The 55,815-nt window shown below is 50.4% G+C and carries 53 protein-coding genes and 1 pseudogene (1 of these 54 running past the window's edge); 11 read left to right on the forward strand and 43 right to left on the reverse strand.

Annotated elements, in window-relative coordinates; genetic code table 11:
* The 4 genes from nuoC to JK211_RS03185 form a co-directional block, all read right to left on the reverse strand.
* Positions 1–1,755: the 5' portion of an NADH-quinone oxidoreductase subunit C/D gene (gene nuoC / locus JK211_RS03170; protein ID WP_212707220.1), read on the reverse strand. Its footprint begins 45 nt before the window's first position; only the first 1,755 of its 1,800 coding nucleotides appear in the window; it begins with the start codon at positions 1,753–1,755; its stop codon lies beyond the left edge, outside the window.
* 115 nt (positions 1,756–1,870) lie between these two features.
* Positions 1,871–2,551: an NADH-quinone oxidoreductase subunit B family protein gene (locus JK211_RS03175; RefSeq protein ID WP_212707221.1), complete on the reverse strand. Its 681-nt coding sequence runs from the start codon at positions 2,549–2,551 to the stop codon at positions 1,871–1,873.
* 15 nt (positions 2,552–2,566) lie between these two features.
* A complete protein-coding gene (locus JK211_RS03180) occupies positions 2,567–3,007 on the reverse strand; it encodes an NADH-quinone oxidoreductase subunit A (RefSeq protein ID WP_212707222.1) in 441 nt (146 codons plus the stop codon).
* A 486-nt stretch (positions 3,008–3,493) separates the two neighbouring features.
* Positions 3,494–4,453 (reverse strand): LysR family transcriptional regulator, encoded by a 960-nt coding sequence (locus JK211_RS03185; protein WP_212707223.1) that lies wholly within the window; start codon positions 4,451–4,453, stop codon positions 3,494–3,496.
* A 922-nt stretch (positions 4,454–5,375) separates the two neighbouring features.
* On the opposite strand from JK211_RS03185, the gene JK211_RS03190 reads away from it, so the two are divergent.
* Both JK211_RS03190 and yfbR read left to right on the forward strand, forming a co-directional pair.
* The gene (locus JK211_RS03190; RefSeq protein ID WP_212707224.1) at positions 5,376–6,593 is read left to right on the forward strand and encodes a pyridoxal phosphate-dependent aminotransferase; all 1,218 of its coding nucleotides are present in this window, start codon (positions 5,376–5,378) and stop codon (positions 6,591–6,593) included.
* 152 nt (positions 6,594–6,745) lie between these two features.
* Positions 6,746–7,351 carry a 5'-deoxynucleotidase gene (gene yfbR / locus JK211_RS03195; protein ID WP_212707225.1) on the forward strand — a complete coding sequence of 202 codons (606 nt, stop codon included), beginning with the start codon at positions 6,746–6,748 and terminating at the stop codon, positions 7,349–7,351.
* A gap of 68 nt (positions 7,352–7,419) precedes the next feature.
* Here yfbR and yfbV read toward each other — a convergent pair whose 3' ends face one another.
* Positions 7,420–7,869 carry a terminus macrodomain insulation protein YfbV gene (gene yfbV, locus JK211_RS03200; RefSeq protein WP_212707226.1) on the reverse strand — a complete coding sequence of 150 codons (450 nt, stop codon included), beginning with the start codon at positions 7,867–7,869 and terminating at the stop codon, positions 7,420–7,422.
* Positions 7,870–8,166: 297 nt separating this feature from the next.
* Between yfbV and JK211_RS03205 the strand changes: the two genes are divergently transcribed.
* The gene (locus JK211_RS03205; protein ID WP_212707227.1) at positions 8,167–9,369 is read left to right on the forward strand and encodes an acetate kinase; all 1,203 of its coding nucleotides are present in this window, start codon (positions 8,167–8,169) and stop codon (positions 9,367–9,369) included.
* A gap of 73 nt (positions 9,370–9,442) precedes the next feature.
* A complete protein-coding gene (gene pta, locus JK211_RS03210) occupies positions 9,443–11,608 on the forward strand; it encodes a phosphate acetyltransferase (protein ID WP_212707228.1) in 2,166 nt (721 codons plus the stop codon).
* A 71-nt stretch (positions 11,609–11,679) separates the two neighbouring features.
* Here the strand turns inward: pta and yfcD are convergent, their stop codons facing one another.
* From yfcD to pdxB, 15 genes are all read right to left on the reverse strand, one after another.
* A complete protein-coding gene (gene yfcD, locus JK211_RS03215) occupies positions 11,680–12,225 on the reverse strand; it encodes an NUDIX hydrolase YfcD (RefSeq protein WP_212707229.1) in 546 nt (181 codons plus the stop codon).
* 204 nt (positions 12,226–12,429) lie between these two features.
* Positions 12,430–13,203 carry a histidine ABC transporter ATP-binding protein HisP gene (hisP, locus tag JK211_RS03220; RefSeq protein WP_212707230.1) on the reverse strand — a complete coding sequence of 258 codons (774 nt, stop codon included), beginning with the start codon at positions 13,201–13,203 and terminating at the stop codon, positions 12,430–12,432.
* A gap of 17 nt (positions 13,204–13,220) precedes the next feature.
* On the reverse strand, positions 13,221–13,925 hold the full coding sequence (locus JK211_RS03225; RefSeq protein WP_212707231.1) for an ABC transporter permease: 705 nt from the start codon (positions 13,923–13,925) through the stop codon (positions 13,221–13,223).
* Positions 13,922–14,608 (reverse strand): histidine ABC transporter permease HisQ, encoded by a 687-nt coding sequence (gene hisQ, locus JK211_RS03230; RefSeq protein WP_212707232.1) that lies wholly within the window; start codon positions 14,606–14,608, stop codon positions 13,922–13,924. Before hisQ ends, JK211_RS03225 begins: the two co-directional genes overlap by 4 nt.
* Positions 14,609–14,674: 66 nt before the next feature.
* Complete coding sequence (locus JK211_RS03235; RefSeq protein ID WP_212707233.1) at positions 14,675–15,457, reverse strand: lysine/arginine/ornithine ABC transporter substrate-binding protein; 783 nt, start codon at positions 15,455–15,457, stop codon at positions 14,675–14,677.
* A 261-nt stretch (positions 15,458–15,718) separates the two neighbouring features.
* The gene (locus tag JK211_RS03240; RefSeq protein ID WP_212707234.1) at positions 15,719–16,291 is read right to left on the reverse strand and encodes a UbiX family flavin prenyltransferase; all 573 of its coding nucleotides are present in this window, start codon (positions 16,289–16,291) and stop codon (positions 15,719–15,721) included.
* Positions 16,292–16,419: 128 nt separating this feature from the next.
* On the reverse strand, positions 16,420–17,937 hold the full coding sequence (purF, locus tag JK211_RS03245) for an amidophosphoribosyltransferase (RefSeq protein WP_212707235.1): 1,518 nt from the start codon (positions 17,935–17,937) through the stop codon (positions 16,420–16,422).
* Between the two features lie 36 nt (positions 17,938–17,973).
* Positions 17,974–18,462, reverse strand: coding sequence for a colicin V production protein (cvpA, locus tag JK211_RS03250; protein WP_212707236.1), 489 nt, complete (start codon positions 18,460–18,462; stop codon positions 17,974–17,976).
* 215 nt (positions 18,463–18,677) lie between these two features.
* A complete protein-coding gene (locus JK211_RS03255) occupies positions 18,678–19,496 on the reverse strand; it encodes an SPOR domain-containing protein (RefSeq protein ID WP_212707237.1) in 819 nt (272 codons plus the stop codon).
* On the reverse strand, positions 19,486–20,751 hold the full coding sequence (gene folC / locus JK211_RS03260) for a bifunctional tetrahydrofolate synthase/dihydrofolate synthase (protein WP_212707238.1): 1,266 nt from the start codon (positions 20,749–20,751) through the stop codon (positions 19,486–19,488). Before folC ends, JK211_RS03255 begins: the two co-directional genes overlap by 11 nt.
* 66 nt (positions 20,752–20,817) lie before the next feature.
* Positions 20,818–21,729: an acetyl-CoA carboxylase, carboxyltransferase subunit beta gene (gene accD / locus JK211_RS03265; protein WP_212707239.1), complete on the reverse strand. Its 912-nt coding sequence runs from the start codon at positions 21,727–21,729 to the stop codon at positions 20,818–20,820.
* Between the two features lie 151 nt (positions 21,730–21,880).
* Positions 21,881–22,537, reverse strand: a complete 657-nt coding sequence (locus JK211_RS03270; RefSeq protein WP_212707240.1) for a DedA family protein — start codon at positions 22,535–22,537, stop codon at positions 21,881–21,883.
* Between the two features lie 6 nt (positions 22,538–22,543).
* The gene (gene truA / locus JK211_RS03275) at positions 22,544–23,371 is read right to left on the reverse strand and encodes a tRNA pseudouridine(38-40) synthase TruA (protein WP_212707241.1); all 828 of its coding nucleotides are present in this window, start codon (positions 23,369–23,371) and stop codon (positions 22,544–22,546) included.
* A gap of 2 nt (positions 23,372–23,373) precedes the next feature.
* Entirely contained in the window at positions 23,374–24,381 is a 1,008-nt protein-coding gene (locus tag JK211_RS03280; RefSeq protein WP_212707242.1) for an aspartate-semialdehyde dehydrogenase, read from the reverse strand.
* A gap of 78 nt (positions 24,382–24,459) precedes the next feature.
* Positions 24,460–25,596: a 4-phosphoerythronate dehydrogenase PdxB gene (pdxB, locus tag JK211_RS03285; RefSeq protein ID WP_212707243.1), complete on the reverse strand. Its 1,137-nt coding sequence runs from the start codon at positions 25,594–25,596 to the stop codon at positions 24,460–24,462.
* A gap of 190 nt (positions 25,597–25,786) precedes the next feature.
* On the opposite strand from pdxB, the gene JK211_RS03290 reads away from it, so the two are divergent.
* Both JK211_RS03290 and flk read left to right on the forward strand, forming a co-directional pair.
* Positions 25,787–26,680: a DMT family transporter gene (locus tag JK211_RS03290; protein ID WP_212707244.1), complete on the forward strand. Its 894-nt coding sequence runs from the start codon at positions 25,787–25,789 to the stop codon at positions 26,678–26,680.
* Positions 26,681–26,812: 132 nt separating this feature from the next.
* Positions 26,813–27,841, forward strand: coding sequence for a flagella biosynthesis regulator Flk (flk, locus tag JK211_RS03295; RefSeq protein ID WP_212707245.1), 1,029 nt, complete (start codon positions 26,813–26,815; stop codon positions 27,839–27,841).
* 129 nt (positions 27,842–27,970) lie between these two features.
* Here the strand turns inward: flk and JK211_RS03300 are convergent, their stop codons facing one another.
* Both JK211_RS03300 and JK211_RS03305 read right to left on the reverse strand, forming a co-directional pair.
* A complete protein-coding gene (locus JK211_RS03300) occupies positions 27,971–29,173 on the reverse strand; it encodes an arabinose transporter (RefSeq protein ID WP_212707246.1) in 1,203 nt (400 codons plus the stop codon).
* Between the two features lie 124 nt (positions 29,174–29,297).
* Positions 29,298–31,706, reverse strand: coding sequence for a helix-turn-helix domain-containing protein (locus tag JK211_RS03305; protein ID WP_212707247.1), 2,409 nt, complete (start codon positions 31,704–31,706; stop codon positions 29,298–29,300).
* 165 nt (positions 31,707–31,871) lie between these two features.
* Between JK211_RS03305 and JK211_RS03310 the strand changes: the two genes are divergently transcribed.
* Together JK211_RS03310 and JK211_RS03315 are read left to right on the forward strand one after the other, a co-directional pair.
* Positions 31,872–33,041, forward strand: a complete 1,170-nt coding sequence (locus JK211_RS03310; RefSeq protein ID WP_212707248.1) for a M20 aminoacylase family protein — start codon at positions 31,872–31,874, stop codon at positions 33,039–33,041.
* Positions 33,042–33,138: 97 nt separating this feature from the next.
* Positions 33,139–34,587, forward strand: a complete 1,449-nt coding sequence (locus JK211_RS03315) for an MFS transporter (RefSeq protein WP_212707249.1) — start codon at positions 33,139–33,141, stop codon at positions 34,585–34,587.
* 84 nt (positions 34,588–34,671) lie between these two features.
* On the opposite strand, the gene fabB is transcribed toward JK211_RS03315, so the two are convergent.
* Complete coding sequence (gene fabB / locus JK211_RS03320; protein ID WP_212707250.1) at positions 34,672–35,892, reverse strand: beta-ketoacyl-ACP synthase I; 1,221 nt, start codon at positions 35,890–35,892, stop codon at positions 34,672–34,674.
* 155 nt (positions 35,893–36,047) lie between these two features.
* Here fabB and mnmC point away from each other — a divergent pair, with 155 nt between their 5' ends.
* On the forward strand, positions 36,048–38,057 hold the full coding sequence (gene mnmC, locus JK211_RS03325; protein ID WP_212707281.1) for a bifunctional tRNA (5-methylaminomethyl-2-thiouridine)(34)-methyltransferase MnmD/FAD-dependent 5-carboxymethylaminomethyl-2-thiouridine(34) oxidoreductase MnmC: 2,010 nt from the start codon (positions 36,048–36,050) through the stop codon (positions 38,055–38,057).
* 21 nt (positions 38,058–38,078) lie between these two features.
* Here mnmC and JK211_RS03330 read toward each other — a convergent pair whose 3' ends face one another.
* From JK211_RS03330 to prmB, 6 genes are all read right to left on the reverse strand, one after another.
* The gene (locus JK211_RS03330; RefSeq protein ID WP_212707251.1) at positions 38,079–38,360 is read right to left on the reverse strand and encodes a YfcL family protein; all 282 of its coding nucleotides are present in this window, start codon (positions 38,358–38,360) and stop codon (positions 38,079–38,081) included.
* Positions 38,361–38,387: 27 nt separating this feature from the next.
* Positions 38,388–38,933, reverse strand: coding sequence for an elongation factor P hydroxylase (locus JK211_RS03335; RefSeq protein ID WP_212707252.1), 546 nt, complete (start codon positions 38,931–38,933; stop codon positions 38,388–38,390).
* Between the two features lie 76 nt (positions 38,934–39,009).
* Positions 39,010–39,804, reverse strand: coding sequence for a TSUP family transporter (locus JK211_RS03340; protein ID WP_212707253.1), 795 nt, complete (start codon positions 39,802–39,804; stop codon positions 39,010–39,012).
* Between the two features lie 8 nt (positions 39,805–39,812).
* The gene (mepA, locus tag JK211_RS03345) at positions 39,813–40,640 is read right to left on the reverse strand and encodes a penicillin-insensitive murein endopeptidase (protein WP_212707254.1); all 828 of its coding nucleotides are present in this window, start codon (positions 40,638–40,640) and stop codon (positions 39,813–39,815) included.
* A gap of 4 nt (positions 40,641–40,644) precedes the next feature.
* A complete protein-coding gene (gene aroC / locus JK211_RS03350; protein ID WP_212707255.1) occupies positions 40,645–41,730 on the reverse strand; it encodes a chorismate synthase in 1,086 nt (361 codons plus the stop codon).
* Between the two features lie 54 nt (positions 41,731–41,784).
* Positions 41,785–42,717 carry a 50S ribosomal protein L3 N(5)-glutamine methyltransferase gene (gene prmB / locus JK211_RS03355; protein WP_212707256.1) on the reverse strand — a complete coding sequence of 311 codons (933 nt, stop codon included), beginning with the start codon at positions 42,715–42,717 and terminating at the stop codon, positions 41,785–41,787.
* Between the two features lie 271 nt (positions 42,718–42,988).
* On the opposite strand from prmB, the gene smrB reads away from it, so the two are divergent.
* Positions 42,989–43,537 (forward strand): endonuclease SmrB, encoded by a 549-nt coding sequence (smrB, locus tag JK211_RS03360; RefSeq protein ID WP_212707257.1) that lies wholly within the window; start codon positions 42,989–42,991, stop codon positions 43,535–43,537.
* A gap of 32 nt (positions 43,538–43,569) precedes the next feature.
* On the opposite strand, the gene sixA is transcribed toward smrB, so the two are convergent.
* From sixA to JK211_RS03425, 13 genes are all read right to left on the reverse strand, one after another.
* Positions 43,570–44,052: a phosphohistidine phosphatase SixA gene (gene sixA, locus JK211_RS03365; RefSeq protein ID WP_212707258.1), complete on the reverse strand. Its 483-nt coding sequence runs from the start codon at positions 44,050–44,052 to the stop codon at positions 43,570–43,572.
* A gap of 381 nt (positions 44,053–44,433) precedes the next feature.
* Complete coding sequence (locus tag JK211_RS03370; protein ID WP_212707259.1) at positions 44,434–44,730, reverse strand: DUF406 family protein; 297 nt, start codon at positions 44,728–44,730, stop codon at positions 44,434–44,436.
* A 213-nt stretch (positions 44,731–44,943) separates the two neighbouring features.
* Complete coding sequence (gene mlaA, locus JK211_RS03375) at positions 44,944–45,801, reverse strand: phospholipid-binding lipoprotein MlaA (protein WP_212707260.1); 858 nt, start codon at positions 45,799–45,801, stop codon at positions 44,944–44,946.
* 34 nt (positions 45,802–45,835) lie between these two features.
* Positions 45,836–47,050, reverse strand: a complete 1,215-nt coding sequence (gene ccmI, locus JK211_RS03380) for a c-type cytochrome biogenesis protein CcmI (protein WP_212707261.1) — start codon at positions 47,048–47,050, stop codon at positions 45,836–45,838.
* The gene (locus JK211_RS03385) at positions 47,047–47,505 is read right to left on the reverse strand and encodes a cytochrome c-type biogenesis protein (RefSeq protein WP_212707262.1); all 459 of its coding nucleotides are present in this window, start codon (positions 47,503–47,505) and stop codon (positions 47,047–47,049) included. The genes ccmI and JK211_RS03385 overlap by 4 nt, the downstream gene beginning before the upstream one ends.
* A 4-nt stretch (positions 47,506–47,509) precedes the next feature.
* Entirely contained in the window at positions 47,510–48,067 is a 558-nt protein-coding gene (locus JK211_RS03390) for a DsbE family thiol:disulfide interchange protein (protein ID WP_212707263.1), read from the reverse strand.
* Entirely contained in the window at positions 48,064–50,028 is a 1,965-nt protein-coding gene (locus JK211_RS03395; protein WP_212707264.1) for a heme lyase CcmF/NrfE family subunit, read from the reverse strand. The genes JK211_RS03390 and JK211_RS03395 overlap by 4 nt, the downstream gene beginning before the upstream one ends.
* Positions 50,025–50,516 carry a cytochrome c maturation protein CcmE gene (gene ccmE, locus JK211_RS03400; RefSeq protein ID WP_212707265.1) on the reverse strand — a complete coding sequence of 164 codons (492 nt, stop codon included), beginning with the start codon at positions 50,514–50,516 and terminating at the stop codon, positions 50,025–50,027. The genes JK211_RS03395 and ccmE overlap by 4 nt, the downstream gene beginning before the upstream one ends.
* Positions 50,513–50,746, reverse strand: a complete 234-nt coding sequence (gene ccmD / locus JK211_RS03405) for a heme exporter protein CcmD (protein WP_212707282.1) — start codon at positions 50,744–50,746, stop codon at positions 50,513–50,515. The genes ccmE and ccmD overlap by 4 nt, the downstream gene beginning before the upstream one ends.
* Positions 50,746–51,483, reverse strand: coding sequence for a heme ABC transporter permease (locus JK211_RS03410; protein WP_212707266.1), 738 nt, complete (start codon positions 51,481–51,483; stop codon positions 50,746–50,748). The genes ccmD and JK211_RS03410 overlap by 1 nt, the downstream gene beginning before the upstream one ends.
* A gap of 46 nt (positions 51,484–51,529) precedes the next feature.
* The gene (ccmB, locus tag JK211_RS03415; RefSeq protein WP_212707267.1) at positions 51,530–52,189 is read right to left on the reverse strand and encodes a heme exporter protein CcmB; all 660 of its coding nucleotides are present in this window, start codon (positions 52,187–52,189) and stop codon (positions 51,530–51,532) included.
* A complete protein-coding gene (gene ccmA / locus JK211_RS03420) occupies positions 52,180–52,806 on the reverse strand; it encodes a cytochrome c biogenesis heme-transporting ATPase CcmA (RefSeq protein ID WP_212707268.1) in 627 nt (208 codons plus the stop codon). The genes ccmB and ccmA overlap by 10 nt, the downstream gene beginning before the upstream one ends.
* An 86-nt stretch (positions 52,807–52,892) precedes the next feature.
* Positions 52,893–53,132, reverse strand: a complete 240-nt coding sequence (locus tag JK211_RS03425) for a hypothetical protein (RefSeq protein WP_212707269.1) — start codon at positions 53,130–53,132, stop codon at positions 52,893–52,895.
* A gap of 522 nt (positions 53,133–53,654) precedes the next feature.
* Between JK211_RS03425 and JK211_RS03430 the strand changes: the two genes are divergently transcribed.
* A complete protein-coding gene (locus JK211_RS03430) occupies positions 53,655–54,482 on the forward strand; it encodes an SDR family oxidoreductase (protein ID WP_212707270.1) in 828 nt (275 codons plus the stop codon).
* A 446-nt stretch (positions 54,483–54,928) separates the two neighbouring features.
* Here the strand turns inward: JK211_RS03430 and JK211_RS03435 are convergent.
* Positions 54,929–55,747, reverse strand: a pseudogene (locus JK211_RS03435) (aldose 1-epimerase family protein); the annotation flags it as partial.
* Between the last annotated feature and the right edge of the window lie 68 nt (positions 55,748–55,815).

Below are 55,815 nucleotides of genomic sequence, written 5' to 3' on the forward strand. Positions count from 1 at the left end.
GACAATCAGGTCTGATACCAGGCTGCCACGGATCACCGAAGGGATCTGCTGTAAATGCGGAAAGCTCGGCGTTCTGACCCTGGTCCGGTAACTCATGGTGCTGCCATCACTTGTCAGGTAATAACTGTTGATACCTTTGGTCGCTTCAATCATCTGGAACGATTCATTAGCAGGCATCACAGGACCCCAGGAAACCTGCAGGAAGTGGGTAATCAGCGTTTCGATATGCTGCAATGTGCGCTCTTTCGGCGGTGGTGTTGTCAGAGGATGATCCGCTTTAAACGGACCCGCCGGCATATTTTTCAGACATTGTTCAAGAATACGCAGTGACTGCCACATCTCTTCCATCTTCAGCATCACGCGGCTGTAAGCATCGCTGACGCCCCCGCCGACCGGAATGTCAAACTCAAAGTTTTCATAACCGGAATACGGGCGCCATTTACGGACATCAAAATCCAGCCCGGTGGCACGTAATGCGGCCCCGGTAGTTCCCCAGGCCAGGGCTTCCTGCTGGTTATAGGCGGCGACTCCCCGCGAGCGGCCAACCAGCACACTATTACGCAATGCGGCTTTGTCATATTCTTTGAGCCGTTTTGGCATCCAGTCGAGAAAGTCACGCAGTAACCGTTCCCAGCCGTTAGGAAGATCATGAGCAACGCCACCAATACGGAACCAGGCAGGATGCATCCGGAATCCGGTGATCGCTTCCACCACATCATAAATTTTTTGCCGGTCAGTGAAGGCAAAGAATACCGGGGTCATCGCCCCCACATCCTGAATAAACGTCGAGATATAAAGCAGATGGCTGTTGATACGGAACAGCTCAGAAAGCATCACACGGATCACATTGACCCGATCGGGAACAGTGATCCCCGCCAGCTTTTCGACAGCCAGTACATAAGGCATTTCATTAACACAGCCGCCGAGATACTCAATCCGGTCCGTGTAGGGAATATAGCTATGCCATGACTGGCGCTCTGCCATTTTTTCAGCACCACGATGGTGGTAACCAATGTCCGGCACACAATCGACAATTTCTTCACCATCCAGCTGCAGAATGATCCGGAAGGCACCATGGGCTGACGGATGGTTAGGGCCGAGGTTGAGGAACATAAAATCTTCACTGGCCGTACCGCGCTTCATGCCCCAGGCATCGGGATTAAATGTCAGAGCCTCCATTTCCAAATCTTCTTTCGCTTTGGTCAGGGAAAAAGGATCAAACTCCGTGGCACGGGCCGGATAGTCTTTACGTAACGGATGACCACTCCAGGTATCAGGCATCATGATACGGGTCAGGTGCGGGTGTCCGCGGAACGTAATGCCAAACATTTCCCAGGTTTCCCGTTCATACCAGTTGGCATTGGGAAAAATTGTGGTCAGAGTCGGCAAATACAGATCGCTTTCCGCTAACGCTACCTTGATCACAATATCGCGGTTACGATCAATCGATAACAGATGATAGAAAACAGAAAAGTCAGCAGCAGGCAGCCCCTGACGGTGGGTACGCAGCCGTTCATCTGTTCCATGCAAATCGTAAAGCATGACATAGGGTTTAGGCAGTGCGCGTAAGAAGGTGATTACTTCCGGTAACTGTTCACGCGGAACCCAGACCACCGGATGCCCGGTACGGGTTGGCTGAACAGTAAAGGCCTCAGGGCCAAAACGATTACGCAGTTCACCGATAACAGGATCATCAAGATGATCTCTGGTTTGCCAGGCGGGCAGAACGGAGTCTTGCGTGTTCAAATCAGTCATACGATATTCACCATTCCGGCCTGTATTCAGGCAATTATAAGATGACGTCAGGATGGCGGCCGGCGGGATGATGGTTCAGATGACGCCGGGATACACTCATCCCTGAATAACCGGCTTAGATTTCATCCGGGGTGCGTAAAGTTGTCACAGCAATACGTTCGCCACGTTTTCGTTCACGCTCTGAAGGCATATTGGCCCGGTAGACCCCCTGATCCCCGACCACCCAGGAGAGTGGCCGGCGTTCTTTACCGATCGATTCCTGCAACAACAACAGGGCCTGCATATAGGCTTCAGGACGAGGCGGGCAGCCGGGGATGTACACATCCACCGGCAGGAACTTATCAACGCCCTGCACAACAGAATAGATATCGTACATACCGCCAGAGTTGGCACAGGCTCCCATTGAGATAACCCATTTTGGCTCGAGCATCTGGTCATAGAGACGCTGTATTACCGGGGCCATTTTGGTAAACGGTGTCCCGGCAATCACCATAAAATCAGCCTGACGGGGAGAGGCACGCATCACTTCGGCGCCAAAACGTGCTACATCATGGACAGCAGTAAAAGAAGTGGTCATTTCAACATAGCAGCAGGAAAGACCGAAATTATAAGGCCATAGAGAGTTTTTTCTGCCCCAGTTAACCATGTCATGCAGCGCATGCTCCAGCTTGCCCATATACACACTGCGGTGTACATGCTGTTCCAGCGGATCGCTCACAATCTCCTGTTTTTGCAGGGGATAACGATCATTATTCCCGCTGCCTTCAGGGTCTATGCGGGTCAGCGTATAGTCCATTCTAATGCCTCACTGTTACTGCTTTTGAGAAGGGATATCACTACGTCCGGAATCTGTGGTGACGCGACGACGGGCAGGTGCCCAGTCCAGCGCACCGATACGTGCCAGATACACCAGACCCGCCAGTAATACCAAAATAAAGATCGCCGCTTCGGCAAAGCCTATCCAGCCGCTTTCGCGCACAGAAACTGACCATGCGTAAAGAAACAGCGCTTCAACATCGAAAATGACGAAGAACATCGCCACCAGGTAGAATTTTGCAGACAAGCGCAGCTGGGTATTACCGACCGCGTCGATACCCGACTCGAAAGGTGTATTTTTGTATCTTGCTTTTGCCCTGCCCCCGAGTAACCAGCCCCCGGTTAACATGAAAGCACAGAGCCCGAAAGCAATAATGACAAATACAACGAAAGCCCAATGATGTGCGATTACTTCAGTGGTTGTTGACATACTCATGCTTACTCATCAAACGTAGATCCGGAAGCCAGCTGACGCTTAACGCCCGTCACCACAATCATTCAAAGGAAGGGTTAACCTTATAAAAATCTGCTGCACCTATGGTACCCACAGTATAATTATGGTTTATCTACCCTCTACAGTAACCTTTTGTCAACACTGACAATTATAATTAAAGACTAATTCACAAAACACACATATTATTAACAAACAGTGCGACTTCGTCCAGCTAAATCGCTTCAGTCATGGTTGCTCATAGGGCGAACTGTTTAATTTAGCAACGATGTCCTTATAGTCTGGCAGGTCTTTTTCAATTTACCCCGGAAAGGATGAATTATTTTTTGATCGAGAGCAGAATTCAGAGAAGGATGAATAAAAAACAGCCAGATTGCGGGTTTTTATTCAAGTTTTTGCGGGTGACGGCAATAAAAAACCCGCCACAGAGATGACGGGTTTTAATAATCAGTAACGCTAACGGCTGTTCCGCTAGTGATCTTCACTATTTCCCGGGATGACATCCGTCAGATCTTCATCCTCTTCTGGCAGAGTCTCGTTATCTTCAGATAACGGATGTGACGGATCAGCCAACGGCTGTAATACGGTAAAGACCGACCGCAACAGTTCGTTATCATTATCTTGCTGACGACACACCAGATACTGGGTATCCGGCAGAGCAGGCAGTCCTTCCGCATTGCCCAGCACTCTGACTTCCGGGCCGATCATTTCGGCCGGACGTGCTGTTGCTCCCAGGCCTGATTTTACCGCGACTTTCACCGCAGACAGAGAGGTCGCCACGTAGGAAATACGCCATGGCGTTCCATTACGATTAAGATTTTCGATGGCCATTTCACGATAAGGGTTAGACTCATCCTGTAAAACCAACGGCAAGGCTTCACCGTGCCGGAAAGCATAATCTGCGGCACAAAACCACAATGTCGGAGAAGTACGCAGTACCTGGCTGATAACGCCATCACCGGCTGAAGTGCTCAGCACGATATCAACCTCTTTTCTCTCCAGCAGCTCAAACACAGTGGCCGACGGGGTAATACGGATATCAATCGTCAGTTTCGGATATAACGTGGTAATACGGTTAAGCACATAAGGAAGCAAGGTCTCGGCCGTGTCCTCAGTCACACCGATAGTCAATACTCCCTGCACATTGCTGTACATCAGCGATGCACAGGCTTCATCGTTAAAACGTAAAATTTTACGGGCATAGCCAAGTAACTGAATACCGTGCTCTGTCAGTAATTTATTACGCCCGTGTCGTGCAAACAGTTCTTTTCCGACCAGTTGCTCAAGCCGCTGCATTTGCTGGCTGACAGCTGACTGAGTACGGCACACAGCCGCGGCGGCGGCGGCAAACGTATTCAGATCCGCTACTGCGACAAATGTTCTTAGCAGGTCGAGATCCAGATTCATAATTGGAGGATTAGTATTTGTCATATTTTTTAGTCACTTATAAGATTTTTATTACTTACTGCCCTGGTATTACTTCAAAACCTGCCTGCCGGCAGGATACAAATCGGGGTGAGTATTTCCAAAAAAGGGTCCATCGGCAATAAGCGCAGACAGAAAAGCGGCCCTGTTTCAGAAAGTTCTCATTAACACAATTATTTCTATGTTGCGTGAAAGAAGACATTTTCTCCGGAAATGTTTCACGCTTCTGCTGAATATTTATCCTGACCAGAAAATGGCAGGTCGTAAAATTTATTGCAGATTTTAATCGCATTAAATTTATTAATAATACTTAATCATTTTTAACCGGGAATTGGAATTTTTTTTATATAAAAGTACATAATTTTTGACCTGCTTCATATTCAGAGAGCGGTATTTACCACTGACATCATCCCGGCGAGAAAGATAACCGAAAATAGTTGAGCAAAAAACCCTATCCTGCTGTTTTTTATATGTAATATAACATCATCAATATAAATAAAATCAGGACAATCATTAAAATTTAACAGAATTATCTTAATTAACTATTGATTTGAAATGCTGTTTGCTAATTTTCTTATCTATACAATAAAAATGGAACCGATTACATAAATAAACAATTAATCTGTCCTTACTAATAATTTACAGTTTTATCTTTACCTTCGGTTAACTGTTCATCTTTTACACGGTAAATTTCAATCAGATAGCCTGAAAGCAACAACCAGAATAAAATTCTATGTTTATAGAGATTACTGGTTAATTAATCTGGTTTTATTATATTTTACATTATATGATAATATTAAAATTACTGATGAGCTGAACAAATCCCCAAAAGATGCCTTTACCCTTCTTTTAGCACCATCAGAAGAGTACATTTATAGTGTTGACTCACAGGGCAGACACATGGACTCTGCCATCCAAGGCGATTGTAATGACTTATAAAATTGAAAAATCTGCGAAGCTTGAGAACGTTTGTTACGACATACGCGGCCCGGTACTGAAAGAGGCTAAACGCCTTGAGGAAGAAGGTAATAAAGTACTCAAACTCAACATCGGCAATCCGGCACCGTTCGGGTTTGAAGCGCCGGATGAAATTCTGGTGGATGTGATTAAACATCTGCCGACCTCCCAGGGATACTGTGATTCAAAAGGACTCTACTCCGCCCGCAAAGCCATTATGCAGCACTATCAGAAACGGGGTATGCGTGATGTCACTGTTGAAGATATCTATATCGGTAACGGTGTTTCAGAGCTGATCGTGCAATCTATGCAGGCGTTACTGAACACCGGTGACGAAATGCTGGTACCGGCACCTGACTACCCGCTATGGACAGCGTCGGTCTCCTTATCCAGCGGTAAAGCGGTACATTATCTCTGTGACGAATCTGCTGGCTGGTTCCCTGACCTGGACGACATTCGGGCCAGGATCACTCCGCGGACCCGCGGGATTGTTATTATTAACCCGAATAACCCGACAGGTGCGGTGTACAGCAAAGAACTATTGCTGGAAATTGTGGCTATCGCCCGTGAACATAACCTGATTATCTTTGCCGACGAGATTTACGATAAAATTCTTTATGATGAAGCCCGGCACCAGTCTATTGCCGCTCTGGCTCCGGACTTACTGACTGTCACCTTTAACGGATTGTCCAAAACTTACCGTGTGGCCGGTTTCAGACAAGGCTGGATGGTGCTGAATGGCCCGAAAAAACATGCCAAAGGCTATATCGAAGGCCTTGAAATGCTGGCCTCTATGCGTCTGTGTGCCAACGTACCGGCGCAACATGCGATCCAGACCGCATTAGGGGGTTATCAGAGTATCAGCGAGTTTATTACTCCCGGCGGGCGTCTTTACCAGCAACGGGACCGTGCCTGGGAACTGATTAACGAAATTCCCGGTGTCAGCTGTGTAAAACCACAGGGCGCATTATATATGTTCCCGCGTATCGACCCGAAAAAATTCAATCTGCACGATGACCAGAAAATGGTACTGGATTTTCTGTTACAGGAAAAAGTCCTGCTGGTTCAGGGCAGCGCGTTTAACTGGCCATGGCCTGACCATGTCAGGATTGTCACACTGCCACGTGTTGATGACCTCGAAATGGCTATCGGTAAATTCGGCCGGTTCCTGGAACACTACCACCAGTAATCAGCGGCATCCGACCTGCCCGGATCAGCAGATTCCGGGCATTTTTATTCTCCTGAATTCCGTATTTCACCCGCTCCGGTTTCCCGCCTGTCATTATCCGCTGCTATTATTGATGCCACTCACGACGAGAACGGCAGGTAAGGAGTTTGTGTATGAAGTTACAAAGTACGTTTATGGCATGGATCACCCGCATGCCACTGATCAAACGCTGGGCATTAATGCATTGTTTTCAGGAAGAGAATGTCGCTGAGCATAGTCATCAGGTAGCTGTGATTGCCCATTTACTGACTGTCATCGGTAATACCCGTTATGGAAATACTCTCAATCCTGATCGTGCTGCAGTCATCGCCTTATATCATGAAGTCTCCGAAACCAAGCTTCAGGATATCAACTCCAAGACCAAGTACCATAACCCCCGTTTCACGGAGGCATTTAAACAGCTGGAAACTCTGGCCGAGCAGGAGTGTATTGAGACCTTACCCGAAGACTTGCGGGCAAGTTTCTCGGGGCTGATCATTCAGAATGATGTCGATCCGCAATACAAAGCTATCGTCAAAGCGGCAGATATTTTATCCGCTTATATCAAAGCATTAAACGAGTTACGCTTTCATAACGATGAGTTTCAGCATGTCAAAGAAGGACTGGAAGAACGTATCGGCCAACTACGCCATGAGATGCCGGAAGTGAACGATTTTATGGCAGTATTCTGTGCCAGCTGTACCACTACCCTCGATAAAATCTCGGAGCACTATCGCTAGCCGATACCCCGGATATCATTTTGTCCCGCAGGGTTATTGCCTGCGGGCAGAGAGGAACAGGGTATCAGTCAGAGTTCATCAAGAAAGGTTTTATCCAGCTGGTTAAAAGCCCGCTTAAGCACATCCGCCAGAGACTGGTACGTCGGAGAACCTTCCGGCATAGCCGTTGCCTGGCCCGCATGGGCCAGTTTTTCCCGTAACGAATGATACCACTGTAATAATGACGGCGGCAGAGGCTTAACCGAGCGTTTGCCCATCCACCATAATCCCTGCAACGGCAGACTGCAGGCAAATAGCGCGCTGGCTACCGCAGGACCTAATTGTGCATGTAACGCAATTTGCCAGCACAGGGTGAATATCGCCAGCGGTGGCATAAACCGGATACCAAACCGTATCGCCTTACCGATGCGGTGTTCAGGGAATACCGGCCTCAGACGCTTATCATCAGGCCAGGTTTTCATATAGTGCTGACCGCGTTGTAATATACCAAACCAGCTTACATTGCCTGAATTACTCATCACGGAACCTCAACTATATCAATAAAACATCAAAAAAATTTTAAAACAGTCACTAATCAGGTGAAATTTAACATCGCTTTAAATACCATAGGCTTTTTTACAGCAGATCATCCCCGGTGCCGCTCGCAAAAAATCATCGCTGCACATTCAAAAAAAAATGCAGAAATTACAGTTTTTTTTGAGTATGGACAATATTTTGCTCCGGCCGGGTATTTATTCTAACCCCGTCAGCATTCATGGGTTACATTAACGTCTGATGGCGCTGTTCATCGCCACTTTAAACAAATAGGTGCTTCCATGTCGAGTAAGTTAGTCCTGGTCCTCAACTGCGGCAGTTCTTCCCTGAAGTTTGCTATCATAAACCCTGAAAACGGTGATGAATATCTTTCCGGACTGGCTGAATGCTTTAATTTGCCGGAAGCACGGATAAAATGGACTCAGGAAAGCGGTAAACAGGAAGCATCTCTTGGCGCTTATGCAGCCCACAGTCAGGCACTTGATTTTATCGTCAGTAATATCCTTCGCCAGCAACCGCTGCTGTCAGAACAGATTGTTGCTATCGGGCACCGGGTAGTACATGGTGGTGAGCGCCTGACCCAGTCAGTGATTATTGATCAACACGTGATTGCAGAAATCCGTAATGCGTCCGGCTTTGCGCCATTGCATAATCCGGCACATCTGATTGGCATCGAAGAAGCATTAAAAAACTTCCCGCATCTGTCGGACAAAAATGTCGCGGTATTTGATACAGCATTCCACCAGACTATGCCCGAAGAAGCTTATCTTTATGCCCTGCCTTACCCGTTATATACCCAACATGGGATACGTCGCTATGGTGCCCATGGCACCAGTCACTATTATGTATCACGTGAAGCCGCAAAGATCCTGGAAATCCCGGCAGAGTCGCTGAATGTTATTACCTGCCACCTGGGGAACGGGGCTTCAGTGGCGGCAATCCGTAATGGTGAATGCGTTGATACGTCCATGGGGTTAACGCCGCTGGAAGGACTGGTCATGGGAACCCGTAGTGGTGATCTTGACCCGGCAATTATCTTCTTCCTGCATGATAATCTGGGGATGACAACCGACCAGATTAACCACATGCTGACCAAAGAATCCGGGCTGCTGGGGCTGACGGAAGCCACTAATGATTTCCGTTATGTGGAAGAAAATTACCTGACGGAAGACAATGCGCGCCGGGCAATGGATGTGTTCTGTCATCGTCTGGCAAAATATATCGCCTCCTACACTTCATTAATGGATGGCCGGTTAGATGCCGTCGTCTTTACCGGAGGAATTGGTGAAAATGCCGCCAGAGTGCGTGAACTGACCCTGAAAAGACTGGCATTACTGAATCTGGATGTTGATCATGACAGCAACCTTGCTGCCCGTTTCGGACAATCCGGATTTATCAATAAACCCGGCACCCGGCCGGTGCTGGTGATCCCGACAAATGAAGAACTGGTGATTGCCCGGGATGCCGCAAGGCTCACCGCCTGAATTTATTATCTCACCGTCAGCTCAGGCTGACGGTGTTGTTTTTAAGACCCGACAAAATGAAGAGAGGTCGATAGTGTCCCGCACAATTATGCTTATCCCCACCGGCACCAGTGTCGGTCTGACCAGTGTCGGTCTGACCAGTGTCAGCCTTGGCGTACTTCGCGCTATGGAACGTAAAGGGATGCGCCTCAGCATCTTTAAACCTATCGCACAGCCCCGTTCAAATAGCGATGCGGAAGACCATACCACCGCAATTATCCGCCATAATTCAACCATCCCTGCCGCCGAACCGTTCCGCATGTCTTACGTGGAAAACCTGCTGGGCTCAAACCAGCAGGATGTGCTGATGGAAGAGATTATCGCCCGCTATCATGAGAACGCCGGTGATGCAGAGGTGGTACTGGTGGAAGGGCTGGTTCCGACCCGCAAGCACGAATTTGCCAATGCACTGAATTACGAAATTGCCCGTACTCTGAATGCTGAGATTATTTTCGTCATGTCACCCGGTAACGATTCAGCTGCGCAATTTAAAGAACGGATTGAGATCGTTCAGGGCAGTTTCGGCGGGAAAAAAAATAAAAATATTTCAGGCATCATTATCAATAAGCTGAATGCACCGATCGATGATCAGGGCCGGACACGTCCTGATCTGTCAGAAATTTTCGAAGATTCAACCGAAGCCGGCGTTGCCAGCCTGGAAGGCGAACAGTTTCGTGAAATCAGTCCGTTGCCGGTCTTAGGCTGTATTCCCTGGAGTTTTGACCTGATAGCGACCCGGGCTATCGATATGTGCCGTCATCTGAATGCGCGGATCGTCAATCAGGGTGACATCCGCACCCGGCGGATAAAATCAGTGACCTTCTGTGCCCGCAGTCTTCCGCATATGCTGGAACTGTTCCGGCCGGGATCTCTGCTGGTCACCTCAGCTGACCGGCCGGACGTACTGGTATCAGCATGTCTGGCTGCGATGAACGGTGTGGAAATTGGTGCCATTCTGCTGACCGGGGGATATGATATTGACCCGCCGATCCTCGATCTCTGTTCGCGGGCGATGCAAACCGGTCTGCCTGTGTTTACGGTCAACACCAACACCTGGCAGACATCGCTCAACCTGCAAAGTTTTAACCTGGAAGTGCCGGTGGATGATACCCAGCGTATCGAAAAAATACAGGAATATGTGGCCAGCCATATCAGCAGTCACTGGGTTGATTCACTGGGCGAAACATCGGTACGAAACCGCCTGCTCTCACCTCCTGCCTTCCGTTATCAGTTAACTGAACTGGCTCGTCAGGCGGCTAAACGTATTGTGCTGCCTGAGGGGGATGAGCCCAGAACGGTGAAGGCTGCTGCCATCTGTGCTGCCAGGGGTATCGCGACCTGTGTGCTGCTCGGTAATCCGGATGAAATACACCGTGTCGCCGCAGCCCAGGGCGTCAGCCTCGGTCAGGGTATCGAAGTGATCGATCCGCTACAGGTACGGGAAAAATATGTGCCGAGGCTGGTTGAGTTGCGCAGGAATAAAGGGATGACCGAAATTGTCGCCCGCGAGCAACTGGAAGATAATGTGGTCCTCGGAACCCTGATGCTGGAACAGAACGAAGTCGACGGGCTGGTTTCGGGGGCTGTTCATACCACCGCTAACACTATCCGTCCGCCATTACAGCTGATTAAAACAGCGCCTAACAGTTCACTGGTATCATCGGTGTTCTTTATGTTGCTACCGGAACAGGTACTGGTTTACGGTGACTGTGCGATTAACCCGGACCCGACGGCAGAGCAACTGGCAGAAATTGCGATTCAGTCAGCAGACTCAGCCCGTGCCTTTGGTATTGATCCGAAAGTCGCCATGATCTCTTACTCCACCGGAAATTCCGGGGCCGGCAGTGATGTGGAAAAAGTCAGGGAAGCTACTCGTCTGGCCAGAGAAAAACGGCCTGATTTAATTATCGACGGTCCTTTGCAATATGATGCCGCCATTATGGAAGATGTGGCGAAGTCCAAAGCCCCGGATTCCGTGGTCGCAGGCCGGGCAACGGTGTTTGTCTTCCCGGACCTGAATACAGGTAACACCACCTATAAAGCAGTACAGCGCTCTGCAAATCTGATCTCTATCGGGCCGATGTTACAAGGCATGCGTAAACCGGTGAATGACCTGTCACGCGGAGCACTGGTCGACGATATTGTCTACACCATTGCGTTAACCGCGATTCAGTCAAAACAGGCTGAAAATAATCACTAATCTCCGGACACAGACAGGCGGGCATTGATGCCCGCCTGTCTGTTATTTATGCCGGCTAAATACCATAAAGATTATGGCTGCAGCTCGTTAGAAGCGCGACGGCCTTCGTTATTACGGCTCATCCATAAAGATAACGCCTTCAGAGAATCATCGGTGAATTCGTCACAACGAACGGTAATTTCTTCAGGTGTCATCCAGAAAATTTCAGCCACTTCTGTTTCCTGCATGGCAAAAGGCCCGCGGCAAACACAACTGAATAATGATCCCCAGACACGGCAATGCTCATCTTCAAAGTAGAATTTACCGTGTTCGGCAAAAGGAACCGCCGCAATTCCCAGTTCTTCTTCAGCCTCGCGGCGCGCTGATGCCAGCACATCTTCTCCGGACTGAACGACACCACCGGCAGTCGCATCCAGCTTACCTGGCATAAAGTCTTTAATTTCGGTCCGGCGCTGAACCAGTATCCGCCCCATTCCGTCATGCACCACGATATAGGTTGCCCGGTGACGGAGACACTCGGCACGCATTTGCACGCGACTGGTTGTTGTGACAACGTTATCGTCTTCACTCACGATATCAACCTGCTCAATACCGTTTTCAGAAATTTGCTCCACCATCCGTAACCCTTTTATCCAGCTGATACTCACTGTACTAATATTATCAGACAATTATTACAATGAACCAAAAGTCAGTATGAAATATTACTCTGTCACGGCACGCTGGCTGATTTTTCCGCAACCTCACCGGAAAAACCGCACGTTCAGCCCCCTTTGCCGGTTGCCAGATACCCCGCCTCAGCCCGCAGGCCAGGCGGGACAGGATTATTTTAATGCACCGGAAAGGAATTGTTGCAGGCGCGGGCTTTTCGGCTGACTGAATACCGTCTGCGGATCACCCTGCTCTTCGATTTTCCCCTGATGCAGGAAAATAACATGATTTGAAACGTGACGGGCAAACTCCATTTCGTGGGTAACGACCACCATGGTTTTTCCCTCTTCCGCCAGCTGCTGCATAATACGCAGTACCTCACCCACCAGCTCCGGGTCCAGTGCTGATGTGGGTTCATCAAACAGTAACACTTCCGGTTCCATCGCCAGGGCTCTGGCAATCGATACCCGCTGTTGCTGTCCTCCCGACAGATGTACCGGGTATTTGGCACGGGCCCGTTCATCAATACCCACTTTATCCAGGTATTTAATCGCCCGTGCACGGGCCTCCTGTTTACTGACCCCCAGTACCTGCACCGGGGCTTCCATCACATTATCCAGCACCGTCATATGGCTCCACAGATTAAAGTGCTGAAACACCATCGTCAGCCGGGTACGTAATTTGCGCAGCTGTTCTTTATCAGCCACTTTCAGTTGCCCGTCGTTATCCCGTACCAGATGGATATTTTCATTATTCAGGGAAATAGAGCCTTCACTGGGTTTTTCAAGAAAATTGATACAACGTAAAAAGGTACTCTTACCGGAACCGGAAGATCCGATAATACTAATCACATCACCAGCCGCAGCCTGTAATGAAACGCCTTTGAGAACCTCATGCTCGCCATAACGTTTGTGGAGTTCTGTCACACTTAATTTTATATCAGCCATAATTTTACTCTGCGAAATCAGGAGGTAACGTGGGGCAGCCAGCAACGCTCAGCCATACGGAACAACGTAATCAGACAATAAGAAATAATCAGATAAATAACGGCAGCAATACCAAACGCAGTAAATGGCTGATAAGTAGCCGCATTAATATCTCTGGCTATTTTCAATACATCCGGTACGGTCGCGGTAAATGCCAGTGAGGTGGAGTGCAGCATCAGTATCACCTCATTGCTATAAGCTGGCAGCGCGATACGCAAAGCGGCAGGTAAGATGATACAGCGGTACATTTTAAAACGAGAGAACCCATAAGCCCTCGCTGCTTCAATCTCACCATAGGGCACCGAACGGATAGCCCCTGCAAATACCTCTGTCGTATAGGCACAGGTATTCAGCGTAAACGCCAGGATGGCACAATTCATGCCGCTACGGAAAAAAGCATTCAGCAGTTCGTTACCTTTCACTATTTCCAGGGTATACATCCCGGAATAAAATACCAGTAACTGAACATATAACGGCGTCCCGCGGAAAATATAGGTAAACAGCCAGACAGGGGTACTGATAAACCGGTTAGAAGAGACTCTGGCAATCGCCAGAAAAATGGCCATCACGCCACCAATAACCACAGAAATGATCAATAACCACAGCGTGATAGCAACCCCGGTAAAGCGATAGCCATCAGTCCATAACAATGACTTCCAATAGTCGTGAAGAATATCAATCATAATTCAGCCTTTTTCACCCCAACTGAATAACGGCGTTCCAGCAACCACAGCACCCCGTTAGACACCGTAGTAAAGAACAAATAAATTACCCCGGCAACGATGGCAAAATAGAACGGCTGCCAGGTACTCTTACCGGCCAGTTGCGTAGCTTTGATCACATCTTCCAGGCCGAGCAATGACACTAACGCAGTAGCTTTCAGGATCACCTGCCAGTTATTGCCAATAGCAGGTAATGCAAACCGCATCATCAGCGGAAAGGTGACTCGGCGGAAAATCTGAGCCCCTGACATACCATAGGCCGTCGCCGCTTCAATTTGTCCTTTAGGTACCGAGAGGAACGCTCCGCGAAATGTTTCGGTAAAATAAGCACCGTAGATAAAACCAATGGTAATGATACCGGCAACCATCGGGTCAATATCAATTTGATCCCAGCTCAGTGCGTCAGTCAGCTGATTGAGGACAATCTGTAAACCATAATAAATCAACAGCATCAGAACCAGGTCAGGAATACCGCGGATAATAGTGGTATACAGGCCGAAAATAGTCGATAAAAGGCGGCTTTTAGATAACTTCGCCGCGGCACCTGTCAGGCCCAGAATCACCGCCAGAACCACAGAGCTGATTGCCAGTTCAATTGTTACCAGCGCACCTTTCATAATGACGTCGGTATATCCATAGAGCATCAAAAAATTCCTGCAACAAAAGAAACAACAACTGCCCGCACACTAAAGCGGGCAGCTCGCGACGCACTAATCGCCGTAAATATTAAAGTCGAAATACTGTTTCGCCAGTTTTTGGTAAGTACCATCCTGCCGCATTGACTCGAAGGCTTTATCTATTGCGGTTTTCAGCTCATTATCACCTTTGCGCAGCCCCATTCCGGTACCGACACCAAAAATCTTATCATCTTTAACTGCCGGGCCAGAGAAGGCATAGGCTTTACCCACCGGACTTTTCAGGAAGCCTTCTTCGGCCTGTACTTCATCCTGGAAAGCCGCATCGATACGCCCGGCATTCAAATCCTGATACACCTGATCCTGTCCGGCATAAGAGACCACATTCACGCCTTTCGGACGCCAGTATTGGTTAGCATAAGTCTCCTGGGTCGTCCCCTGTTCAACACCGATGGATTTACCTTTCAGTGAAGCGATTGTTGGCTGTAAGACTGACCCTTTCTTCGCCACCAGCCGGGAGTTAGCCGCATACAGTTTCTCCGAGAACGCGATCTCACGTTCACGTTTTTCGGTAATCGACAATGAAGAGATAATTGCGTCTATTTTTTCCGCCTTCAGTGACGGAATCAGCCCGTCAAAATCACTTTCCACATAAGTACATTTGGTATGAATACGGGCACAAATTTCATTGGTTAAATCGATATCAAACCCCACCAGCTGGCCGTTGGCATTTTTTGATTCAAAGGGCGGATAGGTCGGATCAGTTCCGATACGAAGCGTTTTCGGGACTGCTGCAAAAACACTGCCGGCACTGGAGAATGCCAGCATCAGAGAAAGAGCTAATACTCGCTTTTTCATGGACTGCCCTCAGGTTAATTTTTATAGTGTTGAGTAATAAATGTTGTGTGCTCACTGATTCTTTAGCACATTTCATGCCAGGCAGTTATCTTCCCGCCAGCCCCTTCGTCCGGCACCGGATGTTATGTATGGCGCAGCCTGCCCCCCCGGCGTCGCACTGCCGGATGGCTTGCTATTTACACTCAGGCACCCTAATGGTGCAAAAAAGGCACTCTGATAGTGCCCCGGTATGTAATTGCTCTGTTTTGGTGCCCTGAGGGATCAGCTTTTGCCCTGCCAGCGGGCAAATAAATCTTTCGGTAATTCAATATCAAACTGATCAATAACACGGTTCACTGTCTGATCAACGATATCCATGACGTTCTGCGGGCGGTGATAAAATGCGGGGACCGGAGGCATAATAATGGCCCCCATTTCTGCGGCAGTGGTCATCATTCTTAAATGACCAAGGTGTAAAGGCGTTTCCCGTACCCCAAGCACCAGCCGACGCCGCTCTTTGAGTACCACATCGGCAGCGCGGATCAGTAAGTTATCACTGTAGCTGTGCACAATGCCGGACAGGGTTTTCATTGAGCAGGGTAATAAGGCCATTCCATCCGTTTTGTAGGAGCCGGAGGAAATACTGGCACCAATATCACGAATATCATGAACAACATCCGCCAGTTGCTGCACATCACGTACAGAGAAGTCACTTTCCAAAGCAAGTGTCTGACGCGCTGACTGACTCATGACCAGGTGAGTTTCAACCTGCGGTACCTCTTTCAGTACCTGTAAAAGACGAATACCGTAAATAACGCCGCTGGCACCTGACACCCCGACAATGAGTCTTTTCATAACCTGCTCCGGATAACACATTAAAGTGTGCATAATAACGTGTCACAGGCCATTGAGGCGAATAGATTTCCTGTAACACAACAGGGCGGAAATCCGCCCTGTTGTGTTTCCTGAGAATATCAAAGGGCTTACCCTTCGTTATGTAATTCCAGGTTTTCGACTTCCGTTTGTCTGGCAACAGCCTGCGCATCGTCATTACGCAAAGCCTGTAAATAATCCAGATATCCCTGATCCACGTCTTTGGTGACATAAATACCGTCAAACACAGAACAATCGAACTCGCTGATGTCCGGGTTTTCTTCGCGCACGGCAGCGATAAGGTCGCTCAGATCCTGGAAAATCAGGGCATCGGCTTTAATTAGCTGGCAAATTTCGTCAACTTCACGACCATGAGCAATCAACTCGGTGACGCTCGGCATATCAATACCATACACATTAGGGAAACGTACTTCCGGGGCCGCAGAGGCAAGATACACTTTCTTTGCCCCGGCTTCACGGGCCATCTCAATAATCTGCTCTGAGGTGGTACCACGTACAATCGAGTCATCCACCAGTAATACGTTTTTATCCCGGAATTCAGCACGGTTTGCGTTCAGTTTACGTCGTACAGCACTGCGACGCATTTGCTGGCCCGGCATAATAAAGGTACGCCCGACATAGCGGTTTTTCACAAATCCCTGCCGGTAAGGTTTATCCAGAATACGGGCAATCTCCAGAGCCACATCCGTCGATGTTTCCGGAATAGGGATAACCACATCAATATCCAGATCTTCCCACTCACGGGCAATTTTTTCACCCAGTTTAGTGCCCATCCGTACCCTCGCGCTGTAGACCGAAATCTTATCGAGGAATGAATCCGGGCGGGCGAAATAGACATACTCAAACAGACAGGGATGCGTTTTAGGGTTTTCGGCACACTGTCGGGTCGACAGTTCGCCTTTCTCGGTGATATAAACCGCTTCGCCCGGTGCCACATCACGGATAAATTCAAAACCTAATGTATCCAGTGCCACACTCTCAGAGGCGACCATATATTCTGTGCGCTGATCAGGTAATACCCGTTTACCCAGAACCAGAGGACGAATACCGTTAGGATCACGGAAAGCAACCATGCCATGGCCGATGATCATGGAGACGACGGCATAAGCACCACGTACCTGTTTATGCAGTGACTCTACCGCTGCAAAAATATTGTCTGCCGATAACGGATAGTCCTGGAAACGGTCCAGTTCCTGGGCAAAGACATTCAGTAAGACTTCAGAGTCTGAGGTGGTATTCACATGGCGGCGCCCGTGTTCAAACAACCGGGAACGCAATTCATGGGCGTTAGTCAGATTTCCGTTATGGGCCAGGGTGATGCCATAAGGAGAGTTTACGTAAAAAGGCTGGGCTTCCGAGGCACTAGAGCTTCCTGCTGTCGGGTAACGAACATGGCCAATCCCCATATTCCCCTGTAGGCGCTGCATATGACGTGCTTCAAACACATCGCTCACCAGTCCGTTTGCTTTTCGCAGGCGAAAGCAATTCATTGCATCAATGGTACAGATACCGGCAGCATCCTGACCGCGGTGCTGTAATACAGTTAATGCATCATAGATAGACTGGTTGACCGGCAGAAATCCGGTGATACCGACAATACCGCACATGTTGTCATTTCCTCATTAAGCCACATCCCCCCGCTGTTATGGCCGGGGTAAAAAACTCGACGTGCTCTGTAAATAGTCAAAAAACCATCTGATGATGTAGCTAAACTGCGGAACCAGCTGCGATTGTGTCCAGTCAGTACTTTTGGAAAAACCCGTGAATGTATCGAGGAAAAAAAGGATAGCCGAAACAATCAGCACTCCCCTTAACGCGCCAAAACAGACACCCAGTACCCTGTCCGTGCCGGACAATCCGGTCTTTTCGACCAGAGATCCAATCACGTAATTCACTATAGCTCCGACAATCAGCGTCGCGATAAATAACGCGGCAATTGCTACACCATTACGAACCATGGGCTCTTCAAACCCGGTAAACCAGACCGCAAGATAGGAAAAATAATGGCTGGCAACAAAAAAAGCACATCCCCAGGTGACTAAAGATAAGGCTTCACGCACAAATCCTCTGATCAGGCTAACTAACGCTGAAAATCCGACTATCCCGATAATGACGTAATCAATCCAGTTCATGAGCTCTTCCGCTGCAACATTTATCCTTTCTGCAATCGGTTCGGGGCGCATTTTAACAGAAAAAGAAAACGTTTGCGTAGCGTTTTCCCCCGACGGCAGAGAAAAAGGGCAATGAAAATTTCGTTTCATTGCCCTGACAATAACAACTAACTAACCATATGTTTTATATGGAGATATACAAAAAACTGCCCAATTTACTGATCAGATACTGTCTGTCAGCGGGCAGAATAAGGCCTGACAACACCACTCAGACCGGTTTTGCTCTTCAGCGCTGCCAGCTGCGACTGCAGACGGCTTTTCGAACTGTCCGGCCCGACCAGAATACGGTTTAACTGGCCCTGTACCGGGGTCGCCGGCAGAGAGTAAGCGCGGAATCCGGCACTGCGCAGTTCGCTGACTATTTCACTGGTTCTGGCAGCATTTTTTAAGGCGCCCAACTGAATAACATACGCCTGTCCTGCCGGCGTTTCTGCTGTATTACTGGTTCCGCTAACCGGTGCGGGTGCGGAAGACTGATCATTCAATGCCTGAAGTGCACGCTGACGTTCCTGTTCAGCCCGCAGCTGCCGTGCTTTTTCTGCGGCATCACTGGCCTGACGCTGTGCCCTGACCTGAGCCTTAGCTTCACTGGCTTCACGCTCTGCCTGCTGACGCACTAAACGATCCTGCTTCTGGCGTGCGGCCTCCTGCTGTTGCAGGGCAGCACTGGCAGCCTGCGAACTTTGTATCTGAGCCGGGGCGGCAGGTACCGGAGCTGTAACCTGAGGCTGTGCTGCCACTGGCTGAGTGCCGGTTTCGCTGGCAGCAGTATTGCCGGACACCGGTGCCAGGGCCGGCTGTCCACTCAGAGGCTGAGTGACCGGAGGCACCAGATCATTGTCCTGCTGATCACCGGGCTTAGGCACCAGCGGAATTGAAGCAAATTCCTCTTTATAGTGCTTTTTCTTACCATCCAGCAGGCCCGGCAGGACTATCACTCCGACAGCCACCAGAATAATGGTACCGACTAAACGATTCTGAAATTTACTCGCCACGTCCTCCCTCCCCTGAGACAGATATCACCTGTGCTACGGTGTGGAAAGAACCACAAACCAGAATAATATCTTCAGCCGCTGCCCGATCGCGGGCGGCATACCAGGCTTCCGCCACCGAAGAGAAGCTGGCTGCCTGAGGCAAATGCGAGACTAACTCTTCAGCACTGGCTCCACGCGGCCCTTCAAGAGGCGCACAATACCAGTAATCGACTTGCGGCGTCAGTTGTGCCAGTGTTCCGGCAATATCTTTATCATGCAGCATCCCGGCCACCGCATGCACCTTACCGGTAGCTCCTAAGGCGGCTAACCGCGATGCCAGGTACGCTGCCGCATGGGGATTGTGGGCGACATCCAGGATCACTCGCGGTGACTCGCTGATTGTCTGAAAACGTCCGGTTAACTCTGCGCTGGCGAGGTGCTCACGGATACAGGCTTCACTGACCTGTAACCCGGAAACCCGCAACGCCGCCAGCGCGGTAGCCGCATTCGGCAGAGGAACCCGCGGCAGCGGTAACTGGCGCAGCTCTCCCTGAATATCACGAAAATCCCAGCTGCCCTGCTGTTCGGTATAAGACCACTGCCGGTCACGTTGCAGTAAGATAGCTCCTTTATCCGCCGCGACGGTACCAATAGTGGCGGGCATATCCGGTTCACCCACCACTGCCGGTTTGCCGGTGCGGAAAATGCCGGCTTTTTCACGGCCGATACTCTCACGATCCGCGCCCAGCCAGTCCGTATGGTCGAGGGCAATACTGGTGACAACCGCCACATCGGCATCAACAATATTTGTCGCATCCATTCTGCCACCTAACCCGACTTCAAGGATCACCACATCCAGATCAGCCTGCCGGAACAGATACAGGGCCGACAACGTGCTGTACTCAAAATAGGTCAGGGAGGTGTCCCCTCTGCCCTGCTCGATCGCCGCAAAGCTTGCCGTATGCTCAGCCTCACTGAGTTCCTGAGACTGAATACGCACCCGTTCTGTATAACGGACCAGATGAGGAGAACTGTATACGCCAACCCGATATCCCGCCGCAATCAGCAAGGTTTCGAGGGTACGGCAGGTCGTGCCTTTGCCATTAGTGCCTGCCACAGTAAACACAAAAGGGGCAGGTTTTAGCAGGTTAAGCTGAGAGGCAACCAGACGCACACGCTCAAGACCTAAGTCAATCGCCTGGCTGTGCAGGTTTTCCAGATAAGTCAGCCACGTAGCAAGAGGAGACGTGGCCTGAGGTCGGTGAAGATTTTCCATGTGTCCCGTTGATGTTGTTGCGGTACATAAATAAAAGACGCTGTAAAAGCGTCTTTATCATTACTGTCAGGCCTCGTTATGGTCCGGTGTGGTCTCAACGTCAGATTCAACACCATCATGCAAAGGAGCTGGCAGGTTCATCATTTTCGCCAGCAGACTGGCCAGTTTGTAGCGCATTTCCGGCCGGCGGATGATCATATCGATCGCCCCTTTCTCGATCAGAAACTCACTGCGCTGGAAGCCCGGCGGCAGTTTTTCACGTACTGTTTGCTCAATAACCCGCGGACCGGCAAAACCAATCAGGGCTTTTGGCTCGGCAACGTTCAGATCACCCAGCATAGCAAAGCTGGCTGACACACCACCCATGGTCGGATCTGTCAGTACCGAAATATACGGCAGTCCGCGCTCACGCATTTTTGCCAGTGCAGCACTGGTTTTAGCCATCTGCATCAGTGACATTAATGCTTCCTGCATACGCGCGCCGCCACTGGCCGAGAAACAGATCAGCGGACAGTTATCTTCCAGCGCCTGTTCTGCAGCACGGATAAAACGGGCACCGACCACTGACCCCATTGACCCCCCCATAAAGGAGAATTCAAACGCGACAGCCACCACCGGGATACCGTGCAGTTCACCTTTCATCACCACCAGCGCGTCTTTCTCACCGGTACTTTTCTGTGCTGCCAGCAAACGGTCTTTGTATTTTTTCGAGTCACGGAACTTCAGAATATCTTTCGGTTCCAGCTCGCTGCCCAGTTCAACCATCGTGCCCTGGTCCATAAATGACGTCAGGCGGTCACGGGCATGCATCCGCATATGGTGATCACATTTCGGACAGACTTCGAGATTTCTTTCTAACTCCGCGCGATAGAGCACCTGGCCGCAGCTATCACATTTCGTCCAAACCCCTTCAGGAATACTCGCTTTACGCGCAGGGGTGACATTACTTTTATTAAGAATGCGTTCAATCCAGCTCATTGATGACCTTTCTGTTTGAACCTGGGTTATCCAGTTGTTTTATTTCTGCTGAATTTTTATCCAACAGCCGGTAAATGACGCCCATTAAACCACAACCTGTCCACGCTGTGGATAAAAATCTGGTTTAACGGTCAGGGGCCTGCGGGAAAAACTACGTTTTCCGGGTGGCCTGTCTGCGATGCCGCCAGACCTCGATAATGCCGGGCAATATCGAAATCACAATAATAGCAACAATCAGCAAATTGAGATTTTTCTGTACCACAGGTAAATCGCCAAACAGATACCCGGCATAGCTAAACAGCAATACCCAGGCAACTCCGCCGGCAATATTAAACAGCCCGAACTGACGGTAAGACATTTTACCCATTCCGGCGATAAACGGCGCAAAAGTACGAATTATCGGGATAAAACGGGCAAACACAATGGTTTTCCCGCCATGTTTTTCATAAAACTGATGGGTTTTTTCCAGATAACTGCGACGAAATATTTTTGAGTCCGGACGACTGAACAGTTTTTCACCGAATAAGCGTCCAATAGTATAATTGACTGCGTCACCGGCAATGGCGGCAATGACAATACAGAGTACCAGCAGATGAATATTCAGATCATTTCCCGGCAGCGCAGCCAGGGCACCGCCGACAAACAACAGGGAATCCCCCGGTAAAAAAGGCGTTACCACCAGCCCGGTTTCGCAAAAAACGATCAGGAACAGAATCGCGTAAATCCATACCCCGTAATCGGCAACCAGCCGCGCGAGGTGCACATCAATGTGCAGGATAAAATCAATAATGAAATGGACGTACTCCATGAATTTCTATCCTTTATTCTGTGAAAAAAAATCACTGACCAAAAATAACGGGCCCGGCTCCGGCTCCGGCAAACCAAAAACGGCCGGATAGTCGACAGCGACCAGATACAGCCCTTCAGCACGGGCCGTCGCTGATGCCAGCTTGCGATCTTTCGCAGCCAGCAGTTCCCCTATCCAGGACTCCGGCTGGTTACCGCATCCCACGTCCATAAGACTGCCGACAATATTACGTACCATATGGTGAACAAAAGCATTGGCTTTAATATCAACGATGACAAACGCCCCTTGCCGCCAGACATGGATATGACTGATATTCCGCCACGGCGTTTTAGACTGGCAATGTACAGCCCGGAAAGAGGTAAAATCGTTTTCCCCCAGCAGACTCTGGGCGGCCCGATGCATTGCGGCTTCATCCAGCGGGTGATAGAAATGGGTGATCCCCTGCCCTAAAATCGCCGGACGCAACCGCTGGTTGTAAATAATGTAACGGTAACGCCGGGCAGTCGCACTGAACCGCGCATGAAAATCGTCAGAGACCTCAGTGACCCAGCGGACCGCGATATCTTTTGGCAAGTTAGCATTCACACCCAGCGTCCAGGCACTGTCGGCCCGCTGCACCGTCGTTTCAAAGTGCACCACCTGACCTGTCCCATGCACTCCGGCATCCGTCCGGCCAGCACAAAACACACTGACTTCATGGTTCGCGACCTGCGACAGGGCTTTTTCCAGACAGCCCTGCACACTGCGCACTTCCGGCTGACGCTGCCAGCCGTAATAACGGCTGCCATCATATTCAATTCCCAGTGCCAGCTTGCGCGTCTTTACATCAGACATGTTTACAGATACTCCTGCACCAGCTGCTCGGCGACTTTAACCGCCATCAGTGCCCCGCCAAAGCGGATATTATCAGCCACTGACCAGAATTGCAGTTGCTCAGGAATACCATAGTCACTGTGTAACGAACCGATACACAATTGCCCGCTGCCAGTCGCATCACTGACCGGTGTCGGGAATTCACCTTCATCGCTCAGCAGAATATCACCCGACATCGCCAGGTCATTACGTGCTTCCCCGGCAGAATAAGGGCGCAGACACTCCAGTTGTACGCTCTGGGCATTACCGTAGAAGACCGGTGCCTGTACAGAACTGACGGAAACCGGCAGCCCTTCGTCCTGAAGAATTTTACGCACCTGATCCACCATCCGGCGGTTGGCCGCCACACTGCCCTGCTCATCAGGCAGTAAAGGCAACAGGTTAAATGCCAGCTGCCGGCCGAAATGATACTCTTCAACCGGCATACCGTTCAGCAAACGGGCACTTTCTCCGGCTAACCCGTCCACTGCGGCTTTTCCATGGCTGGAGACCGACATCAGATTCGTCACCTGCAAACGTCCCAGCCCGGCATTATCTGCCAGCGGTTTCACTGCACACAGCAGCTGACTGACCAGACTGTCGGCGACACTGACAATATTGCGGTTACGGTAATCGGCTAACACTTGTGGGTTAACATCAGCGATAACCAGAGGCACGTCCGGCGACAACGCAAATAAAGGACTACTGTCAATCACCAGGCAACCGGCATTGGCCGCCTGCTCTGCGTAGCGGGCTGACGCTTCGGTCCCTGCCACAAAAAAGGCCAGCTGCGCCTGCGACCAGTCAAAGTCTTCAGCATTCAGTACCTGATGATTTTTACCCTCGACACGTACCGTTTCACCGGCACTGCTTTCACTGGCCAGTAAAAATAAATCACCAACCGGGAACTGACGCTCCGTCAATAACTCCAGTACAGCACTTCCCACTGCGCCAGTTGCCCCTAAAAGGGCGATATTCCAGCCGTCAGACATGTTGGTTTACTCCAGAAAAACAAAAAATAAAGCGGTGAGAGACACCGCCTGAACAGGATATGGTGATTGCCGACAGACTCAGCAATCACCGCTAAATTTTGCATCAAAACCCAGTTGCCGCAGTTTATCTGCTGTTGCCGCGTTATCACAATCAACCTGCAGCGAAGACCACTCACGTCGCTCCTGATATTGCTTACGCAGACGATCAAACTCACCCGGTTGTGACGCGACGGCACGTAACAGGGCATCATCGCGGCGCACATCATACACCAGATGTGCCAGACGTTTTAGCATTGCCTGATCACATTCCCCGTGCAGGGTAATCTGGCGGATATCCGGCACCGGCAGTAACTCGCTTAAAGCCACCTGACAAGGCTGCCCGACAAACGCCGACCAGGCTTCAAACACCTGGGTGGTGCCGCGGGCCTTACCCTCGAGGGTATAACCGGCGATATGCGCGGTAGCGATAGCCGTTTTTTCCAGTAACGGTAATGACAGTTCCGGTTCCGGCTCCCAGACATCCAGTACCACAGACAAATCACTGCGCTTTTCCAGCACCGCCAGTAATGCCTGGTTATCAACCACCGGACCGCGGCAGGCATTAATCAGGATGGCGCCGGGGACAAGTTTCTCCAGCAATGACTGGTCAGCAAGATGTAACGTCTTATAAGGGCCGTCTTTAAATAATGGCGTATGAAAGGTAATAATATCGGCTTTACGGACCAGAGTCTCCAGCGGATGGAATTCACCCTCATCCCCGCGGTCGGCCCGCGGTGGATCGCAAATCAGGGTTTTAATCCCTGCGGCTGCCAGCCGTTTCTGTAACCGGCCTCCGACATTACCGGCACCGACAATCCCGACGGTACGATCGGTCAGCAGAAAACCGTCGCGTTCAGCCAGTGCCAGTAACGCCGAAAACACATATTCCACGACGGCTATCGCATTGCAGCCCGGTGCAGCCGAAAACGCGATGCCGTCCGCCTGTAACTCGTCACTATTGACATGATCCTGACCGGCGGTGGCAGTACCGACAAAACGGACACGGCTGCCTGCCAGAAGCTGACGATTCACCCTGGTGACTGACCTGACCATCAGCCCGTCGGCACTGGCTAATTCCCCGGATGACAAGGTCCGCCCCGGTGCTGCCACAACCTCAGCCAGACGGCTGAATAACTCACGTGCATACGGCATATTTTCATCGACAACAATTTTCACTGGATTTGTCCTGTTGAACCGGAAATATCATAATATTCTGTCATAAAGCGGGGTAGAAAACATCCGGCGATTGCCGGCTGAATAGCTTGCCTTTGCCCCGTTTGTGCTTCATCTTATCAGCCGTTTATTATTGGTTCCTGAACCGCTAAAACCACAGAGAATACGCTGATATGATATGGAAGAACGGGCGATGAACTTTTTGTTTCCTCTGGGGGCTGTCCTGATTTGGGCGGTGAACTCGATTGTCAGTAAACTGTCGGTCGGGGTGATCACACCGGAAGCCATCTCTTTTTACCGCTGGATGCTCGCTCTGTTGGTGCTGACGCCTTTTGTATTACCGGGGGTGATCCGTCACCGCACAGCCCTGTCCCGGGAGTGGCTGAAACTACTGATACTTGGCGCATTGGGTATGGTGCTATACCAGAGCCTGGCCTATTATGCCGCCCGGACCGTCAGTGCATTATTTATCGGTATCCTGATCGCCAGCATTCCGCTACTGACGGTTATTTTTAGCCTGTTTATTCTGCGCCTGACACCGACACTCGGAATTGTACTCGGTGCTGTTATCTCTTTTGCCGGACTGGCATGGCTTATCAGTGACGGTCATCCGCAACAATTACTGTCACAGGGACTTGGCAGTGGTGAGCTGATGATGATAGTAGCAGCAGCGGCCTATGCCTTATACGGTGTGCTCACTAAACGCTGGTCAATGGATCTGCCGCGGTGGCAAAGCCTGTATATCCAAATCCTGTTTGCCGTTTTAATGTTGTTGCCCGGATTTTTAATCACCCCGTCAGTGGCCCTGACCGCTAAAAATATCCCGCTGGTACTCTATGCGGCAATTGCGGCTTCCATTATTGCGCCTTATTTATGGATCCAGGGGGTGATGCGGCTCGGAGCCAATACCGCCAGTATCTTTCTCAATCTTGCCCCGGTATTTACCGCAGTGATCGCAATCACCTGTCTGCATGAGAAAATGCATAGCTGGCACTGGATTGGCGGATCACTGACACTGGCTGGCGTCATTCTGGCGCAACGGTTGCGCATTCCTGTTGGCCGGCGTACAGGAAATAAGCCCCGCTAGGGATTATATGCACCGGCGCTGAACAATTCTTTCTGTATAGCTCTTTGGATTTTACAGGGAGGTTGTTATCATACCTGCCGTTACTCCGGCTTACCCCGGGCTGAATTCTCTCTACTAGCTGGAATGTTTGTCATGCAACCACTCCGCGGCCCTTCTGAGGTCACCGGTGACAGAACACCCTCTGCTCATCCAAAAGATACACATCCTGCAGTGTCGTCTGTTGCCCTGACCAGCGCGCAACGCACCACACTGGAACGAATTATTGTCAAAATTATGGCAATCAGCTCTCTGAAATCTGCGGAGCTATGGGCAGGGATCCGTCATCAGTCCGGGGTTAAGAGTGATAATGAGCTGTTATCCAGCCATTTCCCTGCTGCTGAAAAATGGCTGACTGATCGTCTGCTTCAGGAGCAAAATGCCCGTTCCGCACGAATTTTACTGCAGCAACTGACTGATCTGCTGCCGGTCGGTAATAACCGGCAGGCCGTCAGTAGCTTTATTCGCCAGAATTTCGGCCAGACCGTGCTCAGCTCCCTGACTCAGCAACAACTGCAGCAGGTACTGACTATGCTGAAAAACGGACAAATGGATATTCCGTCGCCACAGCAAATCCGTACCACGGATCGGACACTGTTGCCTGCCGAACATCAGAGTTTACAGCAGCAGGTTCTTAAACTGACAATTTCCGGCGGAGAGTCACCGTCCAGCGTATGGCAGAGTTTATTCAGCCTGCTATCGTTAAAAAATGGTGATCCGATCCCGTCGCGCTTCTACCCGCTGCTGACACAGTACCTGCAGGCGAAAATAACACTGCATACCCGGACACAGCCGGTGACGCTGGCGGAATTATTAAAATCGCTGAAACACCCGGCCTCTGACAGCGAAACCCGGCAACTGATCGGCTATTGTGAACAACAATTTCCGTCAGTTCAGGGGCAGCAACTGACCGACATTCAGGCACAGGATTTACTGCATAAACTGTTTCGTTTACGTGCAGAACAACTTATCCGTGCAAACAGAAAACAAATGGCTGTGCCTCCTCAGCCACTCACTACTCAGCTTCCGCCAGCAGCTGTCGTGCCGGGTAACACCGGTTTATCGCGGCTATGGCTGCTGGTGATTCCGTTGTTGATAATCATCGTGGTACTGTGGCTATTTTAACGGTCACAGTTATGGTGAAACAACGCAGCATTTCCGGTTAATTTTACCGCCGGTATCAGCGATTATAACCGGCGATAAAGCGCAGAGAGGGAATCTGGTCCTGCAATCGGCCGAAACCCGGGCGGCCTGTCAGCTACTGCGCCGTTTACCTGACTGAATAAGCAGCCTGAGAGTGATCACCAGCCCGCCAAACGCAGCACAGGCCCCGGCCAGATAAACCGAGCCATAACCAAAACCACTCGCCAGCAGGCCGGCAACCGGCCCGCTGACGCCGTAAGCAATATCCTGAAAAGCCGAGAAACAGCCTAACGCGGTTCCCCGGACTTTTGCTTCGACACTGCGTACCACCTCAACGCCCATCGCCGGAAAGACCAGTGAACATCCGCAGCCGGTCAGTGCCGCACCGGCAAATGCCATCCATTCCTGAGTGCCGGTGCACAATAACAGCAACCCCGCGGTTTCCACGCCCAGTGAAATCATTGCCACACGGATCCCGCCCATTTTGTCCGGCAATCCGCCAAAGAAAATACGCACCACAACATAAAAAAGCCCGAATGCAGTCAGGGTATAACCGGCATTTCCCCAATGCCGGTCAGCAAAATACAGTGATGTGAATGCGCCAATCACCGCAAAACCCACTCCCTGCAATGCCAGTACTGTGCCCGGGGTCAGGATCTGCCGGACAACGCTGAATAATGGCGGCCGCTTACCGGAGCTGACAGCGACCGGACGGATCCGAAAACAACAGGCCAGTGCCAGTAGCGGACACAGGGTTGCCACCGCGCTCACTCCGACAAAGCCATAATGGTTGTTGATCAACAAACCAAGTGGTGCACCCGCCGCCAGAGCCCCGTAGATAGCCATACCATTCCACGACATCACAATACCGGATCGTTTTGCGCCTATCAGTCCCAGTCCCCAGGTCAGATTGCCGGTAAACAACAGACTTTCGCCGAATCCGAGCAATAACCGGCCAAGAATTAACAGACCAAATTGTACCGCCAGCGATCCGCGGAAGAGTGCTGATCCAAGACAGGCAACACCGACAAAAATAATGACCATCATCCCCTGTAAGGTGGTCAGTCTGGCACCCTTCTGGTCAGCCCGTTTACCGGCAAAGCCGCGTGTCATCAGGGTGGCAAAAAACTGAATACCGACAGCCAGACCGACCATCACATCGTTCATTCCCAGTTGCTGATGAACATATAGCGGGATCACCGGCAGCGCCAGGCCTGCTGTCAGGTAGGTAAGAAACACCGAAAAAGAAGTCACAGCCACCGGCAGAGATGATGCACTCTCTTGCTGAGGATCCTGCGGGGAAGTATCAGCCATAAACGAGAACGTCCTTATAAGGCTTGCAGGGGTGACGTCTTCAACAGAAAGTCCGCCGGAAGCCCCTGCAAAAGTAATAAGCAAACTAATAATAACCAGGATTTTGACAGAACTGTACCGGTTGTCAATTTATCGCCGTAACCCCGTCGTCTTTGCCCAATCTGCCTCCCTGTCCGATAAAGGTCAGTTCATAGAAGTGGATCGCATTCGCTTCCATTTCTGCCAGCAATATCCACTGATCCCGGGGCAGGTATTCATCGCGAACACGCAAACCGGGCCCCGTATGCCGGTTAAGATAATCAATAACTTCCTGAACCCGCCCATACTCAGTCTGAAATAGCTGAAACAGACTATATAAATCACCGTGTTGCTGGTCAAAAATCGCGCGGGTCAGCTGATACTGCCCGGCTTCTATTCCATTAATCACTATTTTTTTCTTCTTCCGTAAATTACGGATCACCGACTCCTGTACCGAAAGACGGGGATCAAAAATCGCAGCATTGGTCACAACCATCTGATAGCCGGTGGCTGTCTTTGTTAATATATAATCACCGTCCTGCGCAAGGATAATGCCGTGCATTCTTCTTATAAAACCAAGCACATAAAATACCGGCCGTTTCAGGCAACCGGTATAAAAAACCGCTATCCCCCGGGTATCAATACGTGACGGTAAGGTTTCTTTCAGAATTTCGGTATTTAACGCCAGCGAGACTCCACAAACACTGGCCGGCAATTGTTGCAGAAAATTAAAGATAATTGCTGCGCGAAAAAAACTACCGTTGATATGACGAGTGTCCCCGGTCAGTGTGTTCCAGCGCATCAGAATAAGTGGTGCAAACAGCAACTCTTCCTGTAGCAACCGTGTCAGTTGCCGGACAAGCTCTCCGATATCCGTTGTATGCTGCTGCAGAGACCTGTTCCCCGCCCCGCTGTTTTGGCCGTTATCATTCTCAATATCACAACCAATAAACTCAATAAACGTCGACAGTGGCATTGCCCGCAGGTAAGAATACTCTGTCAGCCTGCCGTCACGAAAAAAACACATTCCGCCGGTTTTTACCCCATGACACAGGGACTTAATCGCCGAAAACAGGTCACAGAAAAACGGATTCCCTTCTGCCTGAAGCGTCTCATCTTCTGCCGGCACCGCAACGAAATGCCAGCGTGAAACGTATGTCCGGCCATATAACCGCAGACAATGCTGTAAGAAACCCATCATCTGGTGGATAAAAAGTTCTGACAGCGGCTCTGTTGCCGGCTGACGGAGCCTGATAAACAAAGGGATATTCAGCCGGTAAAGAAATGAAATCGCCGCATCGTGATCCGCATAGGCTGAATAGGTGTTTACCGGCTCGTCAGTGTGAAACCCGGGCCCTGTCGCTGTCACTGAAATCCCTGGTGACAGATCAACAAAATCGATAATACCTGCCTGTGATAGCAGACTAATTTGCTGTTGTACTTGCGTTTTTAACAGTTCGCTAAACTCACCGACGGTGATAATAATTGCTCTTTTCGCGGGCGTCAGTATCGCCGGCTGGCGGCTAATATCGACAGACGACTCTTCAATACCGGAAAACGCCTCATGATGCCCCTCACCCTGTGTCTGATTCAGCATATGGCTTAACAATGAAAGTACTCTTGCACTGCTGACCGGCTGGCAAAATTTATTTACTACACCAATACTCTCACGTATCTGCGGGGATGATCTGCTGCTATCGATCTGATAAGCGTTATCACGACGGAACTGGGACGGTGTTTTCTGATAATTTTTTCTGAACAAAGAAACAAACTGCCTGCTGTCAGAAAAACCATGATCCCGGGCAATCTGATAATTAGGTTTGTTACTGTTAAGCAGATCGATGATCGCCGATTCAAAACGCCGGTTATGTAAATAATCCCGGTAACTGACCCCTACTTCCTGTTTAAACAGCCGCGACAGATAACTTAATGACATCCCCTGTTTTTCTGCAATACGCTGTAAAGAGACGGGTGATGTATAATTATTATTTATATATTTTACGATTTCCTCGACCCTCCTGCTACGTCCTGATGTTTTTTTCACGCCGCCTTCTTTTCTCACCCTGAAATAAGCGATTAAAACCATCATGATCTTTGACAGGATACTGTTCGATTCCAAAAGAAAAATTTCATCATTACCTTTCAGAGGACAGATAAATAATCTGAATATTAAATCCCTCAGGTTATCTATATACCCCTCACGGTAACGCCCGTCTTCTCCGGGTAATACTACATAATTTTCAGAATAATATTTACGATAATAGCGAGATATAAAATGTCCGGATATTTCCAGAAGCAGAACAACATTATCCTGGTCACTGATAATACTGTAATCCTGTGACTGGTTAATCGTCATGATATCATTTTCGTCCAGCACAACCTGCCGGTTATCACTGATTACCCGTACACTTCCACTGATAACATAAATAAAGGTAATGCCGTTATATCCATAATTCTTACAATAACTTATAAAATAAGCCTGTAATCCATAATCAGGCGGTGGTTTTGCCAGCATATACAATCCCCCGAAGTAAAATAACTCATAGGGATTATTTTACCTGTTTACAAATAAGGGGATGATAATAGTCAAATAAACCCCCTTTTTAGTGCAAATACTTCTCTGTTTCTGTCCGGCATATCGTTCTAGTATTTATATACCCGTTATCTGCAAGAGGTCTTTATGAAAAATATTATTGATAGTATTACCAAAAGCGCTGATGAGTTTATCGCGATTCGCCGTCAGCTGCATCAGCATCCGGAAATCGGTTTTGAAGAACAGAGCACCAGTGATTTCATCGCGCAGTACCTGGAAAAACTGGGGTACAGTATTCACCGTGGCATGGCCACCACCGGTGTGGTTGCCACGTTACAACAAGGCGACGGGCCACAGCGCCTCGGTATCCGTGCTGATATAGATGCATTACCGATTCATGAAAAAAGCGGTAAAACCTGGAGCAGCCATAACGAAGGGAAGTTCCACGGCTGCGGTCATGACGGACATACGGCAATACTGCTATGTGCCGCTAAATACCTGGCAGAAACCCGTCATTTTAATGGTACGTTGCATCTTATTTTTCAGCCTGCAGAAGAGTTACTGTACGGCGGAAAAGTGATGCTTGATGACGGGCTTTTCGAAAAATTCCCCTGCGACAGTATTTTTGCCCTGCACAATATGCCGGGCATGAAAACCGGTGAGTTTTATTTTCGCCAGGGGGCACTGATGGCCTCATCAGATACCCTGCATATAGAAATTAACGGCATCGGTGCCCATGGTGCGATGCCGGAGAAAGGTGTGGATGCTACCCTGATCGCCTGCCAGATAGGCTGTGCGTTACAAAGTATTGTCTCCCGTAATATCGCGCCGGCTGAAGCCGCAGTGATCACCGTCGGCTGCATCCAGTCCGGAGACGCACCCAATGTGGTGAATGACTATGCACTGATGAAATTAACCGTCCGTGCCCTTAATCCCGTGGTCCGTGAACAACTGCTCCGGCGGATTAATGAACTGGTCACCGCCCAGGCACAGAGTTTTTCCGCTACCACAAAAATTACGCACGTCAATGGCAGCCCGGTACTGGTAAATGATGCTCAGCAAACAGCATTTGCGGCGCAGGTCGCTACCGACCTCTTCGGCGCGCAGAAAGTCCATACCGGCACTCCCCCGCTGATGGGCAGTGAAGATTTCGCCTTTATGCTGGAGGCAAATCCGTGCGGCAGCTATTTTCTGATTGGTAATGGCGACCAGCCGGGATTCTGTAATGTTCATAACCCGGGATACGATTTTAACGATGATTTAATTATTCCGGCAGCCTCATGCTGGGCAGCGCTGGTTGAATCCCGGTTAAAATAACCACCGGATAAACCTGATATTGCCCGTCACCGGAAAATAAACATAGCCAAAGAAGGAAGTATTGATTCAGGAACTATTTATTAAAAAGGGAATTTATATGTCAAGTGATGAGAGTAAACGAGTCTCCACGGCAAATGATCCTGTATTGCCAGACCCGGTGCAACCGCCCGGCGACAGGTTTATTATAGGTATTGTCTTCGGAGTACTGACTTTCTGGCTATTCGCGCAGTCGATGTTTAATATCGCACCGGATATCCAAAAAGATATTAATATCAGTAATGAGTCCCTGAATCTGGCAATCAGCGCTACGGCGCTTTTTTCCGGCTGTTTTATTGTGGTTGCCGGGGGACTGGCTGATAAATTTGGCCTGATGCGGTTTACCTATCTTGGCTTTATCCTGAGTATTATCGGTTCTTTGCTGCTGATTATTGCCGACGGCAGTGCCATGCTGATCACCGGACGTATTATTCAGGGGCTTTCCGGGGCCTGTATTATGCCTGCCACCCTGGCGTTACTAAAAGTCTACTACCGCGGTGCACAGCGTCAGCGGGCTCTCAGTTTCTGGTCTATCGGATCCTGGGGCGGTTCAGGATTCTGTTCTCTGATGGGCGGCGCAATTGCTACCTGGTTTGGATGGCAATGGATATTTATTATTTCCATTATATTTTCCATCGCCGGGATGCTGCTGATGCGCGGTGTACCGGAGAAAAAAGCCCCGCGCACTACCGGTGAAACCCGTTTTGATAATCTGGGTGTGTTACTGTTTGTTATCTTCCTGCTCTGTCTGAACCTGGTTATCACCAAAGGCGCGGCATGGGGCTGGAGTGACATCATTACCCTGGGATTACTGGTGTTATGTGTCATTAGCGGGATTTTATTCTACCTCACTGAATCTGTGAAAAAATCGGCGGCATTTATCGACTTTTCACTGTTCAGAAATGCCCCTTACAGTGGCGCAACTTTCTCTAATTTTATGCTGAATGCCGTTGCCGGGACATTACTGGTTACCAATACCTATGTTCAGGAAGGACGCGGGTTCAGCCCCTTCCAGACGGGAATGCTGTCTATCGGTTACCTGATTGCTGTACTGGTGATGATCCGTGTCGGAGAAAAAATACTGCAATGGATTGGGGCAAAAAAACCGATGATTTTCGGTGCACTGATGACCGGTGCGGGTGTGGCGCTGATGTCTCTGACATTTCTGACTGACGGGGTATATATCAGTTCTGTGATGGCCGGATTTGTGCTATTTGGTTTAGGTCTGGGGTTTTATGCCACTCCGTCAACAGATACCGCCATATCTAATGCCCCGTCGGATAAAATAGGCACGGCTTCCGGCGTGTATAAAATGGCAAGTTCTCTCGGTGGTGCATTCGGGGTTGCTATTTCAGCCTCTATATATTCAGCCATGAAAGCATCGGGCATTTCGGTAGATATTTCTGCAATGACCGCCCTGCTGGTTAATGTCGGTTTCTGTATCCTGTCGGTACTGGCCGTCTGGGGTATGGTGCCTGCCAGTGCCGGTAAAACCGAACATTCACAGTAGTACAAATACCTGCCCGCACTGTCAGCGAAAAGGTATAAAAAAACCCGGCAATACACACTGCCGGGTTTTTCTTCGCCGTGACGATTATGCCTGATATTTACGCATCGTCAGTGTGGCGTTAGTACCACCGAAACCAAAGCTGTTAGACATAACTGTCGTCAGTTTTTTATCAGTAGCTTTGGTCACGATATTCAGACCATTTGCCGCTTCGTCCGGATCTTCAATATTGATACTTGGTGCAATAAACTCATGCTCCAGCATCAGCAGACTGTAAATCGCTTCCTGAACACCGGCAGCACCTAAGGAGTGACCAGTCATGGCTTTGGTTGCCGAAAGCGCCGGTGAGTTATCACCAAACACTTCACGGATAGCACCCAGTTCTTTTAAATCACCGACCGGCGTTGAAGTACCGTGGGTATTCAGATAATCAACCGGCGTGTCAACACCCTGCAATGCCATCTTCATACAACGTACTGCACCTTCACCAGACGGTGCAACCATGTCAGCACCATCAGATGTCGCACCATAACCCACGATTTCTGCATAAATGTGAGCACCACGGGCCAGTGCATGTTCCAGCTCTTCGACCACCACCATGCCACCGCCACCGGCAATAACGAAACCATCACGGTTTGCATCATAAGTACGTGATGCTTTTTCCGGGGTATCGTTGTATTTGGTTGACAGTGCGCCCATCGCATCAAACTCACAGGCCATTTCCCAGCTCAGTTCTTCTCCGCCGCCGGCAAATACCACGTCCTGTTTACCTAACTGAATCTGTTCCACCGCATTACCGATGCAGTGCGCAGAGGTTGCACAGGCAGAACTGATTGAGTAGTTAACACCGTGAATTTTGAATGGTGTTGCCAGGCAGGCAGAAACCCCGGAAGCCATTGCTTTGGTCACAACATAAGGGCCAACGGCTTTCAGGCCACGCGGGCTGCGCATTGCATCAGCACCAAAGACCTGAAAACGCGGAGAACCACCGCCGGAACCGGCAATCAGACCGACACGCGGGTTATTCTGGTACTGCTCAACGCTCAGGCCGGAATCTTTAACCGCCTGTTCCATTGACAGGTAAGCATAAATAGAGGCGTCGCTCATAAAACGCACAACTTTGCGATCAATAAGGCCGGTGGTATCAAGTTTTACGTTACCCCAGACATGGCTGCGCATGCCCGCTTCTTTCATTTCCTCTGAAAAGGTGATACCCGAACGACCTTCCCGCAGGGACGCCAGAACTTCCTGCTGATTATTACCAATGCTGGAAACAATCCCCAGGCCAGTGATCACTGCACGTTTCATTCAAAATTCCTCTTTCACATCTCTTCGGTTTACGGTGCACTTTAGCGTACACTTGTAAGCCGAACAAGTCCGATCAGCAAATTCCCGTGTAAATTTGCGTCACCGTAATGATATCGATAAAATTAGTCTATTGCCTGACCAATGAGCCTTACGCCGTGAAACCCTGCCGAATAGAACATGCCACCCTCCGCTGGAACGAACAGGGTACACCTGTTTCTGATTTTTTTGATGACGTCTATTTTTCTAACGATAATGGTCTCAACGAAACCCGTTACGTTTTTCTCGGCGGGAACCAACTTCCGCAACGTTTTTCCAGCCATCAGTCCGGACTTTTTATTGCCGCAGAGACCGGATTTGGTACCGGGCTCAACTTTCTCACCCTTTGGCAGGCATTCGATCAGGCGGTACGGGAAAACCCGGACGGAAAACTCCGGCGTCTGCACTTTATCAGCTGTGAAAAATTTCTGCTGACACGCGACGATATTATTGCCGCCCACCGGCACTGGCCGGAACTGGCCGGGTATGCACAACAGTTACAACAACAATGGCCGGATGCCGTCGCAGGCTGCCAGCGGATGATATTTAACCAGGGGCAGATAACGCTTGATCTGTGGCTCGGGGATATTAATCAGTTGATTGATAGTTTCGACGACAGCCTTAACCATCAGGTTGATGCCTGGTTTCTGGACGGTTTTGCGCCGTCAAAAAACCCTGACATGTGGAACGAGCGTCTGTTCAGTGCCATGGTCCGGTTGTCACGTGCCGGAGGCACCTTTGCAACCTTTACTGCCGCAGGGTTTGTTCGCCGCGGACTTCAGCAGGCAGGGTTCAGTGTCGAAAGACGTAAAGGCTTCGCCCATAAACGGGAAATGCTGTGTGGTTATTTGCCACAGACAGAGGCTCTGCCCTGCCGCCGTCCGTGGTTCCGGCGGCCGGCGGCCCGTGGAAAAGATATCGCCATTACCGGCGGGGGGATCGCCAGCGCCTGCCTGGCGCTGGCATTACTGCGCCGGGGATACCAGGTCAGTTTATATTGTGCCGATAGCGCCCCCGCCGGTAACGCCTCAGGTAACCGTCAGGGCGCACTTTATCCGTTACTGAACAGCCATGACCCGGCACTGGCAACCTTTTTCCCTGCCGCCTTCGGCTTTGCACGGCGCTTTTATGACAGCCTGCCGTGTGAATTTGAACATCAATGGAGCGGAGTATTACAACTGGGCTGGGACGATAAAAGCCGGCATAAAATCCGGCAAATGCTGGACATGGCCCTGCCGGAGACCCTGGCAACCGGCGTCGATGCGTCACAGGCCAGCGATCTGGCGGGGCTACCGCTGGCCTGCGGCGGCATTTGTTACCCGCAGGGTGGCTGGCTGAACCCTGGCCAATTAACCCGCGATATGTTCCGCCTTGCGCAACAGCAAGGCTTGCGCTGTTACTGGCAGCATGAACTGCAGCAGGCAGAGCCACAGAACGATGGCTGGCAGCTTCATTTTCGTCAACAGCCTGCTCGCCATCATAGTGTACTGGTGATGGCGAACGGACACCGGATAAATCAGTTAACTCAGTCAGCCAGATTACCGGTTTACTCGGTATCAGGCCAGGTCAGCCATATACCGGCAGCTCCGCAGTTATCAGCGCTGAAAACCGTCCTTTGCTATGACGGCTATCTGACCCCTCTCAGCGCAGAGCATCAGACCCATTGTATTGGTGCCAGTTACCACCGTGCTGAAGACACTGCCAGCTATCGGGAAACAGACCAGCAGCAAAACCGTCAGCGGCTGATCAATTGCCTGCCGGAAAGCGACTGGACCAGAGAGGTCGATGTATCTCAGCAGCAGGCTCGTAACGGAGTTCGTTGCGCTATTCGCGACCATTTACCAATGGTCGGTGCAATGCCCGATTATCAGGCCACTCTCAGCCAGTATGCAGACTTAGATACCCGCTGCGGGCAACCGGAAACGGTGACTCCGGCACCGGTCTGGCCACAGTTATACCTGCTGGCGGCGCTGGGTTCCCGCGGGTTATGCAGCGCACCGTTAGCTGCAGAAGTACTGGCAGCACAGATCAGTGGCGAACCTCAGCCTGTGGATCAGGATACCCTCGATGCTTTACAACCGAACCGTTTCTGGATAAGAAAATTACTGAAGGGACGGCCCGTAACCTGAAAGATCGCGGGCCGCGACGGCTTACTGTTTTGCAGCGGCCTTAAGGTACAGGCGTTGCCATAAGTCCAGCACCAGCACCTGATCCGGCGGCGACAACTCCTGCTGACGGATCGCCGCCTGCAGGCTCTGTTCAACCTGCTGTTTCAGTGCCTGCGGGCTGTCTTCGCCCCGCAGTTCCAGTTCAGCAACCGACTGGGTCAGATGCCCGCGTAAATAGCCCCCGGCAAACAACTGATCATCGGAAGCGCTTTCCACCATCTCATCTATCATTGCCAGGATTTGCGCTTCAATTTCAAGCATCAATCGGGACCTCTCATTAAATTTAAGTTATCAGGATAACTCTTCCGGCCACGGAAACTGCTGCAGGCTCAATGGCGGGGTCGAATAAAAATGGTTTAGCGCCTGTATAAAACGCTGCGGACGTTGCGGAATCCCCTGTTCAAGATAACCGGCAACCCGCTGATGCACCTTACGCTGAAAAGCCACCCTGTCCGGCTCACAATCACCGTCAAGGTTGTCACAGCTGACATTAAACGGAAAACCGGCTGCGACGGAAAACATCCATTCCAGTGCCTGCGGGGTCACTTCTACGGCTTCAAATTGCTGCTGAGTCTGCTGATCCCGCCCGTCCGGACAATACCAGTAGCCAAAATCTACCTGCTGGCGGCGTGCCTCTCCGGCAACACACCAGTGAGAAATCTCATGCATGGCGCTGGCATAAAAACCGTGGGCAAAAATAACACGGTGGAAGTCACTGTGTTGATCAGCCGGTAAATACACCGGCTCATCATCACCTTTGATCAGCCGGGTATTAAAATCTTTATAAAAACACTGGTCAAAAATGACCATCAGATCCTGATAATTATGTGTTGTCATCGGGTTGCTCTTATTCAGTTAACATCTCTGCCAGGCCGCAGGATCCTGCGGCTGAACTCCCTGTACGGCAAGGCATTCAGTGCCCTAATGCCCGCAAAATAGTCTGCCCGTGACTGTCCCACAATAATTTCAGGCTCATCACTACCGACACTGTCACCACCATTGGCCGGATCAGCTGATGGCCGCGGGTCAGTACCAGCCTGGCGCCGAGCCGCGCACCGCAAAATGCCCCCAGCAGCATAACGGCCCCCAGGCCCCATACCACCTGACCACCAAACATAAAAAACAGCAGCCCGGCCAGATTAGACGTAAAATTCAGGACTTTGGCATGTGCGGTGGCCTTCGCCAGATTAAAACCACACAGGGTAACAAATGCCAGTGCATAAAATGATCCGGCACCGGGACCAAAGAATCCGTCATAGAAGCCAACACATCCCCCGCCAACGAATGCATAGGGTAATCCGGAGAGTCGTGACGCGCGGTCGGTTTCGCCCAGTTTCGGCATCAACAGAAACCAGAGACCGATACCTATTAACAAGACTGGCAGGATTTGGCGCAGCACATCAGCGCGCAGATGCTGAATGAGAATTGCCCCCAGCATGGCCCCGATAAATGTCATCGCAATATTTAACCGCTGTTCAGCCAGCCGCACCGCACCGCGACGCACAAAATACAGGCTGGCGGAAAAAGACCCGCCTACCGACTGTAATTTATTGGTTGCCAGCGCATGTGCCGGAGAGAGCCCGGCGGCAAGTAATGCAGGCACGGTGAGTAATCCGCCACCACCGGCAATGGAATCAATAAACGCGGCAGCAACTGCCACCAGAAATAATAATGCCACCATCCAGGGACTGACTAAAAACCACTCCATAGGGTTCCTTACAGTAAATGTTTATCGAGCAGTGCCTGACACCCGTCAGGCAGCGGCGGAGGCGTCCGTTTTAGCGGCGGACTACTGCCCGGTTTCGCTGGCAGGAACCAGCTGTGTAGTTCTGCTCCGCAGCCATCACCCGGCGGCGGTGGCGACTGATCCTGACATTCGGTACTGCCAGCCGGACAACTCAGCCGGACATGCATATGTGCGCGGTGTGCAAACCACGGACGGACTTTACGCAGCCAGCCACGGTCGCTGCCCGCCTGCAGACAAAGCTGTTGTTTAATTGCCGGATTGACAAAAATCCGCGACACCTGCGGATCTTCTGCCGCCAGCTTGATCATCTCTGCGACTGCAGGGGTCCAGTGGCGGGCAACAACCTGATTACCCTCTGCGGTGACCAGGTCAAGCGGTTGGGGGTGCAGCAGTTGCTGTGCACTCCAGCGCGATGCCGGCAGCTGTAACCAGATATCCACATCCAGCCCGGTCTGATGACTGGCATGTCCGCTACTGAAACGTCCTCCGGCGGCCATCCCCATATCACCGATCAGTACTTCCCCCAGCCGGTGTTGTGCCACCCGGCCAGAAAAACGCTGTATAAAACGGATAAGGTCCGGATGCCCAAAATAACGCCGCTGATCCTGACGCATCACCTGATAATGGTCTGCATTCAGGGGCAGACTCTGCGCTCCGATAATACAGCCATTAGCAAAACTGCCAATCGATTGTGGCGGGCCACTGACAGGATGCTGAATATTCTGCCAGGGAGTACCCGCAGCCAGCGCTCCGGCACTCAGTAATAACATCAGGACAGCCAGCGTATATTCTTTCATAGAATTACCAGCGGGGGACGGTAGTCACAACATCTGCACATTGGGCACGATGACGGAGCAGATGATCCATCAGGGTAATCGCCATCATCGCTTCGGCAATCGGTACCGCACGGATACCGACACAAGGATCATGACGCCCTTTGGTAATCATCTCCGTTTCTTCACCATCACGGGTAATGGTTTTTCCGGGCACCGTGATACTGGACGTCGGTTTCAGCGCCAGGGTTGCCCGAATGGTTTGCCCGCTGCTGATCCCGCCCAGAATACCGCCTGCATGATTACTCTGAAAACCATCACTGCGAATTTCATCACGATGCTGGCTGCCACGCTGGGTGACAACGTCAAAACCATCACCGATTTCGACACCTTTCACCGCATTAATACTCATCAGTGCATGGGCCAGATCGGCATCCAGCCGATCAAAAACCGGCTCTCCCAGTCCCGGCGGGACACCCTCGGCAACCACAGACACTTTGGCTCCGATGGAATCACCTTCTTTTTTCAGGCCTCGCAGCAATTCATCCAGCGCCGCCAGTGAGCTCTCATCCGGGGAAAAGAACGGATTCTGTTCAACCTGCTGCCAGTCGCGTAACTCGCAGTGTACATCCCCCATCTGGGCCAGATAGCCGCGCACCACAATACCGTGGGTCATCTGCAGATATTTCTTGGCTATCGCCCCTGCGGCGACCCGCATTGCCGTTTCACGGGCAGAAGAACGCCCGCCGCCGCGGTAATCGCGCAGACCGTATTTTTGTTCGTAGGTATAGTCAGCGTGTCCCGGACGGAACAGATCTTTAATTGCACCATAATCCTGTGAACGCTGATCCGTATTTTCGATCAACAGTCCAATAGAAGTGCCGGTGGTCACACCTTCAAACACACCGGACAAAATACGAACCTGATCAGGTTCACGCCGCTGGGTGGTATAACGTGACGTCCCCGGACGGCGACGGTCCAGATCGTGCTGAATATCTGCTTCCGTTAACGGGATTCCGGGAGGCACACCATCGACAATACAGCCTAATGCAATCCCGTGAGACTCACCAAAGGTGGTGACTTTAAAAAGTTGTCCGATACTGTTTCCGGCCATGGTGGTTCCTTGTTGCTGAATCACAGACCGGCAGGCCGCCGGTCCGCCCTGAAATTAAAACTGATACTGTCTGAAATAAGGTTGTGCTTCAATCAGTTGCTGACGGTCCAGCATAAACACCCCGTCGCCGCCGTTATCAAATTCCAGCCAGGTAAAGGGGACTTCCGGATATTGTTCAATCATATGCACCATGCTGTTGCCGACTTCACAAATCAGTACACCGTCATCAGTCAGATAATCGGCTGCATTTGCCAGAATACGCTGAACTAATACCAGCCCGTCAATACCCGCCGCCAGGCCCAGTTCCGGCTCATGACGATATTCATCCGGCAAATCACCCATATCTTCCGCATCCACATACGGAGGATTAGTGACAATCAGATCATATTTAATCGCCGGTAAATCGCGGAATAAGTCAGAACGTAATGGCGTAACCTGCTGGAGTAAACCATGAGTTTCAATATTTTGCTCGGTAACTGCCAGCGCATCGGCTGAAATATCCACCGCGTCCACTTCTGCTTCCGGAAACTCATAAGCACAGGCAATCGCAATACAGCCACTGCCGGTACACATATCCAGAATACGCTCCGGCGCGCTGTTAACCAGCCCGGAAAAACGCTGATTAATCAGTTCACCGATCGGTGAACGTGGGACCAGCACCCGTTCATCCACATAAAACTCATGCCCGCAGAACCAGGCTTTATGTGTCAGATAAGCGACCGGGACACGTTCATTTACCCGGCGCACTACCCGCTCAACTATCTGTTTTTTCTCACTGGTCGTCAGACGGGCATAATGCATATCTTCCGGAATTTCCGGTGGCAGACAGAGTGTTGGCAATACCAGCTGAACAGCTTCGTCCCAGGGATTATCTGTGCCATGCCCATACCAGATATCAGCCGCAGAAAAACGACTCACTGCCCAGCGCAGCATATCCTGAATTGTGTGCAGTTCATTGACTGCCTCATCGACGAAAATTTTGTCCACATTGCCCTCCGGGGACGATATCTGAATCCGGGCTGTAGTTTGCCATGAAGTGATTCAGAATTCAGCGCCGTAATGATAAAAAGGCGGCTTTTATCTGTTATCCTGAGGTTGTTTCACCAAACAGACAAAAAACACCGTCATCTTCGGCGGGCAGACAACCTCTCTGCGGCGAAGCCCCCGACGGTCCGGGGGCACTCAGAAAGGTATTTGCTTTTTGCAGAGAAGCCACGAAGAATAGCCGATTAACCGCCCAGATAAAGTCAGTGGTCATATGAACGATAAAAAACCCCCCTCTGAAGACCAGGCGCTGTTCCGGCAATTGATGTCAGATACCAGGCGCCTCAGGCAGGATACCGTTCTGCATAAACCGGTACGTACGAAAAGCAGTCATCTCCCGGAAAAACGAGCCCTGTCAGAACAGGCGGATCACAGTCATTACTTTTCCGATGAGTTCCAGCCCTTCTTATCCGAAGAAGGTCCGGTGCGTTACGTGCGGACTGACGTCAGCCACTATGAATTAAAGAAACTGCGCCGCGGGGACTATACTCCGGAGATTTTTCTGGATTTACATGGCCTGACCCAACAACAAGCGAAGCAGGAACTGGGGGCATTACTTGCCGCCTGTCGTCGCGAACACCTGTTTTGTGCCAGTGTTATGCACGGGCACGGTAAGCGGATACTTAAGCAACAAACGCCATTGTGGCTGGCACAGCACCCTTTTGTTATGGCATTTCATCAGGCACCGCGTATGTTCGGCGGGGATGCGGCATTGCTGGTATTAATTGAAACCGAAGAGTGGCAGCCGCCGGACTTACCCTGACCCACGGGGCATCTCAGCCCTGTGGTCCGGTGTCAGATAGCTTTATCGAGTTTTGAAGGGCTGGTTTGCCAGAGCAGTTCACCGTTGCCGGTATTTTCGTCATAACAGACACAGGCAATACCCGAGGTGGCAAACATTGGCGGTGCTTCCTGCGGACACAGGGCAGAAACCAGGTAACCTACCAGCGGCAAATGAGACACCACCAGTACGGCAGCCACCCCGTCTTTCGCTAACACCTGCAGATAGCTGGCAACCATTTCAGCATCTCCTGACGGGGTCAGCTCAGGCAATACTTCAAACTGCTGCGGAAGCTGCATACAGTCCCTGACTTCCGACAGTGTCTGTTCAGCCCGCAGATACGGGCTGACCAGCACCCTTTCAATACTGACCCTTTGTTTACCCAGCCAGCTGGCCATTTGTCGTGATTCGCTGCATCCGCAATGGGTTAAAGGTCTGGCTGAATCACAGTCCGCGTCGAGCGCCGCTTCACCGTGACGCATAATATAAACTTGCATATGGCACCGCTGTTAATAGAAAAAAGAACGGTTTCATCACCTGCAATAAGCTGCAACAAGTAATAAAGCAGGTGTTTTACCTAAAGCCCGTGCTCCAGTCAACCAATTGTTTATTTACTGAACAGGCAATTTTACCGCGGTTTGACCCTGCGCAAACCTTCACCGGTTAATGTCTGCCTGCGCGCTGTCGCGACAGGGAACTATAACTTTCGGCACTGTTTGCCGGGAAATCGGTGACAATGGTACAGATGACTAATCGGCAGGCGTACCTGAAAACTGAAGTTGTGGAAACAAATACAAAACAACAAACACAATCAGCAACAGAAAAGTGGCAACAGGAAAGAAAGAAAAACGGGGCCGGACACCGGCCCCTGCGGGAAATTAACGCAGCCCCAGCTGGAAAATCATATTCTCCGCCTGACAGCTGAAAATAAACTCAGCCTGCAAGCGAACGCCAGCAGGGTCGTCAGAAAAGGTTGCCTGAATCTCACAGGGCGAAGATTCCACCGCCCGTGCTTTTTCCGTCAGCGCTTTCAGGGCAGCATCTGCGGCAGCCCGATCCGCATAGCTGGCCGACCAGCTGGCGGTGCAGTCGCTGTTATCAATCATGGTGCCAACATCCACACAGCAACAGGCGGCCGTTTCGTTAGCACTACACTTTTTAATTGCATCAGTCATTTTGTGCTCCGGTGCGTTTATGAATCACTGAGCACAGTGTACGCCTCCCGCGGAGGACTGTGCCAGATGAAAGCATGCCTTCCGTACGGAGAACACCGAAAGCTTGATCCAAAGCAACAACCCCACTGTCAGCCAGAAACGTCATCCGTCATAAACAGCACGGGCCGGAAAAATCCGGCCCGTGGGGATCCCGCAGGGAGTGGTCAGCGGGGATCAGTCAGCATCAATTTCGCTTAAATCACCCTGAATAGCCTGAGCATTCGGGTTAACTTCCGGTTTTAATTTACCGCCACTGGCAAGGAAATCGTAGCGCTGGAAGTAAGCATTACGGATAAAGGCGTAAGGATCACTTTGCTGTTTCAGGATAGCATCCGAATCGAGCAATTCAGCCCGTGTCTCGATCCCCTGCAATGCCCATTTGCCGGCCGAAAGCCAGATTGTCAGCCAGCTTAATGGCGGATACAGGGTATCTACCGCATCTCCTCCGTCCTGACGTACGGTGAAACTGCCATATCCCGGTAATTCCACATAAGGACCATAGCCAACCCCATAATGCCCCAGGGTGCTGCCGAAGCCATAGGCATGTTCACGGGCCAGTGCCGGATTCGCTTTACCTGCTACGTCAATAAACCCGCCCAGCCCCAGAGTACTGTTCAGGAAAAAGCGGGTAAAGTGGATAGCAGCACGGCGCACATCCCCCTGTAACAGGTAGTTAACCATACTGGAAGGTTCATCCAGGTTACTCAGCGCATTACTCAGACCGTTCCTCGCCGGGACCGGCAGGTAATCCCGCCAGGCCACTGCTACCGGCCGAAGCACATAAGGGTCCAGCACGTTATAGTTAAAGTTAAACATCGTGCGGTTAAAACTTTCCAGCGGATCACTGCGTTGCCCTGAACCGGAGGCAGCGGCAGGCTGTGACTGCGGAACCGGAGTCTGCGCGGCAGCAGCCCTCCGTAGCTGCGACTCGGGTTTAACGGCCGGTGTGACATTGTCGGCTGCCGGTTTTGAACCGGCGCACCCCACCAGCAGTAAACTGGCCACCCCCAAACAGGTCAGGCGGTAATGCATGCTGAGCTCCCTGTGCAATAAACGATTTCTTAATTCAGGGCTGCTGCTGGTTGATATCAACAGCCACTGTCTGTTTACCAGTATAGTGGATTTTTCCGGTTTGCCCGTACCAGTCACCCGGCTGAGGGTTTGCGCTTCCGTTACGGGAGATTCGCACCCTGACCTGAAGAGTATGCTGTGCTGATAACAAACGTTCCGGCATCATGGCATTGCTGTCATCGAGGGTCAGAGTCAGCGGGAAATGGCTCAATGGCAGACGTTTTACCGCCACCGGCACCGGAGAAACACCATCAGTCACGGAAATATACAATATTCCGTCCGGTGTTAACATTTTTTCCGCCTGCGGGGTAATAGCAACCTGCAATGTCAGGCTGCTGGTTTGCTGCCCCGCATTGGTCCTGGCCTGCTCTATTCCTTTACGTACCGCGTCTGCTTCCTTCGAATCGGCCGGTAACAGGGTTAGCATTTTTTGCCAATAGCTGATGGCTTTATCGTAATTTTGTTCGGTAAAACTCACCGCCGCCAGCAGGCTCAGGATACGCAGATTCTGCGGCGCAGTGCGCAGCATATCCCCCAGCATAACTTCTGCCTGCCGGTTATCCTGTGGATCCGGCGAGCGTACCAGCACTTCAGCATAATCCAGTTTCAGATCACTGTTGTCCGGCGATAGCTTCAGTGCCCGCTGGAACGCCTGGCTGGAAAGAGGCACATTATTCAGCACCATACCTAACCGGCCAAGCATCGCCCAGTCATTAATATTGTCCGGATCCGATAGCAGGGAGGTTCTCAGGCCGACTTCAAAATCCGCCAGTTCCTGCATATTCAGGTTTTTCCCCTGCGGATCCATCAGGCGCTGGCGTAATGCCGGATACTCATCACGGATTTGCGTCCACTGCATCACCTGCAACAAGCCACCGGTTTTCAGATAAATGCCGAGGGTCACCAGCACTAACACCACCAGCCCGGGCCACAATACCCAGCGGCCACTGGTCCGGACCTGCTGAGCGGGTTGCTGTTCCGGAATATCAGTGAGTAATGTTTGCTGTAACTCAGCAATCATTTCCTGCTTCCCGGCCACCACGCCTTGCTGTTCATCGTCATCAAGTTCGTTCAGCCGCTGGCGATAAAAGGTTTTATTCAGCTGATCACGCTGATTACTGGTGTCCTTCCCCGAACGCCAGCCACTGGTCAGGATTAATGCACACGCCGCCAGCAATAAAATACAGATGCTTAACCAAAGGGCACTCATAGCGGTTTCCCGTCATTATCCAGTAACGCAGCCAGTCTTTGCTGTTCGCTGATATCCAGCTGGCTGCTTATTTTTTTTCTTCTGCTGCGTAAAATAATCACCGCAGCACCTGCAATCACAAATAAAGCCGGCCCGACCCATAAAATAAGGGTCGAGGGGGTTACCGGCGGCTCATAGGTCACAAAATTACCGTAGCGGCCCACCATATAATTAATAATCTGCTGCCGGCTCTGACCTTGCTGCATCAGCTCATACACTTTCTGCCGCATATCGGCAGCAATCATCGCCCCGGAATCAGCAATACTGTTATTCTGGCATTTAGGACAGCGCAGAGACTGAGTCAAATCACGGTACTGCTCTTCCTGTGCCAGTGACGTAAAGTGATAAGTATCAATAGCCGCCCACAGACTAAAGCTGGTCAGCATGGCAGCCACAAACAAAATCAGTTTTTTCATCCGCTCAGTCCCCCGCTAACTTACTGTATTTATTCCACAGCGGTTCAACCTGCTGCTGCCAGACACGGGCATTCATATCACCTGCATGGCGGTAACGGATAATGCCTTTACCATCAATCAGGAAAGTTTCAGGTGCACCATAGACACCTAAGTCCAGCCCCAGCATACCGTTACCGTCATACAGACTCAGCGCATAAGGATTGCCCAGAGTATTCAGCCAGTTAACTGCTTTGACCCGATTATCTTTATAATTCAGCCCCACTACCCTGACTCCTTTCTCGGCCAGAGTATTCAGGTACTCATGTTCCGCACGGCAGGTAGGGCACCATGTCGCCCATACATTCAGCAGTACCGGTTTTCCATCCACCAGTGCACTCTGGTTGTAATATTTCCCCGGCGTCTGCAATGACTCGAGTTTAAATACCGGCACCGGTTTACCGACCAGCGCAGACTCCAGCAAGGTCGGGTCATCCCCCTCAGCATTACGGTTCAGTTGCCAGAGTAAGGCTGCCGCCAGCAGTAAAAATAACACTAACGGAATAAACAGGATTTTCTTGTTCATGACTGGGGCTCCTGCTGTGACTGCGCTTTTTTACGGGAGCGATATCGCGGATCCAGCAGACACAGAATACCGCCAACCGCCATAAAGACGCCGCCGAACCAAATCCAGCGCACAAAAGGTTTGTAATAGATACGCACCGCCCAGGAACCCTGGCCAATTTCTTCGCCCAGCGCAGCATACAGGTCACGGCTGAAACCACCACTGATCGCCGCTTCTGTCATCATGGTACGGGCTGCGGTGTAGAAACGTTTTTCGGCATGTAACACCGCTTCCTGTTTACCGTTACGGGTGACATCAATAATCGCCACCCCGCCTGTATAGTTCGGGCCTGTCAGGCGCTGAACATCGCGGAACAGAAAATGGTAATTATGAATATCGACCGTATCTCCGGCTTTCATCCGCACATCCCGTTCAACACTGTACTGGGTACTGAAAGCAATCCCGATCACTGTCACCGCGACACCCAGATGTCCCAGCACCATCCCCCAGTGACTGCGGGAAAGATGGGTCAGGCCACGCCAGAAGCTATGGCGATGAGTTGCACGCTCATGCAATTCCATCAGGGTCAGCAGAATAACCCATACAGACATCAGCAAACCGACCACGGTCATCGCTTCAATACGATCCTGCAGCAGCAATGGCAGAACAATTGACGCTATCAGCGTAACCACCGCCGCAATAATCAGCCGCTTATACAGCTTTTGCGGCTCATCACGACGCCAGCGAACCAGCGGTCCGATACCCAGCATCAGAGCAAACGGCGCCATAATCCAGGTAAACATGGTATTAAAGAACGGCGCGCCAATCGAAATACTGCCCAGCCCCAGCTCTTTATGTACCAGGGGTAATAAAGTGCCCAGTAATACCACCAGCATCGCAGCAATCAGCAAAACGTTGTTGCCCAGCAGGAATGATTCACGTGACCAGCCGTCATTTTGTACCCGGCTGCGTACTTTACCGCCACGCAATGCGTACAACAGTAATGAACTGCCGATAACAATCACCAGAAAGATAAGAATAAAGATCCCGCGGGACGGATCCGACGCGAAGGAGTGCACCGAGACCAGCACCCCGGAACGGACCAGGAAGGTGCCCAGCAGACTCAGTGAAAACGCCGTGATGGCCAGCAGGACGGTCCAGGATTTGAAAGAACCTCGCTTTTCGGTAACTGCCAGTGAATGGATCAATGCGGTGCCCGCCAGCCACGGCATCAGCGACGCGTTCTCGACCGGATCCCAGAACCACCAGCCTCCCCAGCCGAGTTCGTAATACGCCCAGGCAGAGCCTAAAACGATACCGATAGTCAGAAACACCCAGGCTGCCGTGGTCCACGGACGCGACCAGCGTGCCCATGCGGTATCCAGGCGTCCGGTCATCAGTGAGGCAATCGCAAAAGCAAAAGCCACCGAGAACCCGACATACCCCATATATAACAGCGGCGGATGGAAAATCAGTCCGATATCCTGCAACATCGGGTTAAGATCACTGCCATCGACCGGAAAGTCAGGCAGAGTACGGATAAACGGGTTAGATGTCAGCGTAATAAACAGCAAAAACCCGAGGTTAATCATCCCCATAACCGCCAGAACCCTGGCAATCGCGTCCTGAGGCATACTGCGGCTCAGCAACGCGACTGCCAGTGTCCAGCCGCTGAGCATCAGCAGCCACAACAGCAACGAGCCTTCATGCGCCCCCCAGGTGGCCGCAATCCGGTACCAGACCGGCAGCATACTGTTCGAGTTTTCAGCGACATAAGCCACAGTAAAGTCATTAACAATAAAAGCATGTACCAGAATCAGAAACGCACCGGCAATACAGGCAAATAACCCATAACTCAGAGGTCTGGCCAGTCCCATCAGCCGGTTATCCAGCCTTGCCGCACCCCATAACGGGTAAATACTTAATAACAATGCCAGGCCCAGCGCCAGACATAACAGAAAACTGCCTATTTCAGGGATCATGGTTGCTCACCTTGTCCGTTCTGGTAGCGATCGGCAGGCCCTTTATGGTTCTGTTTCATCGCATCCTCAATTTCCGGGGGAGTATATTTTTCATCATGCTTGGCCAGCACTTGCTGTGCTTTAATCAGGTTGCCGTCTTCCAGTACCCCCTGGGCGACAATCCCCTGCCCTTCACGGAACAGATCAGGAAGAATGCCGACATAGCTGACATCCACTACACCGTTAGCATCATAGAGCTTGAATTCCACCGCGAGACTGTCAGGGTCACGTTTTACGCTGCCTGGCATCACCATGCCGCCAATACGTAAATGCTGCCCGACATGGGGTTTTTCCAGATGCTGCGGACCACGCCCGTGAAGAACTTCACTGGGGGTGTAGAACAAATCAATGTTTGAACGCAGGGCATACATAACCAAACCGGTCGCCAGCCCGAGGCCGGCCAGTATTGCCACCACAACCTGTAAGCGGCGACGACGACGAATGTTCACAAGTGATCTCCTGCCTTGTTAGCGGCGGTTTTTTTCTGTTTTGCGGCGCTGATCCGGCGTTCACGGGATTCACGCTGTCTTATTTGTTTTAATAATTGTTTTCGTTGTAGCAGGGTATGGATGATCAGGCATCCGAAGGCCAGTAAGGTAAAACCAACAGATAACCAGACGTAAAAGGCATAGCCTCCCATCTGGAAAAAACTTGTCCACGAAGAAAATGCCGGAGTCATCATTTACGCCCCTTATTAGCAATGGCAGAAACCCAGGGACGGTTTCGTTCAGTAAACAGAATAAGGTTACGTAAACGCATCAGGGTAAGAGAGATGAAAACCAGCAGGTAACCGAGAATTGACCAGCGTAACGGGCTACGCATCGGCGGGGCGATATCCTGCTGAAGCAGTCCGGAAGACGCCTGGTGCAGGGTATTCCACCACTGTACCGAATAATGAATAATCGGCAGGTTTACCACACCAACCAGAATTAAGATGCCGGCAGCACGTCCGGCAACCCGGCGATCGTCGAAAGCATTATAGAGGGTAATGACCCCCATATAGATAAACAGTAACACCAGTTCCGATGTCAGACGCGCATCCCACACCCACCAGGTGCCCCACATGGGTTTACCCCATGCAGACCCGGTAATCAGAGCGATAAAAGTAAATACCGCCCCCACCGGAGCCATCGCCGCCGCAACCAGGTCTGACATTTTCATTTGCCAGACCAGCCCGATAAAAGCCGCAATCGCCATTGATGCATAGACGCCCATTGACCACATGGCTGCCGGCACATGAATATACATAATACGGTAACTGTCGCCCTGCTGGTAATCAGGGGGGGCAAAACCGAACCCCCAAATCCAGCCTGTCAGCAATGTGACTAATGCTGCCAGGCTTACCCACGGGATAAATTTACCGCAAACGTTATAAAGTCTCTCTGGCCTGGCCAGTTGGTGTAACCATTTCCACATTTTGTATTGCTCACTAATATTTACTAAAAGCAGCACAACACGCAGCTTATTGCAGGCTGATTCGCACCGCTGCGGCTGTGGCAAAAGGCGCCAGAGTAATACTGGCTGCCAGCATCGCACCTAATATTGCCAGGTAACCACTGATGGGTAATCCCTGGCTGGCAGCATCAATGGCTGCACTTGAAAAAATCAGTACCGGTACCGCCAGCGGCAGTACCAGCAAACTGAGCAGTACCCCGCCCCGCCGCAGTCCGACGGTCAGGCCCACGCCGATAGCCCCCAGAAAACTCAGTACCGGGGTACCGAGTAACAGGGTCAGCGCCAGTCCGCACCATCCCCGGAAATTGAGAGATAACAATAATGACGCCAGCGGAGATAGAATAATCAACGGCACGCCGGTGACCAGCCAGTGGGCAATCACTTTACCCAATACAGTCAGGGGTAAGGGAGCCGGTAATAACAACAGTTGCTCCAGAGAGCCGTCGCTAAAGTCATCACGAAATAACCGCTCGAGGGCCAGTAAAGAAGAAAGTAATGCCGCCACCCAGACAACCCCCGGGGCAACCCTGGCCAGCAATTGTGATTCAGGACCAATACCGAGCGGAAATAACGTAACCACTATCAGGAAAAACCACAGCGGATTAATAATTTCTGAACCACTACGGAAAGCTATTTTCAGCTCACGACGAATAACACTTACCAGCATGCTTCTGTTCCTTCCGCTGACAGACGTATTGTTCGTACTCTGTTTTGCTGATCCGGCAGATCCTGATGTGTTGTCAGAATAACCGATCCTCCCCGGCTGGCGTGTAATGCAAATTGTGACATTATTTTTTCTACCCCGGCTTTATCAATCGCCGTCAGGGGCTCATCCAGGATCCATAACCTGGCGCGGGTAAGCCATAGTCTGGCCAGTGCTACCCTGCGCTGCTGTCCGGCAGATAACTGGGCCACCACCGCATCTTCATACCCGGTCAGTTCCACTTCATCCAGTGCACGATATATTTCAGCATCACTTTGATCGGCATGAAAAAAACGCAAATTTTCCAGCGGGGATAATACTCCCTTAACGCCGGGTAAATGCCCGAGATACAACATCTGCTGATGCCAGATATCACGCTGCCTGGTAACCGGTGACTGGTTCCACAGAATAGTGCCCGACTCAGGCCGGCTCAATCCGGCCAGAAGACGTAACAGGGACGTTTTACCTGCACCATTAGGTCCTTCGATATGCACAATATCACCGGGCCGGACCGTAAATGAAAGCTGATTAAAAAGCACCCGTTCATCACGGATACAGGTAAGTTGTTGGGCTTCCAGCATGCAAAATATATTCACTATAACGTTACGAGGGCCGCACTATAGCATAAGGAAATCCCCTGCCGAATGCCGAAAATGGAACCGGTTACTTAAAATGCCTCTAACCGGTAATTTTTCGCCTGAAAAACGAACAATGCTAAAGCTTTGTTACGATTATTTTGACTTACCCACAGATAAGCACTCTGTTTACTGCCGGTATTTATCCGCAGGACGAGTTTATCAATGGCGGTCATGTTATCAGATGCAACACCAATCACTGTGCGGGTTTGTGCTTTCTTCACTGCTGATGCCCTGGTACAAATCGCATCAGTCAGCGTACTGTGATTCACAACTAAACCTCACACCAAACCCATAAAAACAACATCACAATAACAACCGGAGCTGCTGCTTTATTCATCACAAACCGTCCTGTGAAATCCCTTTCAGCCCGTGGATTTCTGTGTGCCGAAACAGCTATACGTGCATAAAGATCTCTGTACAGGATACAGAAGCCGGTGACCGGGAGAGCGACAACACTCAGAGATCTCAGCAGACTGATATGATTATTACTGAGCGGGTAAATCAGGCCCGTCACAGACAACAGTTCCGCTGCCCCTGACGGCTAGCCGGGCTAACCTGCAGAAATTTTTCGAAAAAAAGATATCTACGGAAAAAACAACTGTCATATAACGCTTTTAGTATCAAAAAGAATATGTAAATTATTTTTATGTGATAGTTTTTTTATCGTAGGTAAGTCTCTGTTAAATATAAGGTCAAATATAATAAAACAAATAAACACATAAATAACTATACTATTTAATCACCACTGTGATAGCGTGGATTTCTGACCTGCACATCAGCGAGGGCTAAAAATGAATGAAAGTAAATATATCGTTATTACCGGCGGAGCCAAAGGTGTTGGTATGGTTTATGCTTCACACCTGGCAAAAGACCCGGGAAATATAATAATAGTTACCGGACGCAGTAAAACCCCGCCAGACAGTATAATCCACCGGTTAAACTCAAAATTCCACTACCGTAGCCTTGATGTTTCAATAGAATCACAAATTATCCCTTTCTTTTCAGAGATAATAGAAAGCTTTGGACGGATTGATATTTTAATAAATAACGCCGGTATTTGGGGGCCTGTCGGGAAATTTAATACCAATGACCTCTCTGAATGGTTTGATACTATAAAAGTTAATCTGACCGGTGCTGTCAGTTGTACACATGCAGCAATGCAGTATATGGTTCCCCAAAAGAGCGGTATTATTATCAATATGGCCAGCAATGCAGGAGCTCACCGCTGGCCGAACTGCTCTGCCTATTCCGTTTCAAAAGCAGCTATTATGAAACTGACAGAGAATCTTGCTATAGAGTCAAAAAAAGATAACATTTCTCATTATGCCTTTCACCCCGGGCTTATTCACTCTACAGGCATGGCAATGGCGCTGACTGAAAATCCTCCGGAAGAGTACTGTGCGGTCAAAAGTGCATTAGACTGGATCCTTAAAGAAAAAGATCTCGGAAATACAGTCAGTGCTGAAGACAGCATTCCGCATATTGAAAAGTTATGCAGTGGTCATTATAAGCAGCTAAGTGGCCTGTATCTGAATGTAAAAGATAATCTGGATGAGATCCTGGATAATATCAGAGATGTAAGAAGACATAACAGTTATCAGCTGAAAGTGACTTCATAGTAATACGCACCGTGTCTTTACTTCCTGCCGGTGAATGACCATGAATATGATAATCAATTATTCCCGATAACCAATATCGGGGATACCTTTCCGGCAACGATAGCGTTAAGCTACTGGTGCTATTTAAGTTATTATTTCTTCTCCTCTGCGATTCCTGTAAGTATCCCTCACCCGCAGAATACAGATCTCCTGCTGGAAAAGACCCCCCGGATTGCAGCCTGTTATAAAAATCCACGCCGCACATATATCGCCGGAATCCTGCTAGTAGCATTATTACAGTGCCAGTCGTGATACTTTCAGCCGGCTAATTCCCCGGCCTGGCGGCTGATAATAATGACAGCGGGCGGCATACTGCCCGCTGTTTATTCATACTCTGTCAGTATAAAACCGTAATGCAGATTTTATGCCGGTTACTTCCGGAATAATATCCGGTGATATAACTGCCTTTATTCCTGAGCAATAGGAGTATCGCTGACAATGATCTTATCATTTCCCTGAATCTGCTTAACCCGTTTTTCGGTCTGCTGTACTGCCTTCGCATCTTTCAGTAATGAATAAGTCAATGTAAAATCAGTACTTTCACCAGCAGCCAGCTGTTTTACCCGGCCCTGCTGTTTCTCAATAGTCACCGGATAGGCATAATTTGTTCCGGGCTCAATACCGGTCACGTAGCCCTGTTTCAGGGTGTCAGTATTTTTCCACATGGTCAGCAGCGGAAGCTGGCGAGTATCAAATTCAATAGAAACCCCTTTATCGCCTTTACTATTGATCAGCGCCGCCAGTGTTTTTCCATTATCATCGGCTTTGGGGACCAGATTAAATACCATTTCATCAAAGTCGCGGGTCGGAGCAGCGTACTGATCCCAGTCTGCCATACCTTTTTTCGCATAATCGTTAAACGGTGAGACCGATTTCAGCGGCGCAATAAAGCGGGCATTTTTCTCCAGAATCGGCTGGCCGAAATTACTGTGATAAATAATTTCATAATCATGAGGATAATCCGCATTATTGGTCAGCACATCATGAATCGTAAAATGGTCTGATCCCGGAATATAACGCAGCTCGGTCTGGGTATCCAGTCTGGCCTTTTTAAAGGTATGCTCTTTCAGCAGGCCACGGATCCGGATTTCATGGGGAGCTTTGTCATCAACAATAACTTCCACCTTCGACGCCGGGGTATTGCCGGCCTTACCGTGCAGGGTATAGAGCATACCGTCCTGAGTAACCGGGTGGCCTGTCCATTCATAGCCACAACGGGTAATGATTCCAATTTATTGATAGTGATTTATTGTCATGTAGTACCCGATGACTTTGTCATGCAGTTCAACTGACT

Origin of the sequence: Tatumella sp. JGM130 (assembly GCF_018257525.1) — a bacterium.
Classification (GTDB): Bacteria; Pseudomonadota; Gammaproteobacteria; order Enterobacterales; family Enterobacteriaceae; genus Tatumella; species Tatumella punctata.

What these genes read in the sequence shown, in the direction of transcription:
- JK211_RS03175 (WP_212707221.1), bottom strand. Translation starts at nt 2,551, where the DNA reads ATGGACTATACGCTGACCCGCATAGACCCTGAAGGCAGCGGGAATAAT.
- JK211_RS03180 (WP_212707222.1), bottom strand. Translation starts at nt 3,007, where the DNA reads ATGAGTATGTCAACAACCACTGAAGTAATCGCACATCATTGGGCTTTC.
- JK211_RS03185 (WP_212707223.1), bottom strand. Translation starts at nt 4,453, where the DNA reads ATGACAAATACTAATCCTCCAATTATGAATCTGGATCTCGACCTGCTA.
- JK211_RS03190 (WP_212707224.1), top strand. Translation starts at nt 5,376, where the DNA reads ATGACTTATAAAATTGAAAAATCTGCGAAGCTTGAGAACGTTTGTTAC.
- yfbR (WP_212707225.1), top strand. Translation starts at nt 6,746, where the DNA reads ATGAAGTTACAAAGTACGTTTATGGCATGGATCACCCGCATGCCACTG.
- yfbV (WP_212707226.1), bottom strand. Translation starts at nt 7,869, where the DNA reads ATGAGTAATTCAGGCAATGTAAGCTGGTTTGGTATATTACAACGCGGT.
- JK211_RS03205 (WP_212707227.1), top strand. Translation starts at nt 8,167, where the DNA reads ATGTCGAGTAAGTTAGTCCTGGTCCTCAACTGCGGCAGTTCTTCCCTG.
- yfcD (WP_212707229.1), bottom strand. Translation starts at nt 12,225, where the DNA reads ATGGTGGAGCAAATTTCTGAAAACGGTATTGAGCAGGTTGATATCGTG.
- hisP (WP_212707230.1), bottom strand. Translation starts at nt 13,203, where the DNA reads ATGGCTGATATAAAATTAAGTGTGACAGAACTCCACAAACGTTATGGC.
- JK211_RS03225 (WP_212707231.1), bottom strand. Translation starts at nt 13,925, where the DNA reads ATGATTGATATTCTTCACGACTATTGGAAGTCATTGTTATGGACTGAT.
- hisQ (WP_212707232.1), bottom strand. Translation starts at nt 14,608, where the DNA reads ATGCTCTATGGATATACCGACGTCATTATGAAAGGTGCGCTGGTAACA.
- JK211_RS03235 (WP_212707233.1), bottom strand. Translation starts at nt 15,457, where the DNA reads ATGAAAAAGCGAGTATTAGCTCTTTCTCTGATGCTGGCATTCTCCAGT.
- JK211_RS03240 (WP_212707234.1), bottom strand. Translation starts at nt 16,291, where the DNA reads ATGAAAAGACTCATTGTCGGGGTGTCAGGTGCCAGCGGCGTTATTTAC.
- purF (WP_212707235.1), bottom strand. Translation starts at nt 17,937, where the DNA reads ATGTGCGGTATTGTCGGTATCACCGGATTTCTGCCGGTCAACCAGTCT.
- cvpA (WP_212707236.1), bottom strand. Translation starts at nt 18,462, where the DNA reads ATGAACTGGATTGATTACGTCATTATCGGGATAGTCGGATTTTCAGCG.
- folC (WP_212707238.1), bottom strand. Translation starts at nt 20,751, where the DNA reads ATGGAAAATCTTCACCGACCTCAGGCCACGTCTCCTCTTGCTACGTGG.
- accD (WP_212707239.1), bottom strand. Translation starts at nt 21,729, where the DNA reads ATGAGCTGGATTGAACGCATTCTTAATAAAAGTAATGTCACCCCTGCG.
- JK211_RS03270 (WP_212707240.1), bottom strand. Translation starts at nt 22,537, where the DNA reads ATGGAGTACGTCCATTTCATTATTGATTTTATCCTGCACATTGATGTG.
- truA (WP_212707241.1), bottom strand. Translation starts at nt 23,371, where the DNA reads ATGTCTGATGTAAAGACGCGCAAGCTGGCACTGGGAATTGAATATGAT.
- JK211_RS03280 (WP_212707242.1), bottom strand. Translation starts at nt 24,381, where the DNA reads ATGTCTGACGGCTGGAATATCGCCCTTTTAGGGGCAACTGGCGCAGTG.
- JK211_RS03290 (WP_212707244.1), top strand. Translation starts at nt 25,787, where the DNA reads ATGAACTTTTTGTTTCCTCTGGGGGCTGTCCTGATTTGGGCGGTGAAC.
- flk (WP_212707245.1), top strand. Translation starts at nt 26,813, where the DNA reads ATGCAACCACTCCGCGGCCCTTCTGAGGTCACCGGTGACAGAACACCC.
- JK211_RS03300 (WP_212707246.1), bottom strand. Translation starts at nt 29,173, where the DNA reads ATGGCTGATACTTCCCCGCAGGATCCTCAGCAAGAGAGTGCATCATCT.
- JK211_RS03305 (WP_212707247.1), bottom strand. Translation starts at nt 31,706, where the DNA reads ATGCTGGCAAAACCACCGCCTGATTATGGATTACAGGCTTATTTTATA.
- JK211_RS03310 (WP_212707248.1), top strand. Translation starts at nt 31,872, where the DNA reads ATGAAAAATATTATTGATAGTATTACCAAAAGCGCTGATGAGTTTATC.
- JK211_RS03315 (WP_212707249.1), top strand. Translation starts at nt 33,139, where the DNA reads ATGTCAAGTGATGAGAGTAAACGAGTCTCCACGGCAAATGATCCTGTA.
- fabB (WP_212707250.1), bottom strand. Translation starts at nt 35,892, where the DNA reads ATGAAACGTGCAGTGATCACTGGCCTGGGGATTGTTTCCAGCATTGGT.
- JK211_RS03335 (WP_212707252.1), bottom strand. Translation starts at nt 38,933, where the DNA reads ATGACAACACATAATTATCAGGATCTGATGGTCATTTTTGACCAGTGT.
- JK211_RS03340 (WP_212707253.1), bottom strand. Translation starts at nt 39,804, where the DNA reads ATGGAGTGGTTTTTAGTCAGTCCCTGGATGGTGGCATTATTATTTCTG.
- mepA (WP_212707254.1), bottom strand. Translation starts at nt 40,640, where the DNA reads ATGAAAGAATATACGCTGGCTGTCCTGATGTTATTACTGAGTGCCGGA.
- aroC (WP_212707255.1), bottom strand. Translation starts at nt 41,730, where the DNA reads ATGGCCGGAAACAGTATCGGACAACTTTTTAAAGTCACCACCTTTGGT.
- smrB (WP_212707257.1), top strand. Translation starts at nt 42,989, where the DNA reads ATGAACGATAAAAAACCCCCCTCTGAAGACCAGGCGCTGTTCCGGCAA.
- sixA (WP_212707258.1), bottom strand. Translation starts at nt 44,052, where the DNA reads ATGCAAGTTTATATTATGCGTCACGGTGAAGCGGCGCTCGACGCGGAC.
- JK211_RS03370 (WP_212707259.1), bottom strand. Translation starts at nt 44,730, where the DNA reads ATGACTGATGCAATTAAAAAGTGTAGTGCTAACGAAACGGCCGCCTGT.
- mlaA (WP_212707260.1), bottom strand. Translation starts at nt 45,801, where the DNA reads ATGCATTACCGCCTGACCTGTTTGGGGGTGGCCAGTTTACTGCTGGTG.
- ccmI (WP_212707261.1), bottom strand. Translation starts at nt 47,050, where the DNA reads ATGAGTGCCCTTTGGTTAAGCATCTGTATTTTATTGCTGGCGGCGTGT.
- JK211_RS03385 (WP_212707262.1), bottom strand. Translation starts at nt 47,505, where the DNA reads ATGAAAAAACTGATTTTGTTTGTGGCTGCCATGCTGACCAGCTTTAGT.
- JK211_RS03390 (WP_212707263.1), bottom strand. Translation starts at nt 48,067, where the DNA reads ATGAACAAGAAAATCCTGTTTATTCCGTTAGTGTTATTTTTACTGCTG.
- JK211_RS03395 (WP_212707264.1), bottom strand. Translation starts at nt 50,028, where the DNA reads ATGATCCCTGAAATAGGCAGTTTTCTGTTATGTCTGGCGCTGGGCCTG.
- ccmD (WP_212707282.1), bottom strand. Translation starts at nt 50,746, where the DNA reads ATGACTCCGGCATTTTCTTCGTGGACAAGTTTTTTCCAGATGGGAGGC.
- JK211_RS03410 (WP_212707266.1), bottom strand. Translation starts at nt 51,483, where the DNA reads ATGTGGAAATGGTTACACCAACTGGCCAGGCCAGAGAGACTTTATAAC.
- ccmB (WP_212707267.1), bottom strand. Translation starts at nt 52,189, where the DNA reads ATGCTGGTAAGTGTTATTCGTCGTGAGCTGAAAATAGCTTTCCGTAGT.
- ccmA (WP_212707268.1), bottom strand. Translation starts at nt 52,806, where the DNA reads ATGCTGGAAGCCCAACAACTTACCTGTATCCGTGATGAACGGGTGCTT.
- JK211_RS03430 (WP_212707270.1), top strand. Translation starts at nt 53,655, where the DNA reads ATGAATGAAAGTAAATATATCGTTATTACCGGCGGAGCCAAAGGTGTT.